Origin of the sequence: Pseudomonas abyssi (genome assembly GCF_003444685.1) — a bacterium.
Classification (GTDB): domain Bacteria; phylum Pseudomonadota; class Gammaproteobacteria; order Pseudomonadales; family Pseudomonadaceae; genus Halopseudomonas; species Halopseudomonas abyssi.
On the sequence record NZ_LMAZ01000002.1, the window covers coordinates 313,773 to 367,345 of the forward strand.

Annotated in this window: 50 protein-coding genes and 1 pseudogene; 24 read left to right on the top strand and 27 right to left on the bottom strand. The window is 61.9% G+C overall.

Annotated elements, in window-relative coordinates:
- Nucleotides 1-247 precede the first annotated feature (247 nt).
- The gene (gene argF / locus ASB58_RS09620; RefSeq protein WP_118130298.1) at nucleotides 248-1,153 is read left to right on the top strand and encodes an ornithine carbamoyltransferase; all 906 of its coding nucleotides are present in this window, start codon (nucleotides 248-250) and stop codon (nucleotides 1,151-1,153) included.
- A gap of 4 nt (nucleotides 1,154-1,157) precedes the next feature.
- Complete coding sequence (locus ASB58_RS09625; RefSeq protein ID WP_096004179.1) at nucleotides 1,158-2,264, top strand: ABC transporter ATP-binding protein; 1,107 nt, start codon at nucleotides 1,158-1,160, stop codon at nucleotides 2,262-2,264.
- A gap of 102 nt (nucleotides 2,265-2,366) precedes the next feature.
- On the opposite strand, the gene ASB58_RS09630 is transcribed toward ASB58_RS09625, so the two are convergent.
- Complete coding sequence (locus ASB58_RS09630) at nucleotides 2,367-3,617, bottom strand: serine hydrolase domain-containing protein (RefSeq protein ID WP_181977910.1); 1,251 nt, start codon at nucleotides 3,615-3,617, stop codon at nucleotides 2,367-2,369.
- 193 nt (nucleotides 3,618-3,810) lie between these two features.
- Here ASB58_RS09630 and msrB point away from each other — a divergent pair, with 193 nt between their 5' ends.
- From msrB to ASB58_RS09645, 3 genes are all read left to right on the top strand, one after another.
- Complete coding sequence (gene msrB, locus ASB58_RS09635) at nucleotides 3,811-4,332, top strand: peptide-methionine (R)-S-oxide reductase MsrB (protein WP_118130302.1); 522 nt, start codon at nucleotides 3,811-3,813, stop codon at nucleotides 4,330-4,332.
- Nucleotides 4,329-4,928 (top strand): peptide-methionine (S)-S-oxide reductase MsrA, encoded by a 600-nt coding sequence (gene msrA, locus ASB58_RS09640; RefSeq protein WP_118130304.1) that lies wholly within the window; start codon nucleotides 4,329-4,331, stop codon nucleotides 4,926-4,928. The genes msrB and msrA overlap by 4 nt, the downstream gene beginning before the upstream one ends.
- A 68-nt stretch (nucleotides 4,929-4,996) precedes the next feature.
- Nucleotides 4,997-5,476 (top strand): FKBP-type peptidyl-prolyl cis-trans isomerase, encoded by a 480-nt coding sequence (locus ASB58_RS09645; protein ID WP_096004183.1) that lies wholly within the window; start codon nucleotides 4,997-4,999, stop codon nucleotides 5,474-5,476.
- 135 nt (nucleotides 5,477-5,611) lie between these two features.
- Here ASB58_RS09645 and ASB58_RS09650 read toward each other — a convergent pair whose 3' ends face one another.
- Both ASB58_RS09650 and ASB58_RS09655 read right to left on the bottom strand, forming a co-directional pair.
- A complete protein-coding gene (locus ASB58_RS09650; RefSeq protein ID WP_118130306.1) occupies nucleotides 5,612-7,489 on the bottom strand; it encodes an MFS transporter in 1,878 nt (625 codons plus the stop codon).
- Nucleotides 7,490-7,613: 124 nt separating this feature from the next.
- Nucleotides 7,614-9,065 carry an MFS transporter gene (locus ASB58_RS09655; RefSeq protein WP_118130308.1) on the bottom strand — a complete coding sequence of 484 codons (1,452 nt, stop codon included), beginning with the start codon at nucleotides 9,063-9,065 and terminating at the stop codon, nucleotides 7,614-7,616.
- Between the two features lie 354 nt (nucleotides 9,066-9,419).
- On the opposite strand from ASB58_RS09655, the gene ASB58_RS09660 reads away from it, so the two are divergent.
- From ASB58_RS09660 to bfr, 4 genes are all read left to right on the top strand, one after another.
- Nucleotides 9,420-10,598, top strand: a complete 1,179-nt coding sequence (locus tag ASB58_RS09660; RefSeq protein ID WP_118130311.1) for a YbfB/YjiJ family MFS transporter — start codon at nucleotides 9,420-9,422, stop codon at nucleotides 10,596-10,598.
- A 241-nt stretch (nucleotides 10,599-10,839) separates the two neighbouring features.
- On the top strand, nucleotides 10,840-11,313 hold the full coding sequence (locus ASB58_RS09665; protein ID WP_118130313.1) for an anti-virulence regulator CigR family protein: 474 nt from the start codon (nucleotides 10,840-10,842) through the stop codon (nucleotides 11,311-11,313).
- A gap of 179 nt (nucleotides 11,314-11,492) precedes the next feature.
- A complete protein-coding gene (locus tag ASB58_RS09670; RefSeq protein WP_118130315.1) occupies nucleotides 11,493-11,705 on the top strand; it encodes a bacterioferritin-associated ferredoxin in 213 nt (70 codons plus the stop codon).
- Nucleotides 11,706-11,827: 122 nt separating this feature from the next.
- A complete protein-coding gene (bfr, locus tag ASB58_RS09675; protein WP_096004189.1) occupies nucleotides 11,828-12,295 on the top strand; it encodes a bacterioferritin in 468 nt (155 codons plus the stop codon).
- A gap of 69 nt (nucleotides 12,296-12,364) precedes the next feature.
- Here bfr and pyrF read toward each other — a convergent pair whose 3' ends face one another.
- The 12 genes and pseudogenes from pyrF to ASB58_RS09735 all read right to left on the bottom strand — a co-directional run bounded on the left by pyrF (nucleotide 12,365) and on the right by ASB58_RS09735 (nucleotide 27,513).
- Nucleotides 12,365-13,063 (bottom strand): orotidine-5'-phosphate decarboxylase, encoded by a 699-nt coding sequence (pyrF, locus tag ASB58_RS09680; protein WP_096004190.1) that lies wholly within the window; start codon nucleotides 13,061-13,063, stop codon nucleotides 12,365-12,367.
- Nucleotides 13,064-13,100: 37 nt separating this feature from the next.
- Nucleotides 13,101-14,264: a lipopolysaccharide assembly protein LapB gene (gene lapB / locus ASB58_RS09685; RefSeq protein ID WP_118130317.1), complete on the bottom strand. Its 1,164-nt coding sequence runs from the start codon at nucleotides 14,262-14,264 to the stop codon at nucleotides 13,101-13,103.
- 5 nt (nucleotides 14,265-14,269) lie between these two features.
- Nucleotides 14,270-14,590 (bottom strand): lipopolysaccharide assembly protein LapA domain-containing protein, encoded by a 321-nt coding sequence (locus ASB58_RS09690; RefSeq protein WP_083726710.1) that lies wholly within the window; start codon nucleotides 14,588-14,590, stop codon nucleotides 14,270-14,272.
- A 48-nt stretch (nucleotides 14,591-14,638) separates the two neighbouring features.
- Nucleotides 14,639-14,941, bottom strand: a pseudogene (gene ihfB / locus ASB58_RS09695) (integration host factor subunit beta); the annotation flags it as partial.
- 356 nt (nucleotides 14,942-15,297) lie between these two features.
- On the bottom strand, nucleotides 15,298-16,980 hold the full coding sequence (gene rpsA, locus ASB58_RS09700) for a 30S ribosomal protein S1 (RefSeq protein ID WP_083726706.1): 1,683 nt from the start codon (nucleotides 16,978-16,980) through the stop codon (nucleotides 15,298-15,300).
- 155 nt (nucleotides 16,981-17,135) lie between these two features.
- Nucleotides 17,136-17,825, bottom strand: a complete 690-nt coding sequence (gene cmk / locus ASB58_RS09705; RefSeq protein WP_118130566.1) for a (d)CMP kinase — start codon at nucleotides 17,823-17,825, stop codon at nucleotides 17,136-17,138.
- Complete coding sequence (locus ASB58_RS09710) at nucleotides 17,825-20,068, bottom strand: bifunctional prephenate dehydrogenase/3-phosphoshikimate 1-carboxyvinyltransferase (RefSeq protein ID WP_235827270.1); 2,244 nt, start codon at nucleotides 20,066-20,068, stop codon at nucleotides 17,825-17,827. The genes cmk and ASB58_RS09710 overlap by 1 nt, the downstream gene beginning before the upstream one ends.
- A complete protein-coding gene (gene hisC, locus ASB58_RS09715) occupies nucleotides 20,061-21,173 on the bottom strand; it encodes a histidinol-phosphate transaminase (RefSeq protein WP_118130318.1) in 1,113 nt (370 codons plus the stop codon). The genes ASB58_RS09710 and hisC overlap by 8 nt, the downstream gene beginning before the upstream one ends.
- Nucleotides 21,174-21,266: 93 nt before the next feature.
- Nucleotides 21,267-22,364 carry a prephenate dehydratase gene (gene pheA, locus ASB58_RS09720; protein ID WP_096004193.1) on the bottom strand — a complete coding sequence of 366 codons (1,098 nt, stop codon included), beginning with the start codon at nucleotides 22,362-22,364 and terminating at the stop codon, nucleotides 21,267-21,269.
- A 5-nt stretch (nucleotides 22,365-22,369) separates the two neighbouring features.
- A complete protein-coding gene (serC, locus tag ASB58_RS09725) occupies nucleotides 22,370-23,455 on the bottom strand; it encodes a 3-phosphoserine/phosphohydroxythreonine transaminase (RefSeq protein WP_118130320.1) in 1,086 nt (361 codons plus the stop codon).
- A 2-nt stretch (nucleotides 23,456-23,457) separates the two neighbouring features.
- Nucleotides 23,458-26,217, bottom strand: coding sequence for a DNA gyrase subunit A (gene gyrA, locus ASB58_RS09730; protein WP_118130322.1), 2,760 nt, complete (start codon nucleotides 26,215-26,217; stop codon nucleotides 23,458-23,460).
- A gap of 255 nt (nucleotides 26,218-26,472) precedes the next feature.
- A complete protein-coding gene (locus ASB58_RS09735) occupies nucleotides 26,473-27,513 on the bottom strand; it encodes a s-methyl-5-thioribose-1-phosphate isomerase (RefSeq protein WP_181977911.1) in 1,041 nt (346 codons plus the stop codon).
- Between the two features lie 112 nt (nucleotides 27,514-27,625).
- Between ASB58_RS09735 and ASB58_RS09740 the strand changes: the two genes are divergently transcribed.
- The 5 genes from ASB58_RS09740 (at nucleotide 27,626) to ASB58_RS09760 (ending at nucleotide 32,180) form a co-directional block, all read left to right on the top strand.
- Complete coding sequence (locus ASB58_RS09740; protein ID WP_118130326.1) at nucleotides 27,626-28,966, top strand: TRZ/ATZ family hydrolase; 1,341 nt, start codon at nucleotides 27,626-27,628, stop codon at nucleotides 28,964-28,966.
- Nucleotides 28,956-29,663 carry a bifunctional 2-polyprenyl-6-hydroxyphenol methylase/3-demethylubiquinol 3-O-methyltransferase UbiG gene (gene ubiG / locus ASB58_RS09745; RefSeq protein WP_083726690.1) on the top strand — a complete coding sequence of 236 codons (708 nt, stop codon included), beginning with the start codon at nucleotides 28,956-28,958 and terminating at the stop codon, nucleotides 29,661-29,663. Before ASB58_RS09740 ends, ubiG begins: the two co-directional genes overlap by 11 nt.
- Nucleotides 29,663-30,343, top strand: a complete 681-nt coding sequence (locus tag ASB58_RS09750) for an HAD family hydrolase (RefSeq protein ID WP_118130328.1) — start codon at nucleotides 29,663-29,665, stop codon at nucleotides 30,341-30,343. Before ubiG ends, ASB58_RS09750 begins: the two co-directional genes overlap by 1 nt.
- Nucleotides 30,336-31,076: a YciK family oxidoreductase gene (locus ASB58_RS09755; protein ID WP_118130330.1), complete on the top strand. Its 741-nt coding sequence runs from the start codon at nucleotides 30,336-30,338 to the stop codon at nucleotides 31,074-31,076. Before ASB58_RS09750 ends, ASB58_RS09755 begins: the two co-directional genes overlap by 8 nt.
- Nucleotides 31,077-31,259: 183 nt before the next feature.
- Nucleotides 31,260-32,180 (top strand): GGDEF domain-containing protein, encoded by a 921-nt coding sequence (locus ASB58_RS09760; RefSeq protein ID WP_118130332.1) that lies wholly within the window; start codon nucleotides 31,260-31,262, stop codon nucleotides 32,178-32,180.
- 53 nt (nucleotides 32,181-32,233) lie between these two features.
- Here the strand turns inward: ASB58_RS09760 and rluB are convergent, their stop codons facing one another.
- The 6 genes from rluB to ASB58_RS09790 form a co-directional block, all read right to left on the bottom strand.
- Complete coding sequence (gene rluB / locus ASB58_RS09765) at nucleotides 32,234-33,130, bottom strand: 23S rRNA pseudouridine(2605) synthase RluB (RefSeq protein WP_083726682.1); 897 nt, start codon at nucleotides 33,128-33,130, stop codon at nucleotides 32,234-32,236.
- 69 nt (nucleotides 33,131-33,199) lie between these two features.
- Entirely contained in the window at nucleotides 33,200-34,045 is an 846-nt protein-coding gene (scpB, locus tag ASB58_RS09770; protein ID WP_407920676.1) for an SMC-Scp complex subunit ScpB, read from the bottom strand.
- A complete protein-coding gene (locus tag ASB58_RS09775) occupies nucleotides 34,020-34,736 on the bottom strand; it encodes a segregation and condensation protein A (protein ID WP_165771248.1) in 717 nt (238 codons plus the stop codon). The genes scpB and ASB58_RS09775 overlap by 26 nt, the downstream gene beginning before the upstream one ends.
- A gap of 162 nt (nucleotides 34,737-34,898) precedes the next feature.
- On the bottom strand, nucleotides 34,899-36,116 hold the full coding sequence (locus tag ASB58_RS09780; RefSeq protein ID WP_118130336.1) for a tryptophan--tRNA ligase: 1,218 nt from the start codon (nucleotides 36,114-36,116) through the stop codon (nucleotides 34,899-34,901).
- 64 nt (nucleotides 36,117-36,180) lie between these two features.
- Nucleotides 36,181-36,825 (bottom strand): L-threonylcarbamoyladenylate synthase, encoded by a 645-nt coding sequence (locus ASB58_RS09785; protein ID WP_096004204.1) that lies wholly within the window; start codon nucleotides 36,823-36,825, stop codon nucleotides 36,181-36,183.
- Between the two features lie 76 nt (nucleotides 36,826-36,901).
- Nucleotides 36,902-37,756, bottom strand: coding sequence for a PHP domain-containing protein (locus ASB58_RS09790; protein ID WP_118130570.1), 855 nt, complete (start codon nucleotides 37,754-37,756; stop codon nucleotides 36,902-36,904).
- Between the two features lie 184 nt (nucleotides 37,757-37,940).
- On the opposite strand from ASB58_RS09790, the gene ASB58_RS09795 reads away from it, so the two are divergent.
- The 5 genes from ASB58_RS09795 to ASB58_RS09815 all read left to right on the top strand — a co-directional run bounded on the left by ASB58_RS09795 (nucleotide 37,941) and on the right by ASB58_RS09815 (nucleotide 41,173).
- Nucleotides 37,941-38,243: a YciI family protein gene (locus ASB58_RS09795; RefSeq protein ID WP_096004205.1), complete on the top strand. Its 303-nt coding sequence runs from the start codon at nucleotides 37,941-37,943 to the stop codon at nucleotides 38,241-38,243.
- A gap of 14 nt (nucleotides 38,244-38,257) precedes the next feature.
- A complete protein-coding gene (locus tag ASB58_RS09800) occupies nucleotides 38,258-38,662 on the top strand; it encodes an SH3 domain-containing protein (RefSeq protein ID WP_133065878.1) in 405 nt (134 codons plus the stop codon).
- A complete protein-coding gene (locus ASB58_RS09805) occupies nucleotides 38,659-39,339 on the top strand; it encodes a response regulator transcription factor (protein ID WP_118130572.1) in 681 nt (226 codons plus the stop codon). The genes ASB58_RS09800 and ASB58_RS09805 overlap by 4 nt, the downstream gene beginning before the upstream one ends.
- A gap of 128 nt (nucleotides 39,340-39,467) precedes the next feature.
- The gene (locus ASB58_RS09810; RefSeq protein ID WP_118130339.1) at nucleotides 39,468-39,815 is read left to right on the top strand and encodes a Spy/CpxP family protein refolding chaperone; all 348 of its coding nucleotides are present in this window, start codon (nucleotides 39,468-39,470) and stop codon (nucleotides 39,813-39,815) included.
- Nucleotides 39,816-39,838: 23 nt separating this feature from the next.
- A complete protein-coding gene (locus ASB58_RS09815) occupies nucleotides 39,839-41,173 on the top strand; it encodes a HAMP domain-containing sensor histidine kinase (protein WP_118130341.1) in 1,335 nt (444 codons plus the stop codon).
- A gap of 25 nt (nucleotides 41,174-41,198) precedes the next feature.
- Here ASB58_RS09815 and ASB58_RS09820 read toward each other — a convergent pair whose 3' ends face one another.
- Complete coding sequence (locus tag ASB58_RS09820) at nucleotides 41,199-41,762, bottom strand: nitroreductase family protein (RefSeq protein WP_118130574.1); 564 nt, start codon at nucleotides 41,760-41,762, stop codon at nucleotides 41,199-41,201.
- A gap of 8 nt (nucleotides 41,763-41,770) precedes the next feature.
- Nucleotides 41,771-42,808 (bottom strand): AraC family transcriptional regulator, encoded by a 1,038-nt coding sequence (locus tag ASB58_RS09825; protein ID WP_118130343.1) that lies wholly within the window; start codon nucleotides 42,806-42,808, stop codon nucleotides 41,771-41,773.
- A 184-nt stretch (nucleotides 42,809-42,992) separates the two neighbouring features.
- Here ASB58_RS09825 and ASB58_RS09830 point away from each other — a divergent pair, with 184 nt between their 5' ends.
- The 3 genes from ASB58_RS09830 (at nucleotide 42,993) to ASB58_RS09840 (ending at nucleotide 45,631) form a co-directional block, all read left to right on the top strand.
- Nucleotides 42,993-43,313, top strand: a complete 321-nt coding sequence (locus ASB58_RS09830; protein ID WP_096004210.1) for an Mpo1-like protein — start codon at nucleotides 42,993-42,995, stop codon at nucleotides 43,311-43,313.
- A 172-nt stretch (nucleotides 43,314-43,485) separates the two neighbouring features.
- A complete protein-coding gene (locus ASB58_RS09835) occupies nucleotides 43,486-44,058 on the top strand; it encodes an HD domain-containing protein (protein WP_096004211.1) in 573 nt (190 codons plus the stop codon).
- 193 nt (nucleotides 44,059-44,251) lie between these two features.
- The gene (locus ASB58_RS09840; protein WP_118130345.1) at nucleotides 44,252-45,631 is read left to right on the top strand and encodes an adenylate/guanylate cyclase domain-containing protein; all 1,380 of its coding nucleotides are present in this window, start codon (nucleotides 44,252-44,254) and stop codon (nucleotides 45,629-45,631) included.
- Between the two features lie 44 nt (nucleotides 45,632-45,675).
- Here ASB58_RS09840 and ASB58_RS09845 read toward each other — a convergent pair whose 3' ends face one another.
- Nucleotides 45,676-46,494 (bottom strand): UDP-2,3-diacylglucosamine diphosphatase, encoded by an 819-nt coding sequence (locus ASB58_RS09845; protein ID WP_096004213.1) that lies wholly within the window; start codon nucleotides 46,492-46,494, stop codon nucleotides 45,676-45,678.
- Between the two features lie 166 nt (nucleotides 46,495-46,660).
- Between ASB58_RS09845 and ASB58_RS09850 the strand changes: the two genes are divergently transcribed.
- Nucleotides 46,661-48,838 carry a patatin-like phospholipase family protein gene (locus ASB58_RS09850; protein WP_096004214.1) on the top strand — a complete coding sequence of 726 codons (2,178 nt, stop codon included), beginning with the start codon at nucleotides 46,661-46,663 and terminating at the stop codon, nucleotides 48,836-48,838.
- 43 nt (nucleotides 48,839-48,881) lie between these two features.
- Here ASB58_RS09850 and recQ read toward each other — a convergent pair whose 3' ends face one another.
- A complete protein-coding gene (gene recQ, locus ASB58_RS09855; RefSeq protein ID WP_118130347.1) occupies nucleotides 48,882-51,008 on the bottom strand; it encodes a DNA helicase RecQ in 2,127 nt (708 codons plus the stop codon).
- Nucleotides 51,009-51,131: 123 nt separating this feature from the next.
- Here recQ and ASB58_RS09860 point away from each other — a divergent pair, with 123 nt between their 5' ends.
- Nucleotides 51,132-51,722: a UPF0149 family protein gene (locus ASB58_RS09860; RefSeq protein WP_096004216.1), complete on the top strand. Its 591-nt coding sequence runs from the start codon at nucleotides 51,132-51,134 to the stop codon at nucleotides 51,720-51,722.
- Here the strand turns inward: ASB58_RS09860 and ASB58_RS09865 are convergent.
- On the bottom strand, nucleotides 51,719-52,360 hold the full coding sequence (locus ASB58_RS09865; protein WP_118130349.1) for a DsbA family protein: 642 nt from the start codon (nucleotides 52,358-52,360) through the stop codon (nucleotides 51,719-51,721). The two genes, ASB58_RS09860 and ASB58_RS09865, sit on opposite strands and share 4 nt — an antisense overlap.
- A gap of 20 nt (nucleotides 52,361-52,380) precedes the next feature.
- A complete protein-coding gene (gene trhO, locus ASB58_RS09870; RefSeq protein ID WP_118130351.1) occupies nucleotides 52,381-53,331 on the bottom strand; it encodes an oxygen-dependent tRNA uridine(34) hydroxylase TrhO in 951 nt (316 codons plus the stop codon).
- Nucleotides 53,332-53,573: the final 242 nt, after the last annotated feature.

A 53,573-nucleotide genomic window follows, 5' to 3' on the forward strand; every position in this document is an offset into this window, starting at 1 on the left:
CCTCCTTGATTGGCAGCTTTACAGGCTGCAACAGGAGGGTGAACGAAACGTCAACAGACCCTAAGGTCCAGCGTCCTACTGAGCCACAAAACCCTCTGCGACCAAGGCCCATTTGCCACGGGCTGGATTTTCCCTATAAGATCCCTGCTTCTCTTTATTACTGTGGCTGTTACCAGGCCTTCAGGCTCTCTGGTACGGCGACGTATTTCCGGTCGTTAAGCGACCGAGGTAACTAGGTAGTACAGATATGACTACACGGCACTTTCTATCGTTGATGGACTGCTCGGAAGCCGAGCTCATCAGCCTGATCAAACGCGGTATCGAACTCAAGTCCCTGCACCGTCAGGGCGTGGTGTACGAGCCACTGAAAAACCGCGTATTGGGGATGATTTTCGAGAAGGCCTCCACCCGCACCCGCGTGTCCTTCGAGGCAGGCATGATTCATCTGGGCGGCCAGGCCATTTTCCTGTCGCCGCGTGATACGCAGCTGGGCCGCGGCGAGCCGATCGAGGATAGCGCCCGGGTACTGTCCAGCATGTGCGATGCGATCATGATTCGGACCTTTGCGCATGAGACCCTGGAAACCTTCGCCCTATACTCGAAAGTGCCGATCATCAACGGCCTGAGCGACGACCTGCACCCTTGCCAGCTACTGGCCGACATGCAGACCTATCTGGAGCACCGTGGTGCTATCAAGGGCAAGACCGTAGCCTGGATCGGCGACGGCAACAACATGTGCAACACCTTTATCCAGGCTGCCATCCAGTTTGACTTCCACCTGCGCGTTGCCTGCCCCGAAGGCTACGAGCCGGCGCAGCAGTTTCTGGACCAGGCCGGTGACCGCGTGACCGTGATGCGCGACCCGATGGAGGCCGTCGCCGGTGCCCACCTGGTCAATACCGACGTTTGGGCGTCGATGGGCCAGGAAGACGAAGCCGAAGCGCGCCTCAAGCAGTTTGCGCCTTACCAGGTAACGCCGGCGATGCTCGATGCGGCCGACGAGTCAGTGCTGTTCATGCACTGTCTGCCTGCCCACCGTGGCGAGGAAGTCAGCGACGCACTGATGGAAGACCCGCGCAGCGTGGTCTGGGATCAGGCCGAAAACCGCCTGCACGCGCAAAAAGCGCTGGTCGAATTCCTGCTGGTTGAGTGACGCCATGACGACGCCAGTGCTGGAGCTTGATTCCCTCAATTGCGGCTACGGCCAGCAGTTGATCGTCAATGAACTGAGCATCCACCTGCGCGAGGGCGACATCGGCTGTCTGCTGGGCCCATCGGGCTGCGGCAAGACAACGACCCTCAGGGCCATTGCCGGCTTTGAACCCATCAGCGGCGGCAGCATCCTGCTCGACGGTAAAGCCCTGAGCACCGCACAGCATCGGGTTGCCCCGGAGCAGCGCCAGATCGGTATGGTATTTCAGGACTATGCGCTGTTCCCTCACCTGAGTGTGGCGGACAACGTGGGCTTTGGTATTCATACCTCTCCGGAGCGCAAGCGCATCGTCGATGAGCTTCTGGCACTGGTCAAGCTCGACAAGCTGGGCCGCCGCTACCCGCACGAACTCTCCGGCGGCCAACAGCAGCGCGTGGCGCTGGCCAGAGCCATGGCACCCAACCCGCGCCTGCTGTTGCTCGATGAACCCTTCTCTAACCTTGATGGCGAGCTACGTCGGCGGCTGTCTGCCGAGGTACGCGATATCCTCAAATCCCGTGGGATCAGCGCCATGCTGGTCACCCACGACCAGGCTGAAGCCTTTGCCGTCTGCGACCAGGTCGGCGTGCTAAAGGATGGGCGTCTGCAGCAATGGGACACGCCCTACAACCTCTATCACGAGCCCGCCACGCCCTTCGTCGCCAGCTTTATCGGCCAGGGCTACTTCATCCGCGGCCAGATGGAGGCGCGCGACACCGTTGCCACAGAGCTTGGCGTGCTTCAGGGCAATCGCGCCTACCCAATGCCAGAGGGAAGCCCCGTGGACGTGTTGCTGAGGCCGGATGATCTGGTAGGTGACGCTAGCAGCGCATTGCGCGCCCGGGTGATTGATCGCACCTTTCAGGGCGCAACCATCCTTTACCGCATGCAACTGCAGACCGGCACTCAGCTAGAGGCCCTGTTCCCAAGCCACGCCGACCACCAGCCCGGCGACGAGGTCGGTCTGCGGGTCGCGGCGGAGCACTTGGTAGTGTTCCCAGCCCAGGGCAGCGTCAACCTGCACGCCCAGCTGCCGCTGGAGCAAGTGCTTGATACCGGCCGCTCTGCCTGACCCCTTTGCGTGGAGAACGCTGCGCGTTTCTCCACCCTACGCCTCTACACAGTTCTGTGCGTAGGGCGGAGAACGCCGCAGGCTTCTCCGCGCGCCACCACATCAGGGCTGTGCGGGCCCGTACAACGCGCGACTCGCCTTGCCGTGGATCATGCGCGAGAGACGGTAATCGGTGTTCTGCATCATGCCGATGATGATCGCGTCGTTGCTCGGATCAATCCAGCACCAGGCGCCCTGAATGCCCCACCACCAGTAGGTCCCTTCCGGCAGGTAGCCCGCCGCTGGCGAGTCATTCACCACGGCCACATTCAGGCCAAACTGGTTACCCGGGAAAAACGGACCAATATTATCCACGCCCTGCGGCAACTGATTGCGGCGCATCAGCTCAACGGTGTCTGCCTTGAGAATACGGGTACCCTCCAGCTCGCCGCCGCCCAGCAGCATGCGGGCAAAGCGCAGATAGTCATCCACCGATGAGATAAGCCCGCCGCCACCATTGAGAAAGCGCGGCTTGCTGAGAAACGGCGTATTGGGCAGCGCCTTGAGCGAGCCGTCAGGCTGCGGCTGGTAAGACAGCGCCAGACGCTCGGCCTTGTCCTCCGGCGCGTAAAAATCAGTGTCACTCATCTGCAGTGGGTCGAAGATGCGCTCTTGCAGAAACACATCAAAAGACTTGCCAGACAGCACCTCAATCAGAGCCGCCTGAATATCCACCGAAATACTGTAGTGCCAGACCGTGCCCGGCTGATGTAGCAAGGGTATGTGTTCGAGCTTGGCCATCATATCGGCGAAGGTGGAGTCACGGTTCTGGATATCGGCCTGAACGTAGAGCTGGTCTACCTGGGTATCGCCGAAGCGACCATAGGTAAAGCCGCCCGTGTGGGTCATCAGCTCACGGATGGTTACCGGATGTGCCGCCGGTTCAGTCTTGGGCATGCCCTCAGGCCCGTCGGCCACCGCCACCTGCAGATTTTGCAATTCAGGAATGTACTTGCCGACCGGCTCGTCCAGCTCAAAGCGCCCCTCATCGTAGAGCGTCAGGAGCGCGGTGCCTGTCACCAGCTTGGTCAGGGAGAAAATCTTGTAGAGGCTGTCTGGCTCAAGCGGCCGCTGCTGCTCCCGGTCTGCATACCCATACTCGGCGCGCTGCACAACCTCGCCGTTCTGGTACACCAGCGTGGCGATACCGCCGATGCGCCCCTGCTCCACCTCCTGGGCCATGGCCGTGGCAAAGGCATCCAGCCGCGGCTGGGTGAAGGTGTGCGCTGCCTGCTCGGCGTGCAGACAGCCAGAGAAACCCGCCGCCAGCAGCACGGCGCTGCCCAGCAGCTTACGCATGCTTGATCGAATCATTATTATTTTCCTTGCGTGTGTTATTGGCCTGCCGATGCCGAGGGAAGCACCGGGATATAGCGAGACTAACCGCCACGAGACAAGCTGCCAAGCTGTCTCAGGGCCTATCAGGCCGAGTGATACGCACGCCCCGATGTAACAAATGCCGTTACCAGGCGTCAGATGATGACAGTCACCACACACAGGATCGACCATGAAACGCCGTACCCTGCTTAGCGGCCTGCTGGCCGCCCCCGCCCTGCCGCTTCTGTCCAGCACGGCCAGTGCCAAAGATGCCTTTCATGTGCCGCAAGTCGAGGCACTGGACCTGCCCGCAGACTACTGGCGCGACAAAGTATCAGACGCCGCCTGGGACGTGCTTTTTGAAGAAGCCACCGAACGCCCCGGCAGCAGCCCGTTGGACAAGCATTACGAGCCCGGCACCTACCTGTGCGCAGCCTGTTACCTGCCGCTGTTTTCGTCTGAGCACAAGTTCGACAGCAAGACCGGTTGGCCCAGCTTTACGCAGCCGTTGGTCGGACACATGGGAACACGGCAGGACTTTGCGCTGATCTGGCCGCGCACCGAATACCACTGCGCCCGCTGTGGTGGCCATCAGGGCCATGTCTTTGACGACGGCCCCGCCCCCCGGGGCGAGCGCTGGTGCAACAATGGTTTGGCACTCAGATTCATTCCCGCTGGCGAGCCTCTGCCGGCCCTGCGAGGTGATGCATGAAATACGCTGCCCCTGCTCTGGTTCTGTTCGCCCTGTCTCCGCTGGCCGTGGCCAGCGAGCCGGTCACCCAAGGCCCGCCGGGCACCGAGATGGCGGTGTTTTCCGGCGGTTGCTTCTGGTGCACCGAGTCTGACTTCGACAAGCTGCCAGGCGTGGTGGAAACGCTGTCTGGCTATACCGGTGGCGAGGCCGAGACCGCAGACTATCAGCAAGTGTCTGCCGGCGGCACCGACCACATCGAATCGGTCGCGGTGTTTTTTGACCCAACCAAGACCAGCTACGCTGAGCTGGTAGAGGCCTTCTGGCCCACCATCGACCCGCTTACCGCCAACGCCCAGTTCTGCGACCACGGCTACCAGTACAGCAGCGCCGTGTACTACGTCAACGATGAGCAGAAAGCCTTGCTGGAATCGTCTCGGGATGCCCTGGAGGCGCGTTTTGATGAGCCGATACATACGCTGATACTGCCGCGCCAGCCCTTCTATGCCGCCGAGGACTATCACCAGGATTACTACGAGAAAAACCCGCTGCGTTACACCTTCTACCGCACTACCTGCGGTCGCGACGCCCGCCTCGAGGAAATATGGGGCGATTGACTGACCATGGAAAAGTACCGCGCGAGTCTGGATAATGGCGGGCTTTGATAGCCCAAGCGGAATTCACTATGCAGATTGCCGAAAAAACCGTTGTCCAGTTTCACTACGATCTCTCTGACGCCAATGGCCCGATCGAGTCATCCCGCGAGCATGATCCGGTGTTGTATCTGCACGGCCAGACCGGCCTGATTGATGGCTTGGTTGAAGCCATGGAAGGTCACAGCGCAGGCGAGACCTTTACTGTTACCATCCCGCCGGAAAAGGCCTATGGCGAAGTCCGTGAAAACGCCCTGCATAAAGTCCAGGCCAAACGCCTGCAAGGCGCCAAAAAGTGGAAGCCGGGCATGGTTGCCATTTTGCAGACCGAGCAAGGCCCGCGTCAGGTGGTGGTGGTCAAACCGGGGCTGTCACAGGTGGTGGTTGATACCAATCATCCGTTGGCCGGCCGCGAGCTGACCTTTAATGTGGAGATTCTCGACGTGCGCGCTGCCACCGAAGAAGAGCTGGCCCACGGCCACGCCCATGGCGTGGGTGGTCATAACCACTGATCAGCCGCCAGCGCTTGCCATGCCGTAGGGACGCGACACGTCGCGTCCGCTACCTCGCAGAGCGCTGATCATGACCTTTCGGACGCAGCATGCTGCGTCCCTACAACGCCTTTGCCAGAGCTGACGAGGCGCCAATCAGCGCCGTTCTCCACGCAATGCCAATACCTGTTCATGCAGGTACTCCGGCTGGGCCGCCTCGGGCGTCACCGGCTGGCCCGCCACCAGGCAGACCCGTGACCACAAGCGGCGGAAGAACCCCTTGTGCGGATCACGACTGAAAAAGCTGCCCCATAGCCCCTGCAACGCCAAGGGCACGACCGGTACCGGGTCGTTCTCCAGAATCCGCGTGATGCCCGCGCGGAATACGTCCATCTCGCCATCAGCCGTCAGCTTGCCCTCGGGGAAGATACAGACCACCTCACCCGCGCGCAGGTAGGCCGAGATGCGCTCAAAGGCGCGCTCGTAGGTCACCTCATCTTCCTGCCGCCCTGCAATCGGCACGGTGCCGGCGGTGCGGAAAATGAAGTTGAGCACCGGCAGGCGATAGATCTTGTAGTACATGACAAAACGCACCGGGCGACGCACAGCTCCGCCAATCAGCAGCGCATCGACAAAGGACACGTGGTTGCACACCAGCACGCACGGCCCGTCATCCGGGATCGCCTCGAGATTGCGGTGCTCAACGCGGTACATCGAGTGTCCCAGCAGCCAGATGAGAAAGCGCATGCTGAACTCCGGCACCACCTTGAAGATGTAGCCGTTGACCAGCACGTTGAGCAACGAGATGGTCAAAAACAGCGTCGGGATCGACAGCTCCAGCACACTGAGCATGACAATCGCCAGAATCGCCGAACAGACCATCAGCAGCGCATTGAGAATATTGTTGGCTGCGATGACCCGCGCGCGCTCCTCTTCGCGGCTGCGCGACTGGATCAGCGCGTACAGCGGTACGATGTAAAAACCGCCAAATACGCCCAACCCCAGGATGCACCCCATGATGCCCCAGGCGCCGGGTTGTGCCAGCAGGGTCAACCAGTCATAGGCTTCGGCGCCGGCGGCGATGCTGCCGGACAGGCTCCAGATCAGCAGACCGAACACGCTCAGGCCGAAGGAGCCAAAGGGCACCAGGCCAATCTCTACCTTATGGCCCGACAGCCGCTCACAGAGCACGGAGCCCAGCGCGATACCCACGGAAAACACCGTCAGGATCAGGGTAACCACGCTCTCGTCGCCGTGCAGATAGTCCTTGGCAAAGCCGGGAATCTGCGTCAGATAGGTCGCACCGAGAAACCAGAACCAGGAGTTGCCGAGAATCGAGCGAGATACCGAAGGCACCTGCTCCTTCAGCCCCAGGCGCAGAATAGCCCAGGACTGGCGAAAGATATTCCAGTCAATCGCCAGGTCCGGCAAGCCGGCGCGCGCGCTTGGAATCCGCCGCGCCGCCAGATAGCCGCCAATGGCCACCACCACCACTGCCCCGCCCACCAGACTGGCCCAGCCACCGCTGGCCATCAGGATACCGGCACACAGGGTGCCGCCCAGAATCGCCAGAAAGGTGCCCATCTCAACCAGTGCATTGCCGCCAACCAGCTCGTCCTCTGCCAGCGCCTGCGGCAGGATCGAATACTTGACCGGCCCGAATAGCGCCGACTGGGTGCCCATCGCAAACAGCACCACCAGCAACAGCGGCAAGCTGCCCAGCCATAGTCCAAGGGCGCCAAGCAGCATGATCGCCACCTCGCCCAGCTTGATGCGCCGGATCAACACGTCCTTGTCGAACTTTTCACCAAACTGCCCGCCGAGTGCCGAGAACAGGAAGAACGGCAAAATGAACAGCAAGGCACTGAGGTTGATGAGCAGGTCACGGTCAGCATTGAAACTGAGCTTGAACAGGATCGCCAGGATCAGCGCCTGCTTGAACAGATTATCGTTGAAGGCGCCCAGCAACTGACTGGTGAAGAAAGGGAGAAAGCGTTTGCTACCGAGCAAACGAAACTGCGAGTGTTCCGACATGGCGCTGCGTATCCTTCCGGTCTATTCGGTGCAGGGGGCAGCATACCCAAAATCGGCAGGCTCCGGGACGGAACCTGCCAACAATCTGGCGCGGATTTGCCGCGCCAGAGGGTGGCTCGTCCTGCTAGCGGGAGGCGCCCATGACGCTCAGACGTGCTTCGCGGCGCAATACCCAGCGGTGGATACGCTCCTGACGCTCGGCGGTAAGCGGGTAACGCCAGGCAATCACGAAAGCCGTCATATACAGCGCGACGGGGCCGAGAATGTAGAGAACGCGCAGTGACATCAGCTGCGAGGCAGAATGCTCAACGGCCTTGGCATCAAACCCGACCACGGCCAGCAAGCCCAGCGACAGACCAAGCCCCAGCGCCATGGCTGCCTTCTGCGCCATGCCGCTCATGGCAAAGAACAGGCCGGTGCGGTGCTCGCGGCTACGCGCCGTGTCCAGGTCGACGATATCCGCCAGCATCGACAGCGGCAAAAACTGAAAGGCAGCAAAACAGAAGCCCTTGATCGCAAACAATATTGCGAAGGGCAGCAACTGGCCGGCCCCCAGGAAGAACATGCCCAGAATACTGGTACTGGAAATCGCCAATGCCGCACAGAACGCCCGATGCTTGCCGATACGCTTGCCTACCTGCAGCCAGAACGGAATACCCAGAATGCCGATGCCAAAGTACAGCAAATACATCAGGCCGATCTGCGCCTGAATCTGAATCACGTGTTGCATAAAGAACACCGACAGCGCATTGCGGAACGACTCACCCGTCACCACCACCAGCAACATCAGGATCATGCGCTTGAACGGGCCGTTGTTCTTCAGCACGCGCAGGCCCTTTTTCCAATCGGTGCGCTCAACCGACTGCGGCGGCGCTTCTTTGACTGCGCCAACCACCCAGAAGACCGTCAGCGGCAGCAAAATCAGCATCATCCAGGCCATCACTGCGAGAATCGGCCCATAACCAATGCCCAACTCACCGTCGCGCCCGAACAGGGTGACCGCCGTTTGCATCAGCCAGCCATCAGTGTGTCCGGCCTGAAAGCGTGCGCCCAGAGCCTGTACCAGCGCCGGTGCCAATGCGGCCAAAAACAATCCAATCAGCACAAACCCTTCACGCGAGGCCACCACGCGACTGCGCTGGTGATAGACGGTGGACAGCTCGGCGCCCCAGGCGCCATAGGGCAAGGTCACCATGGTCCAGCCCAAGTACATCAGCATGGTCCAGAACAATAAATGCCCGATACCTATGCCGTCGGGCGGCATGAAGATCATCACCGTACCGGCCAGCATCAGCGGCACCCCCATGACCAGCCAGGGCTTGCGCCGCCCGAAGCGGGTGCGCCAGCGGTCACTGAGAGTGCCAATCAGCGGATCGGTGATGACATCAGACAGGCGAGCAATGACCAGCACCAGCGCCATCAGCGCCATGTTCAGGCCAACTTCCTGGGCATAGAACGGTGGCAGATAAACCACCAGGGGATAACCAATGATGGCCAACGGCATACCGATGGAGCCATGCAGAAGAATCGTAGAACGCTTGAGGACGCCATTGGCGTCCGTACTGGACTGCGACATGCCACTCTCCCAAGAACGCGGGCTCCGCACCCGCTTTTTATATTTATTGTTTGCCCCTGCACCGCCAGGCGGCCGTACCGCTCCAGAGCAGCCGGCAACGTCAAGACCGACCTTAGGTGCACGTTTGTATACTCTATACTGCAGCCCCCGCTTTCCACACCAGCGCACCGACGCCGAAGCTGCGGGCAATTCATGCAATATGTTTCCGCCCCCGCTATACTCGGGCCCAGTCGCCTACCCCGCACCCCAGAAACCACGGGGGCTGCAGCCTGCCAAGCCGGCGCAGAAGCACGCCATCAACTCCGCCTATAGTACTCATTCGCCGCACTGATGGTGCGTTAAGGAAGCCGTACGATGCCCTATCGCCAACCCTCCACGCTGCATGCGGTACTCGCCGCCGCAGCCTTGCTGCTGGTTGTCCATGGACTCGGCCGCTTCATTTTTACTCCCTTGCTCCCTCTATTGGTGGACGATGGACAGTTCAGCACCAGCCAGGGCGCCGCACTGGCCAGCTGGAACTATGTTGGCTACCTGCTGGGCGCGCTGGCGGCGATCCGCTGGCATCGGCCTCAGCAAATCCAGCGCAGCATACCGCTGGCGTTAGCCCTGCACTGCCTCACTCTGCTCGGCCTGGCCATCACCGATTACGTTCCCTTCATCACCTTGCTGCGCCTGGGCAACGGCGTCAGCAATGGCTTGATTTTCGTGATGGTCCCGGCGCTGCTGATGGAGTGGTTGGCAGCCCGGCAGCGCATCGGCCTGAGCGGCCTTATTTATCTTGGGGTTGGCGGCGGCCTGCTGCTGTCTGGCGTGCTCTCGCACCCGCCCGGCGTGTCGCTGGCGCATGCGAGCCGCTGGTGGCCAGCAGCCCTGCTCAGCGTGCCGCTGGCGCTGTGGGGCGGCTGGCTCATGCTGCGCCTGAGTGTTGACGCCCCCGGCGCAAGCAAGGACAAGCGCACACCTGCGCCATCAGCGTCCTTGCTCGACGCGCGGACCCGGCCACTATTTCTGGCTTATGCCGGTGCAGGCATGGGCTACATCCTGCCAATGACCTTTCTGCCGATGATCGCCAGCATTCAGCTGGGTTCCGGCCATCCGATGGTGCAACAAAGCTGGCTGATTGTAGCGGCCGCCACCCTGCCCGCTGCCTGGTTATGGAATCACCTTGGCCAACGTCTTGGTGACCGAAACGCCCTGCTGCTCAATTACACGACACAGCTCGCCAGTGTGCTCGCTGCGCTGATCCTGCCGGCCGGAATCGGTATTGTGCTTTGCTCGCTGCTGATGGGCGGCAGCTTTCTGGGCGCGGTACTGCTGACCCAGCGGCTTGGGCGCAGCCTTCAGCCACACCAGGGGCCGCGCCTGTCGGCAGCCCTTATCGCCCTGTACAGCGTGACGCAGCTGCTTGGGCCCTGGCTTGCACGCGAATGGCTCAATGACGGAGGCACCTTGCCGGAAACGCTCTGGCTCGGCGCAGGCGCCTTGGCCTGGGCGCTGATCTGGACTTGGCGAACCGGATACGCACACAGGTAACAGGGAACCTCAGGGAAAGCGCTTTAGGAAGCACGGATTAATTCCACATGCCCTCTGGCGTTCAGGCTGGGCCGCATCCGGCGGGGCTGCAATCAAGGCGTGGTTTCGAAGGCATGTCAGGACCTGTCGAGAATTCACAACGCAGAGTGCGGCCCCGCTTGAGCACTCGCAGAGAGCGTGTGGAATTAATCAGTGCTTCCTATACTCAAAGCAAGACAGAGATATTTGCAGAGGCCAGACCATGCGCATACCTTCAAGCTCCCTTCTGATTGCCGGCCTGCTGGCCGCAGCCCTTGCTGCACCGGCTCACGCCAAGCAGGATGATCGCGGCCATGGCAACGGAAACGGCAATAGCCATCATGCACAGCAGGGTAATGACCGAGGCCAAGGTGCAAACCGGTATGACGAACGTGATCATGATCGAGATCGCTACGACCGTCCGTACGATCGCATTCAGGAAGACGTCATACGCAGCATCTTCCGCGACAACCGGGAGCTGGTGCAGCGCGGCGATAGCCTGCCGCCGGGCATCCGCAAGAACCTGGCACGGGGCAAGCCCCTGCCGCCCGGTATTGCCAAGCAGCTCGATCCGCGCCTAGTAAGCCGCCTGCCCCATTACGACGGCTATGAATGGCGCCAGATCGACGGAGACGTAGTGCTCGCCGAGATGACCACCGGCATTATCGAATCCATCATTTATGACGTAATCTACTGATACACAGATGAGCCAGCGGGTTTCAATCCGCTGGCTCTTTTGTTTCGGCTCGGCGTAATCGCACAAGCCGACAGACGGCGTCAATCGGTCTAATAAATCGACGCCATTTTCTTTGACAATCATTCTCATTCGAATTAGCATGCACTCATTGTCAGCTCAGGCTGTTCAGGAGAATCTGCATGTACGTTTGTCTCTGCAAAGGTGTAACCGACAATCAGATTAAAGACGCCATTGCTGGTGGCGCCTGCTCTATGCGCGACCTGCGTAACGACCTTGAAGTCGGCACGCAATGCGGCAAATGCGCCCGTGACTGCAAATCACTGCTGAGCGAAAATCTCGCTGCCAGCCCCGCCGCCACTGCCATGCTGTCGGCGCAATACGTAGCGGCCTGATTCCGGCTCTCATTACCGCCTAAGAATCATTTTTAACTTCTTTCTTTTCAAATACTTAGATTTGACAACCCCCTTTTGGCAGCCCACACTTGGCGACTGAATAGTCCTGAGGGGGCATCGCTATGAAAGGCGACAAGCAAGTCATCCAACACCTGAACAACGTTCTTGGCCTGGAACTGATTGCCATCAATCAGTATTTCCTGCACGCGCGCATGCTCGAAGACTGGGGTCTGGACAAGCTCGGCAAGCGCGAATACAAGGAATCCATCGCTGCGATGAAGCACGCGGATCGTTTGATCAAGCGGATTCTCTTTCTCGAAGGCCTGCCCAACCTCCAAGATCTCGGACGCCTGAAGATTGGCGAAAATACCCGTGAAATTCTGGAGTGTGACCTGAAGCTGCAGATGCAAGCGCTGCCCGACCTGAAAGAGGCCATCGCTTTCTGCGAAAGCGTGGGCGACTACGGCAGCCGCGAAGTCTGCGAAGACATCCTCGAAGCGGAAGAAGAGCACGTCGACTGGCTGGAGACTCAGCTGAGCCTGTATGACGCCGTCGGCGCTGAAAACTACCAGCAGTCGCAGATCGAATGACCTGCTGTCTGATCCCATAAAAAACGCCGCATTTCGCGGCGTTTTTTATGGGCAGGTACCTCTGAGCGTTTAGCCCAGGCTGGCGATAATCTCGTCCAGCGCCTGGGCCGGATTGTGCGCACGGGTCACCGGACGACCAATCACCAGATGGCTGCTGCCATTTTCCAGCGCCTGCGCCGGCGTAACGATACGCTTCTGATCATCTGCCGCGCTGTCGGCCGGCCGAATACCCGGCGTGACCAAAAGGAAGTCTTCTCCCAAGGCACCGCGTAGCGCCTTGGCTTCACGCGCCGAGCACACGACCCCGTCCAGACCGCAATCCTGTGTCAGGCGAGCCAGACGCTGAACCTGAACCATGGGCTCGATATCGATACCTACTTCCTGCAGGTCCTCCTGCTCCAGACTGGTAAGAATGGTCACAGCGGTCAGCAGAGGACGACCGCCAGGGCGACGCTCCAGTATCTCGCGACAAGCCTCCATCATCCGGCGACCGCCACCGGCGTGCACATTTACCATCCACACGCCCAATTCAGCGGCGGCGCGCACGGCGCTGGCGGTGGTGTTGGGGATATCGTGAAACTTGAGATCCAGGAACACCTCAAAGCCCTTGGCCTGCAAGGCTTCAACCACCGCAGGGCCTGCGCTGGTGAACAGCTCCTTGCCAACCTTGACGCGGCACTTCTGTGGATCCAGCACATCCGCCAACTGCAGGGCCGCACCCGACTCAGGGAAATCCAGGGCGACGATAATCGGGCTGATGTTCGGCATATAACGTATATCCTGTTCAAGATTGGATTAGGCGATGTCAGACCAGCTCGTGGCCCTTCAGCGGTTTTACCGTGCTCCAGCTTTGGCAGCTAGGGCACTGCCAGTAGAGCTTGTTACCTGCAAAGCCGCAGCTGTCACAACGATAGCGAGGACGCGCCCGGCTAAGGGCGTCCAGCAGTCCAGGCAGAGGGTCGGCAGCGTTCTCCGCCGGCCCACGCAAGCGCAGCAACTCCTGCACCCCGGGTAGCGAGGGCTGCACCTGCAGACGCTGCAGTAAAAAACGCTCTGCACTGGCAGCCCCTTCTGTGCGCTGAATCAGCCGCGCGCGCGCCAGGATGATGGCGACAACCGGCTTGGCAGAGCGCTCCAGCGCCTGATCCAGATAGTCCGCCAGATCGAGCGCGCCATTATCCGCACAGCGCTCGGCCAACGCCAGCACTTCCGGCACAAAGTCCGGGACTTGCTGCGCAAGTCGCTGCAGCAGATCCGCTGCCGCCTTGTACTCGGCTGCCTGCGCGTGCAATTCAGCAAGCATCATCAACGCCCTGCCACACAGCGGTTCAACCTTTAGCGCTGCACGCAGATGCCGTTGCGCATCGGCCGCCTCGCGCCGCTGCAAGGCCTGCGCAGCGAGCTCACAATGATAGTGCGCCAGGGTAACCGAAAACTCCGGCCGTTCGCGCAGCAGGCGCTCACCAATAGCGATAGCCTCGCCCCATTCGTGCTGGTGTTCGTAAACCGAAACCAGGTCGACCAGCGCCTCTGCACGCAGACTTGAGCCAGAACCGGCCAACTCCTCCAGCAAACGCTCCGCGCGCTGATGCATGCCGACAGCCAGGTAATCACGGGCCAGCTCCAGTTGCACGCGGTCAGCCTGTTCAGGCGTCAGACTGGGACGAGCCAGCAGATTCTGATGGACCTTGATTGCCCGCTCAACATCACCACGCTGACAAAACAGCTTACCGATGGCGATGTGGGTTTCGACGGTCTCGGGGTTGACCTCTAGCGCGCGGATAAAGGTCTCGATGGCCTCGTCAGGCTGCTCGTTCAGCAGGTAATTGAGGCCAATAAAATACTGCTTGTCGACAGCACTCCCGTGCGGCTGCAGCATGAAGCCAACCTTGATGGCCTCACGGCGCCCCAGAAACCAGCCTATCGCCAGGGCCAGCACAAACAGCCCAAGGAACATCAGTTCCTGCATGACTATCAGCCTTTGACAGCTTGCGTGCGCAGTTTGTCGATTTCCTTACGGTAGCGATTAAGCTCGTTGCTTTGCACCATGAGCTTCAGTCGCAAACGGGTGGTAATCAGCCAGCCGACGAAAACGCCCAGCGCACTGCCGAGAATGAAGGCAAGCACAACGTAGATGGAGAGAGGCAATGCAGGAGACTGCATCTCGAGAAATTGCAGGGAGGTGGCTTGCTGATTTTCCAGCATGAAATCCATGGTCGCCAAGGCTACCAGCAGCAAAACCAGGATCAGCAACACGCGCTTCAACCACAGCATGTGATACAACTCCGCATCCATTGAGTGTGTGCGAAGTATAACCCAGCCCAGCCGGGCTGCGGCATTGGATCAGGCGTTTTCGAGTGACTCGTTAACCCGATCACGCAACTCCTTGCCTGGCTTGAAGTGCGGTACGTACTTGCCCTCCAGTTCTACCGCATCACCGGTCTTGGGATTACGCCCTACCCGCGGCGCACGGTAATGCAGAGAGAAACTGCCGAATCCACGAATCTCGATTCGCTCCCCGGTAGCCAATGCCTGGGACATGTGTTCCAGCATGGTCTTGATCGCAAGCTCAACGTCCTTCGCCGACAACTGCCCCTGTTGTTCGACAATGCGCTCGATCAACTCCGACTTGGTCATGGTTTTCCCTTTCTTATCAAGCGAGTAGACTCGTTTGTCGTTTTATAGGGTTTTACCATGCTTGACTAGGTTTGAACAGCCTGTTAAGCGAAGCGCTCCCGCGCTTCGCAGCGGCAAGCGGCAAGCGGCAAGCGGCAAGCGGCAAGCGGCAAGCGGCAAGCGGCAAGCGGCAAGCGGCACCAGGGTGCGTTGACCTGCCGGGCCGTCAAGTTTTCTATCCACAGCTCCCCCACCCCTCACCTTCAGAGAATCCACGCAACTGACAACCCCACGGGTTTTGCTTGCAGCTTGTGGCTTGCGGCTGCCCCAATGGGCGGGCACAAAAAAGGGCGACCGAAGTCGCCCTTTTTTACAGCTGGATAGGCTTAGTTGCCTTTGCCTTCCATCTGCTGCTTGATCAGATCACCAATGGTGGTCGGACCAGCGGCCAGCATTTCCTGCTTACGCAGGTCTTGCATGGCTTCTTTCTCGTCTTCAACGTCTTTCGCCTTGATGGACAGGCTGATGACGCGGCTCTTACGGTCGACACCAATGATCTTGGCTTCGACTTCATCGCCAACGTTCAGGACGTTGCGGGCATCTTCAACGCGGTCACGGCTGATTTCGGAGGCTTTCAGAGTGCCTTCGATGTCGTCTGCCAGAGTGATGATGGCGCCTTTGGCGTCAACTTCCTTGACGGAACCGGTGATGATGCTGCCTTTCTCGTTCAGGGAAACGAAGTTGGAGAACGGATCGTCTTCCAGCTGCTTGACGCCCAGGGAGATACGCTCGCGCTCAGGGTCAACAGACAGGATAACGGTTTCGATCTCGTCGCCTTTCTTGAAGCGGCGTACTGCCTCTTCGCCGGCTTCGTTCCAGGAGATGTCCGACAGGTGAACCAGACCGTCGATGCCGCCGTCCAGACCGATAAAGATACCGAAGTCGGTGATGGACTTGATGGAACCGGAGATCTTGTCGCCCTTGTTGAACTTGCTGGAGAACTCTTCCCACGGGTTCATCTTGCACTGCTTGATGCCCAGGGAGATACGACGACGGTCTTCGTCGATGTCCAGAACCATAACTTCCACTTCGTCGCCAACGTTGACAACCTTGGACGGGTGGATGTTCTTGTTGGTCCAATCCATTTCGGAAACGTGAACCAGACCCTCTACGCCTTCTTCCAGCTCGGCGAAGCAGCCGTAATCGGTCAGGTTGGTGACCTTGGCAGTAACGCGAGTGCCTTCCGGGTAGCGACCGGTGATAGCGACCCACGGATCTTCGCCCAGTTGCTTCAGACCCAGGGAAACGCGGTTACGCTCACGGTCGAACTTCAGGACCTTGACGTCGATCTCGTCACCAACGTTGACGATCTCGGACGGATGCTTGATGCGCTTCCAAGCCATGTCGGTGATGTGCAGCAGGCCGTCTACGCCGCCCAGGTCAACGAACGCACCGTAATCGGTGAGGTTCTTGACGATACCCTTGACGACTTGACCTTCCTGCAGGGTTTCCAGCAGGGCTTCGCGCTCGGCGGAGTTCTCGGCTTCCAGAACTGCACGACGGGAAACGACAACGTTGTTGCGCTTCTGGTCCAGTTTGATGACCTTGAACTCCAGTTCCTTGTTTTCCAGGTGGGTGGTGTCACGTACGGGACGTACGTCAACCAGCGAGCCCGGCAGGAACGCACGGATGGTGTTGACGTCGACGGTAAAGCCACCTTTGACCTTGCCGTTGATAACGCCCTTGACGACTTCTTCTGCAGCGAAAGCAGCTTCGAGGACTTTCCACGACTCGGCGCGCTTGGCCTTTTCGCGGGACAGTTTGGTTTCACCGAAACCGTCTTCAACGGCGTCCAGTGCAACGTGAACCTCATCACCCACTTCGATGGTCAGTTCGCCCTGCTCGTCCAGGAACTGATCGCGCGGGATGACACCCTCTGATTTCAGACCGGCGTGAACGGTGACCCAGTCGGAGTCGATGTCCACAACGATACCAGTGATGATGGAGCCCGGCTCCATATCAAGGGTTTTTAGGCTTTCTTCAAAAAGTTCGGCAAAGCTTTCGCTCATTTGGAATCCTGTAAGTAAGTATTTTAGGGCAGCTACCGCAGAGCCGTTTTAAAGCGCGCCTTGCAGCTACTGTCCCGCCACGCCACCAGCTTGCGTGGGTTGATGGTATCAATGCCCTTTCCGGTGGTGCTGGTTACCCGGAACAGACAGTCTGATCAGCCCAGCAGGTTGCGCTCGCGCGCCATCGTCTGGACTGTTTCAAGTACTTCTTCGATGCTCATCTGCGTGGAATCGATCAGGATTGCATCATCCGCCGGCTTCAGCGGCGCAACGCTGCGATTCATATCCCGCTCATCCCGCGCGACAATCTCATCGAGAAGACTCGCCAGATTAGCAGTTTCACCCTTTCCGAGCAACTGCCGGTAACGCCGTGACGCGCGCTCCTCGGCGCTGGCGGTCAAGTACACCTTCAATTGCGCATCGGCAAAAACCACGGTCCCCATATCACGACCATCGGCGACCAGCCCCGGCGCTTCGCGGAACACGCGTTGGCGCTGCAGCAGCGCGTCGCGCACCGCCGGCAGCGCGGCTACCTGGGAGGCGCCGGCACCGACATCTTCGGTACGGATGGCGCGGGTCACATCCTCGCCCTCGAGGATGATCTGCTGCTCGCCACCCGCCTCGGCGGCGATGAACTGCACATCCAGATGCGCGGCCAGCGTTTCCAGCGAGGTTTCGTTGGTCAGATCCACGCCATGATTACGTGCCGACAGGGCGAGCAGGCGATACAGGGCGCCAGAGTCCAGCAGATTCCAGCCCAGGCGAGACGCCAGCAGACCGGCGATGGTGCCTTTGCCCGACCCACCAGGGCCGTCGATGGTGATGACGGGGGCCTGTTGATCAATCACGCGTTGTCCTCCAGACGGACTTGCATGCCGACCGATTGCGCAAGGTCGATGAAGCCCGGGAATGATGTCGCCACGTTGGCGCAATCCTTGATATGAATGTCGCCGGTGGCGCGCAGTGCAGCGACCGAGAACGACATGGCGATACGGTGGTCACCATGGCTTTCGACACTGCCGCCCCCCATGGGGCCGCCGTCGATAATGATGCCGTCCGGCGTCGGCTCTGCCTTCACGCCCAGCGCCTGCAGACCGTCAGCCATGACCTGGATGCGATCCGACTCCTTCACCCGCAGCTCTTCGGCATCACGCAGAATGGTCCGTCCTTCAGCGCAGGCTGCAGCCACGAACAGTACCGGGAACTCGTCGATTGCCAGCGGCACCTGATCCACCGGGATGTCGATACCTTTGAGCGGCGCGTAACGCACGCGGATATCAGCCACCGGCTCGCCGCCTACTTCGCGCTCGTTGAGCAGCTCCAGATTACCGCCCATGGCGCGCAGGATATTGATGATGCCGATGCGCGTGGGGTTGATGCCGACGTGCTCCAGCGTCAGGTCAGCGCCCTCGCAGATGCTGGCAGCAACCATGAAGAAGGCCGCAGACGAGATATCGGCCGGCACATCAATGCGACAGGCTTTGAGAGTATGGCCCGACTCGATGGTCGCAGTGGCACCATCCACCTTGACCGGGTAGCCGAAGCCCTTGAGCATGCGCTCGGTATGGTCACGGGTGGGCGCAGGTTCGGTCACCGAGGTGGTGCCAGAGGCATACAGCCCCGCCAGCAGGATGCAGGATTTGACCTGTGCACTGGCCATCGGCATCTGGTAGTCCATGCCCATCATGCGGCTGCCGCCCTTGATACGCAGTGGCGGGCGGCCCTCTTCGCCGGTGTCGATCTGCGCGCCCATCTCGCGCAGCGGCTTGGCCACACGGCCCATCGGGCGCTTGGACAGCGACGCATCGCCGGTCAGTACGGTGTCAAAACCCTGTCCGGCCAGCAGACCCGACAACAGGCGCATGGACGTGCCGGAGTTGCCCAGGTACAGCGAGCCGGGCGGCGCCTGCAGGCCGTGCAGGCCAACACCGTTGATGGTCACACGGCCATGGTGCGGCCCCTCAATCACCACGCCCATGTCACGGAATGCCTGCAGGGTCGCCAGACTGTCTTCGCCTTCCAGAAAGCCTTCGACCTCGGTCACGCCTTCGGCTAGGGAGCCGAGCATGATCGAGCGATGGGAAATGGACTTGTCACCGGGCACACGAATACTGCCGTTGACCTTGCCGCCGGGGCTGGCGATGAAGTTGAATTCTTGAGTTTGCATAGGTTCCATATAGGCCCTGCGGGCCAGAATAGTGCTGAAATGCTCTCGTGCCGACTTGGCTCGGGTAAACACACCAAGCAGCGTGTTGGCGTCGCGGGTGTCCACCGCCTCACGCAGTCGACCCAGATCCTGGGTAAAGGCATCGAGGCTGCGCAAGACCGCATCCCGATTGGCCAGAAAAACATCGCGCCACATCACCGGATCACTCGCGGCGATGCGGGTAAAGTCCCGGAAGCCACCGGCAGCGTAGCGAAAAATCTCCAGATTTTCGTTACGCGATGCCAGCGTATCGACCAGCGAAAAGGCCAGTAGATGCGGCAAATGGCTGGTCGCCGCCAGGACTTCATCATGGTCGGCCAGCGACATGCTCTCCACATCGGCATCCAGCGCCTGCCAGCAGCGCTGCACCAAGCTCACCGCCTCCGCCGCCGTCTGCTCAAGCGGCGTAAGAATCACCTTGTGGTGGCGGAACAGATCTGCCCGCGCCGCCTCCACACCGCTTTTTTCCGAACCGGCAATCGGATGGCCCGGCACAAAGTTGGCAGGTACCGCGCCAAACACCTCTTCCACCGCCTGGGCAACCGCCCCTTTGGTACTGCCCACATCCGTAATCACGGCATCGCCCAACTCCAGCGCTGCCAGTTGCGCCAGTACCGCGCGCATACCCAGCACCGGCACGGCCAGCATAATCAGATCAGCGCCCTGCACGGCTTCAACCAGATTGGCCGTGACCTTGTCGACCACGCCCAGAGGCACCGCCTGACGGCGTGAGACCGGGTCCAGATCACAACCGATTACCTCGCGGCACAGGCCGCTCTGGCGCATACCCTTGGCAAAGGAGCCGCCGATCAGACCAAGCCCGATAACGGCAAGGCGATCGATTGTCGGTGTTACTGGTGACAGGCCGGTTACATCAGCCACGACTCAGCACCTGCTTGAGCACATCCAGAAACCGCTGATTTTCCGCTGGCAGACCGATGGTCACGCGCAGGTGGTTCGGCATGCCGTAGTTGGCCACCGGCCGCACAATCACCCCTGCCCGCAGCAACGCCTGAAAGACCGGCGCCGCTTCACGACCCAGGTCGATGGCGAGGAAGTTGCCGCGCGAGGGAATCCAGCTCAGGCCAAGAGCCGCACAGCCGTCTTCCAGTTGCTGCATGCCTTGGCGGTTGATGCGGCGACTTTCGATCAGATAAGCCTCGTCCTGCAGGGCCGCCAGTGCGGCGGCCAGCGCCAGACTGTTGACGTTGAACGGCTGGCGTACGCGGTTCAGCGCATCGGCAACCGCCGGATTGGACAGGCCGTAGCCTACCCGCAACGCGGCCAGGCCATAGGCTTTGGAGAAGGTACGCGAGACCAGCAGATTCGGGTAGCGCGTCAGGTAATCGACGCCATTGGGCACGTCGTCCGTTTCAACGTACTCGGTATAGGCTTCATCCAGCACCACGATGACGTTCTCCGGCACGCGATCAAGGAAGGACTCAAGCGCAGCGCGTTCAATCCAGGTGCCGGTGGGGTTGTTGGGGTTGGCGATAAAGACCACCCGGGTCGCCGCGGTGATGGCGGCCGCCATGGCATCCAGGTCATGGCCCCAATCCTTGGCCGGTACAGACACCGCCTTGGCACCCACCGCCTGGGTGACAATGGGGTAAACAGCAAAGGCATGATCGCTGAAGACCACTTCGTGCTCAGGACCGACAAAGGCGCGCGTGATCAGTTCAAGGATATCGTTGGAGCCGTTGCCCAGCGTAATGCCTGCGGTATCCACGCCCAGCTTCGCAGCCAGCGCCTGCTTCAGCGCAAAGCCATTGCCGTCCGGGTAACGCGTCAATTCTGCCAATGCCGCAGCAATGGCCTCACGTACCGCCGGGCTCGGGCCCAGCGGGTTCTCGTTACTGGCCAGCTTGACGATATCCTGCGGCCGCAAGCCAAACTCTCGCGCCAACTCCTCTACCGGTTTGCCCGGCACATAGGGAGACAGCTTCTGCACACCTGGCCGCGCCAGGCTGAGGAAATCACAACTCATAGAACACAAGCCTCAAGCTACAAGCAGCAAGCTTCAAGTCACACCAGGCCGCAGTTGCTTGCAGCTTGCGGCTTGCAGCTTGTCGCTGATGATTTAGAGCACCGCCTTCGGATACGACCCCAGCACCTTGAGCGCTACCGATTCGTCGTTGATCTTCTCCAGCACATCCTTGATCAACGGATCGTGCTGGTGACCGAAGAAGTCGATAAAGAACACATAGGTCCATTTGCCACTGCGCGACGGGCGGGTTTCGATGCGGCTCAGATCGATGCCGTTGGAATGGAACGGCTCGAGCAGGTGATGGAGCGCACCCGGTTTGTTGCGCATAGAAACGATGACCGAGGTCTTGTCGTCGCCGGTCGGCGGTACTTGCTGGTTACCGATGATCAGAAAACGCGTGGAGTTATCCGGGCGGTCTTCGATTTTCTCGGCCAGACGTGTCAGCTCGTACAGGTCGGCCGCCATATCGCCGGCAATCGCAGCCGAGTTCCATTCACCCTTGACCCTACGCGCGGCATCGGCGTTGCTGGCAACAGCCACGCGCTCGACATTGGGGTAATGGGCGTCCAGCCATTTGCGGCACTGGGCCAGCGACTGGGCGTGGGAATACACGCGGGAGATCTTGTCGGTCTGGGTGTTTTCACCGACCAGCAAATGATGGTGGATGCGCAGCTCTACCTCACCGCAGATCACCAGATCGTGCTCCAGGAAGCTGTCGAGCGTGTGGTTGATGGCGCCTTCGGTAGAGTTTTCTACCGGCACCACGCCAAACTGCACCGCGCCGGCCGCCACTTCACGGAAGATCTCGTCGATCGCCGCCATCGGCACGCTGACCACCGAGTGACCAAAGTGCTTGAGCGCAGCCGCTTGAGTAAAGGTGCCTTCCGGGCCCAGATAGGCCACACGCAGGGGTTCTTCCAGCGCCAGGCAGGCCGACATGATTTCACGGAACAAGCGGGCCACTTCTTCGTTATCCAGCGGCCCCTTGTTCAGCTCCATGATGTGCTTGAGCACCCAGGCTTCGCGCTCGGGACGGTAGAACAGCGGCTTGACGCCGGGCTCCAGCGCCTTCTGCTTGACCTGCGCAACCGTCTGCGCGCAGGCAGCTCGCTCGCTGATCAGGTCAAGGATCTTTTCATCAATGGTGTCGATGCGCTTGCGCAGCGCCTTCAACTGATCTTCATCAGACATGGATATCAACCGTGCTGCTGTTCAAACTCGGCCATGTAGGCCACGAGTGCGTCGACCGCGGCTTGCGGCACTGCGTTATAGATGGAGGCGCGCATACCGCCAACCGAGCGGTGACCTTTCAGATTGAGCAGTCCGCGCTCTTCGGCGCCCGCCAGAAAAGGCTTGTCCAACCGATCATCAGCCAGGCGGAACGGAATATTCATCCAGGACCGGTCAGCAACGTTGATCGGGTTGCTGTACAGCTCGCTACCATCGATGGCGGAGTACAGCGTTTTTTGCTTGGTATCGTTGATGCGCTTGAACGCCTCCAGGCCGCCCTGCTCCTTGAGCCACTGGAAGATCAGGCCGGACAGGTACCAGGCGAAGGTCGGCGGGGTGTTGTACATGGAGTCGTTCTGCGCGGCCACGGCGTAGTCAAGCATGGTCGGACAGCTGGCACGGGCACGACCCAGCAGATCTTCACGCACAATCACCACCACCAGCCCGCTGGGGCCGATGTTTTTCTGGGCGCCGGCGTAGATCATGCCAAAGCGTGAGACATCAATCGGCCGCGACAGGATGGTCGAGGACATGTCCGCCACCAGCGGTACATCGCCGGTCTGCGGCACCCAGTTGAACTCCAGGCCGCCGATGGTTTCGTTCGGGCAGTAGTGCACGTAAGCGGCGTCTGCCGACAGCTGCCACTCGTTCTGACCAGGAATGGCAAAGTAGTCGTAGGCCTTGGCGCTGCCGGCCACGTTGACGTTGCCAAAGCGCGCAGCCTCGTCAATGGCCTTACGCGACCAGATGCCGGTATCGATGTAATCGGCGCTGCCGCCCTCGGGCATCAGGTTCAGCGGGATCTGGGCAAACTGCTGACTGGCGCCGCCCTGCAGGAACAGCACCTTGTAGTTGTCGGGAATGACCAGCAACTCGCGCAGATCCCGCTCGGCCTGCTGGGCGACAGCAACAAATTCGTCGCTGCGATGGCTCATTTCCATGACCGACAGGCCCTTGCCCTGCCAGTCCAGCAGCTCAGCCTGAGCCCGCTGCAACACCGCTTCCGGCAACGCTGCCGGTCCAGCACAGAAATTGAACAGACGCTTACTCACGATTACTCCTGATCATCCACGGGTTGCTGCTCATCACCTTCGGCCTGCTGCTCCTCGCCTTCTGCGGCGGCTTCAACGGCCATTTCAATCTCTTCCTCGGTGGGCTCCTGCACACGCTCCAGGCCGACCAGCTTTTCTTCCGGAGCCAGGCGAATGAGCATGACGCCCTGGGTATTACGCGACAGACTGGACACCTCGCTGACGCGGGTGCGCACCAGGGTGCCCTGGTCGGAAATCAGCATGATTTCCTCGCCATCGACCACCTGCACAGCACCCACCAGTGCGCCATTGCGCTCGTTGGAGACCATGGCGATCACGCCCTGGCCGCCACGACCGCGACGCGGGAAGCCCTCCAGCGCGGTGCGCTTGCCGTAACCACGCTCGGAGGCGGTCAGGATCTGCGCCTCTGGCTCGGGGATCAGCATGGAGATCAGACGTTGCTCGGCCGGCAGACGCATGCCGCGCACGCCGCGGGCGGTACGGCCCATGGTGCGTACATGACGCTCCTTGAAGCGGATAACCTTGCCGCCGTCGGAGAACAACATGATGTCGCGCGAGCCGTCGGTAATGGCTGCGGCGATCAGGGTGTCACCCTCTTCCAGACGCAAGGCGATCAGGCCATTGCTGCGCGGGCGGCTGAACTGCACCAGCGGCGTCTTCTTCACGGTGCCGCGCGCGGTGGCCATAAAGATGTAGGAACCGGTGGGCTCGTCGTTGTCGTCATCGTCGCTGTCAGCATCACCGTCGGCATCGGCCTCGACTTCAACGGCTTCACCTTCGATCACGCCCGCCTCGTCTTCCAGCTCATCGCCCTCTTCGGCGCTCTGCTGCTGCAGGGCTTCCAGGTCAACCTGCAGCATGGCGGTGATCCACTCGCCCTCCTCCAGCGGCAACAGGTTGACCAACGGGCGCCCACGCGCGGCACGCGACGCTTCCGGAATTTCGTAGGTCTTCAGCCAATACACCTTGCCGCGACTGGAGAACAGCAGCAGCGTAGCGTGGCTGTGGGCAACCAGCAGGTGTTCGACGTAGTCTTCATCCTTCACGCCGGTCGCCGCCTTGCCGCGGCCACCACGGCGCTGGGCCTGGTAGTCGGTGAGCGGCTGGCTCTTGGCATAGCCGCCGTGGGAGATGGTCACCACGCGGTCTTCTTCGGCGATCAGGTCGGCCAGGGACAGGTCCATGCGCGAAGCAACGATCTCGGTGCGACGCTCGTCACCAAAGTCGTCGCGTACCTTTTCCAGCTCTTCGATGATGACTTCCATCAGGCGCTCCTGGCTGTTCAGGATGCGCAGCAGCTCGCCGATCTGCTCCAGAATCTGCTGGTACTCGGTCAGCAGCTTTTCATGCTCCAGGCCGGTCAGGCGATGCAGACGCAGATCCAGAATGGCCTGGGCCTGCTCGGGAGACAGGTAATACTTGCCTTCACGCAGACCATACTGCTCGTCCAGCCCATCGGGGCGGCAGGACTCGGCACCGGCACGCTCGACCATCTCGATCACGGTACCCGGCGCCCAGGCGGTCGCGATCAAGGCTTCGCGGGCTTCAGCCGGGCTGGGCGACTTCTTGATCAGCTCGATAACCGGGTCAATGTTGGACAGCGCAACCGCCTGACCTTCCAGGATGTGCCCGCGCTCGCGTGCCTTGCGCAGCTCATAGACAGTACGACGGGTCACCACTTCACGGCGGTGACGGACGAAGGCTTCGAGCAGTTCCTTCAGATTGAGAATCTTCGGCTGACCGTCCAGCAGACCGACCACGTTGATGCCGAATACGCTCTGCATCTGGGTCTGGGAGTACAGGTTGTTGAGCACCACCTCGGGCACTTCACCACGGCGCAGCTCAATAACCACACGAATACCGTCCTTGTCGGACTCGTCGCGCAGCTCGGTAATACCTTCGAGTTTCTTTTCCTTGACCAGCTCGGCGATCTTCTCGATCAGGCGCGCCTTGTTCAGCTGATACGGCAGTTCGGAAATGACGATCTGCTGGCGACCGCCGACTTTGTCGATATCTTCGATTTCGCAGCGAGCACGCACGTAAATGCGACCACGGCCGGTACGGTAGGCCTCAACGATGCCGGCGCGACCATTGATGATGCCCGCGGTCGGGAAGTCCGGACCCGGGATATACTCCATCAGCTCGTCGATGCTGATATCCGGGTTGCCGATCACCGCCAGGCAGCCGTTGATCACCTCGGTCAGGTTATGCGGCGGAATATTGGTCGCCATGCCGACGGCGATACCGCTGGAACCGTTGACCAGCAGGTGCGGGATCTTGGTTGGCAGGACGTCGGGAATCTGCTCTTTGCCGTCGTAGTTGGGCACCCAGTCGACGGTTTCCTTGTCCAGGTCAGCCAGCAGCTCATGGGTCAGTTTGGCCATGCGCACTTCGGTGTAACGCATCGCCGCCGCGTTGTCGCCGTCGATGGAACCGAAGTTGCCCTGGCCATCGACCAGCGGGTAACGCATGGAGAAGTTCTGCGCCATACGCACGATGGTGTCGTACACCGCGGAGTCGCCGTGCGGGTGGTATTTACCGATGACGTCACCAACCACACGCGCCGACTTCAGGTACGGCTTGTTCCAGTCGTTGCCCAGTTCGCTCATGGCGTAGAGCACACGACGGTGCACCGGCTTGAGACCGTCACGCACATCCGGCAGAGCCCGACCAACGATGACGCTCATGGCGTAATCCAGGTAGGACTGTTTCAGTTCGTCTTCGATATTGACTGGAAGGATTTCTTTGGCCAGTTCACCCATGAAACGGCATTCCTTTTATTGTCGGCGTTGAAATAACGCCAAAAGCAATGCAAAGGCCTGAAGCCCCGGACTGGCCGGGACATCAACACCTCTGCGACACGCGCATTGGAAAAGCGAAAGCACTGATCAACCCACCCTGCAGAACGGCTTCTGCAGCGGGGCGCATTCCGCCCGATCAAAGCGGCAAAGGATACCACAGAGAACCCGTCGACGGGAGCACATAGCGCGCCCGCCAAAGGGGGTGAGCGAGCAACATCAGTGCAGTCGGCGAATACTCATGAGTTTGGCGATCTTCCCCTCGTCAGGTCGCTCGATAACGCCCTTTTCCGTGACGATGGCGTCAATCAGCTCGACCGGCGTAACGTCCAGCGGTTGACTGGACCCCGCCGCGCCCTGCAGCACCTCGGGCTCCAGGGCATCGCCGTCACTGAGGCTCATGTCCAGGGTGGCGGTCGAGGCCACCACCATAAAGCGCAGACCGTGGTGCATGGCCAGAATGGCCAGCGCGTAGGTCCCCTGGGTGGTGATCACATCGCCATTGGCGGCAATGCGCTCGGCACCCACTATCACCCAGGACACCGGGTCGTATTTCATGCTGCTGGCCGCGGCCGTATCCGCTATCACGCTGCACGGCACGCCAGTGCGCTGCAACTCCCAGGCAGCCAGTCGTGCGCCACTGCGCGGCGGGCTGGCCTCACTGACCAGCACCTCTTTCAATACGCCGGCCCGGTGAGCCGCCTGTACCACCCCCATGGCCGTGCCGCCTCCGCCGCCAGACAGCTCGCCGCTGTAACCCAGCAGCATCAGCTTTTGTTCGGCCGAGTGATGGCGGCGCAGCAACTGCAAGCCAAAGCGCGCCATGCTCTGGTTGGCCTCGGCATCGGCGCCAGCGATCGCTTCGGCGGCCTGCAGCAAGCGGCCTGGCACATCGGCATCAGGTGCGATGCCGGCCAGCGTTTGCCGCATGATGCCTAGTGCCCACTGCAGGTTGGCCGCCATTGGCCCCAGCGCGGCAAAAGCGGCGATGACCGGCTCCAGCTCCTGCGACCAGTCGCGGACCGGCGTGACCAGTTGTCGCGCCGCCAATGCAACGCCAAAGGCTGCAGCAACGCCCAGCGCCGCCGCACCGGCCACCACGCCGCAGCGCATGGCCGCCAGCACCTCGACCTCATCATGGCAATCCTGGGTTGCCAGCTCCGGCAGGCGGCGCTGGTCCAGCAACCTGACTGCGCCCTCCGGCAGCCAGCTGACTGCCTGCAAACACGCTTTATCTGCTACCGCCTCAATCTGCAACATGACAGAATCTCCTTCCAATGGCGCCGGGTTGGCCGGCGCACCACAAGCCCACGCTGCATTTGCCCATAACCAGCAGGTATACTTGCCGACCATGATGCAAGGCGAATTGAACATGACCACCCTGCCCGGCGAGCTCGACCTGCTGATCGTGCCACGCTGGATTATCCCTGTTGCCCCCCACGGTCTGGTGCTGGAACAGCACGCCGTGGCGGTCCACCAGGGGCGTATCGTCGCCCTGCTACCGCTGAGCAGTGCCAATACACTGCAACCGCGCGAGCGCCGCGACCTGCCCAACCACGTGCTGATTCCCGGCCTGATCAACGCCCACGGCCATGCCGCAATGACCCTGTTCCGCGGCCTGGCCGACGACCTGCCGTTGATGACCTGGCTTACGGAACATATATGGCCCGCCGAAGGGCGCTGGGTCAACGCCGATTTTGTCCGCCTGGGCACCGAGCTAGCGATGGCCGAGATGCTACGCGGCGGCACCACCTGTTTTTCAGACATGTACTTCTACCCGGATGTTGCAGCGGCTGCGGCACTGGATGCGGGCATGCGTGCGCAGGTGTGCTTTCCGGTCATCGACAACCCGATCCCCGGCGCCCGCGACGCGGCAGAGGCGATTGCCAAAGGCCTCAAGCTGCGTGACGACATGCGCCACAGCGGCCTGATCACAACGGCCTTTGGCCCCCACGCGCCCTATACCGTGGGTGATGAAACCCTTACCCGCATTCGCACCCTGGCCGACGAGCTGGACATGCCCATCCACATGCATGTGCACGAGACAGCGGGCGAGGTTGCCGATGCCGTGAAGCAGACCGGCGAGCGACCGCTGCAGCGCCTGCAGCGCCTGGGCCTGCTCGGCCCCAGACTGCAAGCGGTGCACATGACCGACATCAGCGATGCCGACCTGGCCTTGCTGGTCGAGTACGGCGTGCAGCTGGTGCATTGCCCCGAATCCAACCTGAAGCTGGCCAGCGGCATGATGCCGGTGCAGCGCCTGCTCGACAGCGGCCTGAACGTGGCGCTGGGCACCGACGGCGCTGCCAGCAACAACGATCTCGATATGTTTGGCGAGATGCGCACCGCCGCTCTGCTGGCCAAGATCGTGGCCGGCGCGCCCACCGCACTGGACGCCCACAGCGCCCTGCACATGGCCACTCTGGCTGGCGCTCGTGCGTTGGGGCTGGATGAGGAGATCGGCTCACTGGAAGTCGGCAAGGCGGCCGACATGACTGCCGTCGACCTGTCCGGCATTGCCCAGCAACCACTCTACAACCCGGCCTCACAGCTGCTGTATACCTGCAACGCCAGCCAGGTCAGCGATGCCTGGGTTGCCGGCCGCGCCAAACTGCGCGACGGCCAGCTGATTGGCCTGAATACGCCTGATATCTTGCAGCGAGCTCGCGAGCTGGCTGCCCTTATTGCCCAAGGGGAACCCCATGAGTCTTAACGTTGATCGCGCTGAAATCGCCAAATTCGAGGCGCTGGCAAGCCGCTGGTGGGACCGCAACAGCGAGTTCAAGCCGCTGCATGAGATCAACCCGCTGCGCACCAACTGGATCGATGAGCGCGCCAGCCTGGCCGGCAAGAAAGTGCTGGACGTTGGCTGCGGCGGCGGCATTCTGGCTGAGGCCATGGCCCAGCGTGGCGCCCAGGTCACCGGCATCGACATGGGCGAGGCGCCGCTGGCCGTCGCCCGTCTGCACCAGCTGGAGTCCGGCGTCAGCGTCGACTACGAGCAAAGTACCGCCGAGGAGTTTGCCGAGCTGCACGCCGGCACCTTTGATGTGGTGACCTGCCTGGAGATGCTCGAGCACGTGCCAGACCCAAGCTCGGTGATTCGCGCCTGCGCCAAGCTGGTCAAGCCGGGCGGCCAGGTGTTTTTCTCCACCATCAACCGCAACCCCAAGTCGTTCATGTTCGCCATCGTGGGTGCCGAGTACGTCTTGCGCATGCTCCCGCGCGGCACCCACGAATTTGCCAAGTTCATCCGCCCGGCCGAACTGGGCCGCTGGGTGCGTGACGCCAGCCTTGACCTGCAGGACATCACCGGCCTGACCTTCAACCCGCTGACCCGCACCTACAAGCTGGGCGCCGACGTAGACGTCAACTACATGGTGCACTGCCAGCGAGAGGCGCAGGCTTGATGCTCAGCGGCGTTCTTTTTGATCTGGACGGCACCCTGCTTGATACCGCTGAGGATTTTGTCCATATCATCCAGGCCATGTTGCAGGAGCACGGCAGACCGCCGGCCGCTGCCGAACTGATTCGCGCCCAGGTGTCTGATGGCTCGATCGGCATGCTGTCTACCGCCTTTGAGCTATCGCCCGAGGCAGCGGCATTCGCCGCGCTGCGCGAGGACTTTCTCAGCCGCTACGAGCAGGGACTGGCCGTGCATACCCGGCCCTTTCCCGGCATCAGTGAACTGCTCGACTGGCTGGACGCAGAACAACTACCCTGGGGCGTGGTGACCAACAAGCTCAGCCGCTTCAGCATTCCGCTGCTGGAGCAAACCGGCCTGGCCAGCCGCTGCGCGTCGCTGGTCTGCCCGGATCAGGTCGCGCGCGGCAAACCCGACCCGGAGTCTGCACTGAAAGCCTGCAGTGAGATGCAGATCGACCCGGCCGGCTGCATTTTTGTCGGCGACCACCTGCGCGACATCCAGGCCGGCCGCGCCGCCGGCATGGCCACCATCGCCGCGCTGTACGGCTATCTGCCCGCAGATGAAGACCACCTTGCCTGGCAAGCCACCCACAGCGTGCAGCACGCCAGCGAACTACTGCCCTGGCTGCAACAGCGGCATCAACCGGAGACATCCCATGTTTGAGTACACCGCCCCGGCCGACCTGCTGACCGGCCGCGTTATCCTGATCACCGGCGCCGGCGACGGCATTGGCCGCGCCTGCGCTCTGAGCTGTGCCGCCCATGGCGCCACTGTGGTGCTGGTTGGCCGCACCCAGAGCAAGCTGGAAGAGGTTTACGACGCCATTGAAGCGGCTGGCCATCCGCAACCGGCGCTCTGCCCGCTGAACCTGGAAACCGCCACCGAAAAGGACTACGAAGACCTCGCAGACCAACTGTTCGACACCTTCGGCAAGCTTCATGGCCTGGTCCACAATGCCGCCGAGCTGGGCCCGCGCACCCTGCTCGACGGCGTCAAGCCGGAAGCCTGGCTGCGCGTCATGCAGGTCAACGTCAACGCGCCCTTCATGCTGACCCGCGCAATGATGCCGCTGCTGCGCGCCGCAGAGGATGCATCGGTACTGCTGCTGTCCTCCAGCGTCGGTCGCAAGGGACGTGCCTACTGGGGGCCCTACGCGGTCAGCAAATTTGCCGTTGAGGGCATGATGCAGGTGCTGGCCGACGAGCAGGATGGTACCAGCAACATCCGCGTCAACAGCGTCAACCCGGGCGCCACGCGCACCCGCATGCGTGCCAAGGCCTACCCCAACGAGCAGGCTGAGACCAACCCCAAGCCCGAGGACATCATGCCGGTCTTCCTTTACCTGCTGGGGCCTGACGGCAAAGCGCACAATGGCGAGGCTTTTGACGCTCAATAGCCGTTTTTTTGACAACAGCATGCCGCCTGTCACGGCCCCCTTGGCCGCAGGCGGCATTTTTTTGCCGCTCCGTCACCCTGCCGGCCCACAAAAAACCATAAGCCATTGATATAAAACAATAAAATATAATGGCACATTGATTGCTTGAGAAGCTGTACCAGAGACTCCGCAGGTACATCCATCATGCCTCTTCAGGGAAACACCATCGATTTCGACTCGGCCCGCATGAAGCTTGCCCAGGGCGACGCCGCGCGCCGACGCCGCAGCAAGCCGGTATCCAGTTTCGAAGCGATCCAGCGCCACCTGAGCCTGACCCTGCAAACCAGCCTTGAGCTAGACCGCGTACTGGAGATGTTCTTTGCCGGTTTACAGGCACTGCTGCAGGCCGACGGCATGGAGTACCGCCACAGCGCTGCCGGCGCGTCCCTCAGTCTCGGCCACCGGGCCCTGCATCGCTGCAGCTACCGCCTGTCGCACGCCGGCGGCTACCTGGGTGAACTGCAACTTAGCCGGCAAACACGCTTTACCGAGAACGAGCTGGCCAGCCTCGAGGCCCTGCTGGGCACCCTGCTGTTTCCCCTGCGCAATGCCTTGATGTACCGCGAGGCGCTGGCCAGCGCACTGAACGACACCCTGACCGGTGCCGGCAACCGCCTGGCCCTCAATCAGAATCTGGAGCGCGACATGCGCCTGGCCAAGCGCACCGGCCAACCGCTGTCGCTGGCCATACTGGATGTTGACCATTTCAAACGCATCAACGACCGCTTTGGCCACGCTTACGGCGATGAGGCGCTAAAAGCGGTGGTGAACTGCGTAGCAGCGTCACTGCGCAACGTGGATGGCCTGTACCGCCTGGGTGGTGAAGAGTTTGTGGTGTTGCTGAACAACACCGACGCTGACGCCTGCAAGCTGGTCGCCGAACGCATTCGCCAGTCAATCGAGCAACTGCAGTTCCACATCGACGGCCAGCCTCTGCCGATGACTGCCAGCCTGGGGCACGCCACCCTGCGCGCTGACGACGACGCCACCAGCCTGCTCAACCGCGCCGACCTGCGCATGTACGAAGCCAAGCGCGGCGGCCGCAACCGGGTGATTGGACAGTAACTCCGGCACAAAAAAACGGCGCCCGAGAGCGCCGTTTTTTTATCGTTTCATCATCAGCGATCGCGTCGACGACCACCCCGCGGCTGGCGAGCCTGATGCATGGACGGTTTGCGTGCCAGGCGCTGCAGCTTCTCCTTGTCGCTGGTCTTCATCGCCGGCAGGGCGATGGGCTCCAGGCCCACTTCCTTGCTCAGCGCGTCCAGTTCGTTCTGCTTAAGCTCGCGCCAGCGGCCAACGGGCAACTCCGGGCCGAGGAATACCGGCCCGAAGCGCACGCGCTTGAGGCGGTTGACGCGCATGCCCTGGGACTCCCACAGGCGGCGTACTTCGCGGTTGCGGCCTTCCATCAGGCAAACGTGGAACCAGCGGTTGATACCCTCGCCACCGGAGGCCACGATATCGGTGAACTTGGCCGGGCCGTCTTCCAGCATCACGCCCTCTTTCAGGCGCTCGACCATTTCCTCGGTCACCTCACCCATCACGCGCACAGCGTATTCACGGTCCATTTGATAGGACGGGTGCATCAGGCGGTTGGCCAGTTCGCCATCGGTGGTGAACAGCAGCAGACCGCTGGTGTTGATATCTAGGCGACCAACGTTGATCCAGCGCCCATGCTTGAGACGCGGCAGCCGGTCGAAAACGGTAGGGCGACCTTCCGGGTCATCACGGGTACAGACTTCGCCCTCGGGCTTGTTGTACAGCATCACGCGGCGGGTGACTTCGGAGCCCAGATCACGGCGAATCGGGCGGTCATCCACGCTGATCTGATCCATGCTGTCGACTCGGCAGCCGAGCTCGGCGGGCTGTCCGTTGACGCTGACCCGGCCGGCGGCAATCCAGCCTTCAACCTCGCGGCGTGAGCCCAGCCCCATGCGGGCCAGCACCTTTTGCAGTTTTTCGCCTGGCGCCGGCGCGGCGGGGTTGTCGTTTACGTCGATATCGTCAGTCATTGGAGCACCTCCCGGTGTGATGCGGAGAAAAGCCGTGCAGGATACCACTGAGCTCAGGCGTCAGCCAGCTCAGCTGCGCTGCCCTTCATCGGAATCATCAACGCCTGACTGTTGGCCGGGGGGTGGGGTTTCTGGCGCAGGCGCGTCCGAAACCGGCATGTCCGAGGCCGGCATGTCATCAAAGTCACTTTTGAGGTTGGCTTCCATGGCATTGAGCTCATCCAGCAGATTGCGGAAACCCGTCTGGCCTTCTTCCGAGTCCAGCGGCTTGAGCGGCTCCACCGGCAACCAGGGCGCGTCACCTGCAGCTTCGCCGTCGCGCGCCTGGGCATCGGCCTCCTCCGGTGACTGCAGCGCCAGCTCCGGCGCCATATCCAGCTCATCCAGATCACGCACCGCCGCCAGCGGTGGCAGCTCGTTCAAGCTGCGCAGGTTGAAGTAGTCGAGAAACTGCCGCGTGGTGGCGTACATGGCCGGGCGCCCCGGTACGTCTCGATGCCCTACCACCCTCACCCACTCGCGATCCAGCAAGGTCTTGACGATCTGGGTGCTGACCGCAACGCCACGGATATCCTCAATTTCGCCACGAGTGATCGGCTGCCGGTAGGCAATCAGCGACAGGGTTTCCAGCAAGGCACGGGAGTAACGCTGCGGACGCTCCTCCCACAACCGCGCGACCCAGGGCCCATACTGCTCACGCACCTGCAGCCGCCAGCCACTGGCTACCTCACGCAGCTCGATGGCACGCCCCTGATAGCTGGCTGCCAGCTTCTCCAGCGCCTTGCGAATATCGTCAAAGCCGGGCAGCGCATCCTCATCAAACAGCTCGCGCAGCTTTTCCACCGACAGCGGCCGTCCCGCTGCCAGCAACGCGGCCTCGACAATATGTTCAATCGGCGGCTGGCTCATGCTCACCTCGTGCCTTGACGTGAATGGGGGCAAAGGCTTCGCTCTGCACCAGATCTACCAGCTGTTCCTTGACCAGCTCCAGCACGGCCATGAAGGTCACTACCACCCCGAGCTTGCCTTCGCTGGCGTTGAACAGACTGACAAAGGGGACAAACTGTCCGGCCCTCAGGCGATCCAGCACCTCGGCCATGCGCTCGCGCGTCGACAGCGCCTCACGGGTTACCTGGTGGCTTTCGAACATCTCGGCCCGACGCAGCACTTCCGACAGCGACAGCAGCAGCTCCTGCATACTGACCTCCGGATGCGCGCGGCGGCTCGGCAACTCGCCCACCTCGACCCGCGCCGCCCAGGTCTCCCGCCCCATACGCGGCAGCCCGTCGATGTCCTCGGCGGCCTTCTTGAAACGCTCGTACTCCTGCAAGCGGCGGATCAGTTCGGCGCGCGGGTCACCCTCGTCATCATCCAGCTCTTCAGGGCGTGGCAACAACAGGCGCGACTTGATCTCCGCCAGCATCGCCGCCATCACCAGATACTCGGCCGCCAGCTCCAGGCGCACGGCTTTCATCAGCTCGACGTACGTCATGTACTGGCGGGTGATCTCAGCAACCGGAATATCGAGAATGTCGATGTTCTGCTTGCGGATCAGATACAGCAGCAAGTCGAGCGGGCCTTCAAAGGCCTCAAGAAAGACTTCCAGCGCTTCAGGGGGGATATACAAGTCCTGCGGGACTTCGGTGTAGGCCTCGCCGTAGACAACGGCAAGCGGCAGCTCCTGCTGCCGGCCGACGCCGCGCGAACGGTCCAGCGCGGCGTCGGTCTCGGGGCTGACCGCGGCATCCTGCGTCGGGTCAGCCATCGCTTACTGCCGGTACTGCAGGCCCATGGCCTGACGTACTTCGATCAGCGTATCACGCGCCGCTTCACGGGCACGCTCGGTCCCCTCATTGAGGATCACCCGCACCGCATCGGGGTTGGCTTCGTATTCGGCAGCACGCTGCTGCATGGGCAACAGCTCGGCGCTGATGGCGTCGATAACCGGTTTCTTGCAGTCAATACAACCGATACCGGCGCTGCGGCAGCCTTCCTGCACCCAGTCGTGAATCGGCTGGTCGGTATACACCTGATGCAGCTGATACACCGGGCATTTGTCCGGGTTACCCGGGTCAGTGCGGCGCACCCGCGCGGGGTCGGTCGGCATGCGGCGCACCTTTTCCGACACTTCGTCGGTAGTGTCGCGCAGGGTGATGGTGTTGCCGTAGGACTTGGACATCTTCTGTCCGTCCAGACCGGGCATCTTGGAGTCTGGCGTCAGCAGGGCCTGCGGCTCGGGCAGGATGACCTTGCCGCCTCCCTCGAGGTAACCAAACAGACGCTCCTGGTCCCCCAGGGTAATGTTCTGTTGCTCTTTGAGCAGCGCACGCGCCGTCTCGAGCGCATCCGCGTCGCCCTGCTCCTGATAGGCCTTGCGCAGGCTGGAGTAGAGCTTGGCGGCCTTTTTGCCCATCTTCTTGACGGCGGCCTCGGCCTTGTCTTCAAAGCCCGGCTCCTTGCCGTACAGATGATTGAAACGACGCGCCACCTCGCGGGTAATTTCAACGTGCGCCACCTGGTCGGCACCCACCGGCACCTGGCCGGCGCGGTAGACCAGGATGTCCGCGCTTTGCAGCAGCGGATAGCCAAGGAAACCGTAGGTCGCCAGGTCGCGATCCTTGAGCTTTTCCTGCTGATCCTTGTAGGTCGGCACACGCTCCAGCCAGCTGACCGGGGTGACCATCGACAGCAGCAAATGCAACTCGGCGTGCTCGGGCACCTGAGACTGAATGAACATGGTGGACGAGGTACCGCTGACGCCGGCGGCCAGCCAGTCGATCAGCATGTCCCAGACGTTCTGCTCAATGCTCTGCGGGTCTTCGTAATGGGTAGTCAGGGCGTGCCAGTCGGCGGCGAAGAAAAAGCACTCGTACTCGTGCTGCAGCTTGACCCAGTTTTTTAACACACCGTGATAGTGACCCAGGTGCAGACGGCCGGTAGGGCGCATGCCTGACAGAACCCGGCGCTGCGAATCGACAGAACTCAAGGGGGACTCCTGAAAAGACCAATTGTAATAAGCAAACTGCGGCGATTATACCGATAAAGCAGGATCAGTCATGCAGCTCGCTGCGGCTGACCCCAAAGGGCTCTGGATCGCCCCGCCCCTCACGCAGCACTTCAACCTCGCCATCGAGCAGACTGATCACCGTAGTGGGCTCCACCATGCAAGCGCCACCGTCGATAATCAGCTCGATTTGCTTGCCGAGGCGCTCGCGAATCTGCTCGGGGTCGGTCAGCGGCAAGTTATCGCCGGGCAGCATCAAGGTCACACTGAGCAGCGGCTCACCCAACGCCGCCAGCAGATCCAGGGTGATCTGGTGGTCCGGCACGCGCAGGCCGATGGTACGGCGCTTGGGATGCAGCAGCAGCCGCGGCACCTCGCCAGTGGCGTTGAGAATAAAGGTATAGGGGCCGGGGGTCGTCGCCTTCAGCAGACGAAAGGTCGTGTTGTCGACCTTGGCGTACACACCCAGCTCAGACAGATCACGGCAGACCAGGGTGAAATTGTGCTTGTCATCAAGCTGGCGCAGGCGCCGAATGCGCTCCAGTGCATTCTTGTTGCCGAGCTGACAGCCCAGCGCGTAGGCCGAGTCGGTGGGATACGCCACTACGCCGCCCTGGCGAATAATGTCGGCGGCCTGACGAATCAGTCGTGCCTGCGGGTTTTGCGGGTGAATCTGGAAGAACTGGCTCATCGAACTCTATCCGTGTTTTCTTGAAGTTTAGCAGGGTGCTAGCGGTAAAGCGGGCGATATCAGCAGGCGTATTGCGTCACGCACTGAACAGGCTGCTCTGCCACACGGGCGTACAGTCAGGCGGCAGCGCCGTCATGCTACCCAGCGCCGTCCAGGGTGAAGTCGGGTTGTGAAAATCGCTGCCACAGCTGGCAAGAAAGCCGAACTCGACCGCCAGCTTACCCAGGTAGGCGACCTGATCCACCGGCTGCTTGCCGTTGGCCACCTCAATGCCACGCCCGCCAGCTGCAGCAAACTGGCGCAACAGCGCGCGCAACTTGCTGCGCGTCAGGCCGTAGTGCCAGGGGTGCGCTATCACTGCCATGCCGCCGGCAGCCCGCAGTTGCTCAACCACCTCTTCCAGGCTGGGCCAGTGCTGGCGAATGTCGCCCAGCTTGCCAGCCCCCAGCCACTTGCGAAAGGCTTCGCCATGGTCGCGCACATGGCCGGCCTGCACCATCCATTCGGCAAAATGCGGGCGCCCCGGCGGCTGCGATACATCGCCGCCAGCTGCCTGCTGCGCGGCCACCGCCCCTTCATAGGCGCCAGGCATCCGCTTGGCGGCCAGCCGTTCACCAATCTGCTCTGCCCGCCGCCAGCGTCCATCACGCACCGCCGCCAGAGCCTCGGTCAATACCGGCGACTCGGGATCAAAGCCGTAACCGAGGATATGCAGCGTATGGCCAAACCACTGCGCCGACATTTCGACACCACTGACCCAGTGCACACCGAGGCTGCGCGCGGCATCCGCCGCTTCGGACAGACCGTCGATGCAGTCGTGATCGGTCAACGCGACCATCCCGACCCCCGCCTCGGCCACGCGCCGCATCAATTCAGCGGGCGCCAGGCTGCCATCGGAGGCGGTACTGTGCATGTGCAGGTCAACAATCAACGGCATTCTCCCGGAACAGGTAAAGACACATCGCGATAACAGGGCCGACAAAGCGCGCCCAGCTTGACGCAGCCGCGTCTCTTTCGCCTATTATGCCGCCTGAACCGTCTCAAGCCCATGCCCGATCCATCGGCCCGGCCACAGCCAACCGCGTCACTGAACAGTCACGCCGCAAGGAATATTCATGCTCTACGCCATCATGGCCACCGACAAACCTGACAGCCTGAGCGACCGCCTGGCCGCCCGCCCCGATCACTTGGCCCGTCTGCAGGACCTGCAGGCGCAGGGACGCCTCGTCCTGGCCGGCCCGCATCCGGCGATCGACAGCGCCGATCCAGGTAGCGCCGGCTTCACCGGCAGCCTGGTGGTAGCCGAGTTTGCCTCACTGGAAGATGCCCAGGCATGGGCTGATGCCGACCCCTATGTGGCCGCCGGCGTCTACGCACAGGTGACCATCAAACCCTTCAAACGCGTATTCCCGGCCTGAGCAAGGAGGCAATCATGTTCCGTTCGTTAATCTGTAGCGCTGTGTTCGGCAGCATCCTGCTGGCCCAACCCGCCCTCGCCCAGGAGCCGGCCGGCAGCGCGACGCAAACCGAGGACAGCACTCAGGCCCAGGATATCGGCACACTGCAGGCTGAACTGGCCCGCGTAGAAGCCGAACGCCAGCGTCTGGCCGACCAGCTCGACGGCGGCGCGCAGGGTGAGCGTGTCGAGCAGCTGCAAAGCGAGAACCAGCAGCTGCGCAATGACAACCAGGCTGCGCGACTGGACGCCCAGGCGCGCCTGATTACTCAGCAACAACGCTGGTTTCTGATTGGCGGTCTGAGCGTTGCAGCCAGCATGCTGCTGGGCTTCGTACTTGCCCGTATGGGCCGCCAGAAGCGCCGCGAATGGCTGAACTGACGCCCGTCCTGATCATCGACGACGATCAGGAGCTCTGCGAGCTGCTGCGCGACTGGCTGGCGACCGAACGTTTTGAACTGACGGCGGCCCACGACGGGCCCAGCGGACTGGCTGCGGCGCGCGCCGATAGCTACGCTGCCATCATTCTCGATGTAATGCTGCCGGGCATGAACGGCCTGGAAATCCTGCGCGAGCTGCGCCAGAGCTGCCAGACCCCGCTGCTGATGCTCAGCGCCCGGGGTGAGCCGGTTGACCGTATTCTTGGCCTGGAACTGGGCGCCGACGACTACCTGGCCAAGCCGTGCGATCCGCGCGAGCTGGTAGCCCGCCTGCGCGCTCTGCTGCGCCGCAGCCAGCCACATACCGATGCCGGCAGCGACGAGCTCAGCCACGGCAATCTGCGCCTGGATACCGGCAACCTGATGGCCTGGCAGGACGACGAGCCCCTGCAGCTGACGCAAAGTGAAGCGCTGATCCTGCGTGCGCTGATGACTCGCCCGGGGCAGGTTGTCGACCGCCAGACGCTGTCACGCGAAGCGCTCGGCAAACCTCTTGGCAGCTACGATCGCAGCCTCGACATGCACATCAGCAACCTGCGTCGCAAACTCGGCCCGCATCCTGAAGGCCGGCCACGCATTCAATCCATTCGCGGGCGTGGTTATCTGCTTGGCCACTGAACAGTCAGCACTGCGTTCTAGCCATTTACACAACCTTTACCAACCCCATGCCATCGCTGACATAGCACTCTCTAGACTCTGCAGGCAATGAGCGGATTCCCCGGTCAGACACCAACGGAGAATGACCCATGAAAAAGACACTGATTGCTGCCACCCTGCTGCTGACCACCGGCCTGTCCGGCGCGGTGATGGCGGGTTCCAACCACGACAACCCGCCGGCCCGCGAGCGTGGCTTCGAGCGCATGGCCGAAGAACTGCAGCTGAGCGATGAGCAGAAAGCGCAGCTGGAACAGATTCGCGAAGAAGAGCGCGAAAAATTCAAGACCCTGCGCGACGAGAGCAAGGCGCGCTTTGATGCCGTGCTGACCGCCGAGCAGCGCCAGAAGATGGAAGAGCTGCACGAGCAACGCCGCGAGCGTATGGAAGAGCGCCGTGAGGGCCGCGAGCACCGCAAGCCGCGTGGCGATTGCGAGTAACACGCTGACAGGAAACACAACCCATGCGGCTATTCTGGAAGGTCTTTGCAGTACTCTGGCTGGCAACCCTGCTGGTCGGCGGTTCGGGCTTTCTGGTCAGCCGCACCCTGCAGCAGGACTGGCTCCTGTTGCAGCTCAATCCGCAGCTGCGCGACTTTGCCGCGCAGCTGGTCGACATCTACGAACAGCAGGGGCCGCACGCCGCCCAGCAGTGGCTGGAAACCCAACGCCGCGAAGACCGCTTGCGCGCCCATCTGTTTGACGATACCGGCAGCCCGCTGCTGCCCGGCACCTTACCCGTCAACCCGCGCTTTGCCCCGGGTCCGCCGCCAGAACCGCCGCGCCACGGTGATGGCCCCGGGCGTGGCCGCCTGTTCCAGTTGGCCTGGGACACCGAACAGGCGAACTACTTCGTGACCCTGTACGTACCGGCGCCGGCGCTCTGGCAAGGCCAGCGCGCCCCGGTTGCGCTGATGCTCAACGTGGTCCTGGCGATGGCGTTGCTGGCATTACTCAGCCTGGTGCTCAGCCGCTACCTGACACGCCCCCTGCGGCAGCTCGGCAGCGCGGCTCAGGCGTTGGCCAAGGGCCGTTTCAGCACCGGCAGTCTGCAACAGACCAGCGAGCGACGCGACGAAATCGGCGAGCTGGCCCGGCGCTTTGAGAGCATGGCCGAGCAGGTGCAGTCGTTGCTGGATAGCCAGCAACAGCTGCTGCGCGACGTATCCCATGAGCTGCGCTCACCACTGGCCCGCCTGCGCGTCGGGCTGGCACTGGGCAGCCAGCGTGATCTTGAGGCGAACGACCCGCTATGGCAGCGCCTGGACCGCGAGTGCGACCGCCTCGACCGCCTGATCGACGGCATTCTGACCCTCAGTCGACTGGACAGCCAGCGCGAACCACCCACCCCCTTTGCCCTCGACCCGCTGGTACGCCAGGTCGTGGACGACAGCCGCTTTGCTGCCGCCGATCTGGAGCTGGCGCTGCAAGGACAGACTGACCTGCGCCTGACCGGCTGGCCTGACCAGCTGCAGGCCGCGCTCGACAACCTGTTACGCAATGCGGTGCGCTTCAGCCCGCCGAACGGAATCATCCAGGTAGCCCTGTCAGCAACCAGCCATGGCGCACAGATCATCATCGATGATCAGGGCCCGGGCGTAGCGGATGAATGGCTCAGCCGCCTGAGCGAACCTTTTGTCCGCGTGCCCGGGCAATCTGCCGATAGTGGCTACGGCCTCGGGCTGACCATCGCCCAGCGCGCCGTGGCCCGCCACGGCGGCCAGCTGACCTTCGCACGCAACAGCGACGGCGGGCTGCGGGTAACGGTACTGTTGCCGGGTTCAAGAACCGGCGCATGACAACCGTGTCAGCACCGGTTATGGCTCAGGCCGCAGGCCAGGACGAGAAGTAGGATTCCACCGCCAGCGCTGGCACATTCTTGCGCTCACCGGCCGGGTGGCCGACATAGAGAAACGCCAGAATCTGCTCGTTGCTCGCCAGCCCCAGTTCCGCATGCACCTGCGGATGATAGGCCAGCGCGCCGGTGCGCCACACGGCACCAAGCCCCATGGCATGGGCTGCCAGCAGCATGTTGTTGACCGCCGCACCGCAGGCCAGATCCTGCTCGATGGCCGGCACCTTGGGGTGATCCTGATGACGGCTGATGGCCACGATCATCAGCGGCGCGCGTAGCGGCAGCCCCTGATAGCGCGCCAGGGTATCGGCGGACAGGTCTGGCGTGTCGGCCAGCGCAGCGCGGCCAAACACCTCGCCCAGCGCCTCCAGCCCTTCACCTTGGATCACCAGAAAACGCCAGGGCCGCAGGTAGGCATGATCCGGCGCCCGCAGGGCCGCACGGAACAGGGCCTGTTGTTGCTCAGACGTGGGGGCCGGGCCAGTCAGCCGTGGTACGGAAACCCGCTCATGCAGGGCGGTCAGGGCATCCACAGAACGCATTACTCCTTGATATCGACGTCATCGCCATTGAGCACCTGCTCGCGGTACTGCCCGGGCGGCAAGCCAAACCAGCGCTTGAACGCCCGAAAGAAGTTGCTGGGGTCGGCAAACCCGAGCATGCAGGCAATCTCAAACAGGGTGAGTTGCGGTTGACCCAGATACTGCAACGCCAGTTCCCGGCGAGTGCGCTCAAGCAACTGCTGAAAGCTGACCCCCTCTTCCTGCAGGCGGCGCTGCAGGGTACGAGTGCTCATGTTCATCGCGGCGGCAACTGCCTGGCGCTTGGGCTCCCCCTGACGCAGCAGCCGGCACAGCACCTGGCGAGTCTGATGGGTCACCGGGTCGGATTCAAAGCGGGCCAGAAATTCGCCGGCAAACCGGTCGTGCAGTTTGGCCAGATGCTCGTTGGCCGTGGCCAGCGGTGTTTCCATCAACTGCCGGGAAAAGGTCAGGCTATGGCTTGGCGCATCAAACGCCATGGGGCACTGAAATAACGCGGCATAGGGCGCGGGATCGCTCGGGGCCGAGCGCGCAAAAGTTGCCTGCAAGGGCGTCACCGGCTCGGCCGTCATCCAGCGGCAAAACGCCAATGCATAGGCCATGGCCGCCTCGACACTCTGCTGGGCGGCCGGCAGGCGATCGCCATGGATGGCAAACTGGATGCGGCACTGCCCCGGCTCCAACTGCAGCATCAGATCAGCAGACTCGCCGATCAGACGCTGATAGCGCACCACCCGGTTGAAGCCTTCAAGCAACGAGCGGCTGCTCATCAGCGAGTATCCGACCACACTGAAGTGCGCCGGACGAACCACATGAGCCATGTGCAAACCGATTGCCGGGTTGCCGCTACGCTCGACCGCCAGGTGCCAAACGCGCGTCATGCCGTCCTGCGCAATGCGCGCATCCGGGTCGCTCAGCAGCTCCGGGTCCAGACCGGCATCGGCGAACAGCTCGACAATATCCAGCCCTTCAATAGCCAATGCATGCCCAATGGCCGAGGCCCAGCCTGACGAGGTGGTCCGTTGAGCTTGCAACATGCTGTTCTGTACCCTGTCCTTTGTGTTATTCGATTGGATCAGCCGCCATGTCCGCCCCCCGCTGCACAACTGGCAGAGGTAGAGCAGGCACTTCCATGATGTCCGGCGGCTGATCATAGACTAAAGTAGGCTTGAAACAAAAATCCGTGCACCGCCGCCCATTGGGCGCGCCTGGGAGTCCGCCATGCCCCACGCCAGCGAGCCGTCATCCTTCAGCAGCTTCGCCGAATTCTATCCCTATTACCTGAGCGAGCATCAGGATGACAGCTGTCGGCGCCTGCATTACGCCGGCAGCAGCCTGGTCATCGCCCTGCTGCTCTATGTGCTGTTCAGCCAGAACTGGCTGTGGCTACTGGCCGTGCCCCTGGCTGGCTACGGCTTCGCCTGGGTGGGTCACTTCTTTTTTGAGCACAACAAGCCAGCCACCTTCCGCTACCCACTCTACAGCCTGATGGGCGACTGGGTCATGCTGCGCGACGCCCTGACCGGACGCATCCGCTTCTAAGCGCCAGAGCTCGGCAAATCCGCTGACTGTCAGCAGAGTGACAGTCAGCCCCCACCCCCTTCTCTATCATGCCTCGAGGTAGCACTGCTCCAGCCAGCGCCCAGCCAGCCGGCAGGCCAGCTGGCGCAGTCTCCGCAGCCTGAATCACAAACATAACAAGAGGAACGCCACCATGGGTGAGCAACGCGCACAATTCCGCGCCATGCAGGAAGGTACCGCCGAAGACTGGGGGATCATCTCCAGCCACTTCCGCCCCTTTGCCAAGGAACTGCCAGACCGCATCATCAAGCACCTGCAGTTGCTGGATGGTGATTTTGGCGGTTTCCCGATTGACCGTCTCGAGCACTCGCTGCAAACCGCAACCCGGGCACACCGCGATGGCCGTGACGAGGAATACGTGATCTGCGCCCTGCTACACGACATCGGCGACACCCTGGGCAGCTACAACCACCCGGATATCGCCGCGGCGATACTCAAGCCCTTTGTCAGCGCCGAAAACCTCTGGATGGTCGAGAAGCACGGTATTTTCCAGGGCTACTACTTCTTCCATCACCTGGGTATGGATCGGCACCTGCGTGACCAGTTCAAGGATCACCCGCTGTACCAGTACACCGCCGAATTCTGCGCCAAGTACGATGCCCCGGCCTTTGACCCGGACTATGAAAGCGAGTCGCTGGCGTTTTTTGAACCCATGCTGCGACGCGTCTTCGAGAAACCGCGCAACAGCATCTACAAGACCGAATAACCGCCGACACCAATGAGCAGGCGCCTCTCCCCATCCGAGGCGCCTGCTTTTGACCATGACATCCGTCGGCGAATTTGGCCATTGGATAGACGGGCAATTGTCCCGCCTGATCCCAGGCCCTATGATGCTCAGTCATGCGACGTAGCCGGGTGCCTGCCCGCTACCGCCGTCTCGGCCACGGAATTGACTGAACATGACGATCGACACCCGCATTGCGCCCGTCAAACCACCGCTTGACGGCTACTATTCCCGTATCATCGCCTACCTGTGCGCAGCCCTGACCTTCAGCGCCCTGCTGGTCGAAGATGGCCACCGCCTGAGCTACCTTGTCGCGATCCTGTATACCCTCGCGTATCCTCAGCTGGCGCAGTACCTGCCGGCCCGACTGCCGCGTCTGCCTCATCTGCCCCAGCGCCTTAGCCTGCTGGCACTGGATGCGCTGCACACCGGCGTATTCATCGCATTGCTGGGCTTCAACTACGTGCCCAGCATCATGTTTATTGTCCTGCTTGGCCTGTCCTGCCTGATCGCAGGCGGGCCCGCCTATCTCGCCGCAGGCTGGCTGCTGGCGCTGGCCGGGGTATTGCTCGGCGCGGCCATATTCATGCCCGACGTCAGCCTCTACAGCAGCCCGCTGGTGACCCTGGTCAGCCTGGTCAGCGGCGGCTTTTTCATTCTGGTGATGGCCGCCTTTGTGCATCGCCAGGGGCGGCATCTGGAAGAAGCCCAGCAGCAGGTTCAACGCGAGCAGGAAAAGACCACCCGACTGGCCGCCAACCTGTCGAAATACCTGTCACCTCAGGTATGGGAGTCGATCTTCTCCGGCAAACGCAGTGTCCAGCTGGAAACCCGACGCAAGAAGCTGACGGTATTCTTCTCCGATATCCGCGGTTTTACCGAGCTGGCCGAGGAACTGGAGGCCGAGGCGCTGACCGACCTGCTGAACAACTATCTGGATGAAATGTCGCGCATTGCCCTGCAATATGGCGGCACCATCGACAAGTTTGTCGGCGACTGCGTCATGGTGTTCTTTGGCGATCCGAAGACCCAGGGCGCCAAGCAGGATGCCGAGGCAGCGGTTTCCATGGCCATCGCCATGCGCAAGCACATGAAGGTGCTGCGCCAGCAGTGGCGCAGCAAGGGCATCACCAAACCGCTGGAAATCCGTATGGGCCTGAGTACCGGCTACTGCACAGTGGGTAATTTTGGTGCCGCAACACGCATGGACTACACCATTATCGGGCGCGAAGTGAACCTGGCCAGCCGCCTGGAAAGCGCCGCCGACGCCGGTGAGATCCTCATCTCCCATGAGACCTACTCCATGGTGAAGGATCTGATCATGTGCTACGACAAGGGCCAGATCAGTGTGAAGGGCTTTGCCCGGCCTGTGCAGATCTATCAGGTGGTGGGCCTGCGCCGCGAACTGGGCGCTGCGCCGACCTTCCTTGAGCGCGAGCTGTCCGGGTTCTCGATGTATCTGGACACCAACCACGTGCGCAACTACGACAAGGAAGACATCATCAAGGCGCTGGAACTGGCGGCGCGCAAACTGCGAGACAAGGTGATCGTCTGACGCCGCGGCTGTTGCGATGCGCTCATCGCAACAGCGGCCACCTCTCAGGCTGCGCTGCCCTCCAGCGCATCGGCTACCGGCTCCAGCGCCGCAGCCGTACTCTCGTCCCAGCGGTACAGCTCGATACGTCCGTCCTGGTGCTCGATCAGCGCTGTGCAGGACTCCACCCAGTCACCGCAGTTGAGATAGTCGATGCCGTTGACCTGGCGAATCTCCGCGTGGTGAATGTGGCCACAGACCACGCCTTCATAGCCGCGCTGAACGCATTCGTGGGCCAGCGCCTCCTCGAACTCGCTGATGAAGTTGACCGCCTTTTTCACCCGATGCTTGAGATAGGCTGACAGCGACCAGTAGCCGAAGCCAAAGCGTGAGCGCCAGTGGTTGAGCCAGCGGTTGAGCACCAGGCTGAACTCGTAGGCATGATCCCCCAGAAATGCCAGCCAGCGGTGACAGCGGGTGATCACATCAAACTGATCGCCATGGATGACCAGCAAACGACGCCCGTCCTGGCATTGGTGTACCGCCTCGTCCACCAGCTCGATATTGCCCAGCAGCAGGGTCGAGTAGCGGCGCAGAAACTCGTCGTGGTTACCCGTCACGTAGACCACCCGAGTGCCACGCTTGCTCATGGTCAGCACGCGGCGCAGCACATTGGTATGGGCCTGCGGCCAGTAGATCCCCTTGCGCAGACGCCAGCCATCGATAATGTCACCAACCAGGTAGAGCTGGTCACAGTCGTAGGATTTGAGGAAGGTTGCCAGCTTGTCGGCCTGGCAGCCACGGGTGCCGAGGTGCAGGTCCGAGATCCACAGGGTTCTGACGCGCTGCTTTTGCGCCTTGGGCAAAGACACGGCGGTATTCATGCGGCTGTCCTCCTTGGGAAGTTAGGAAAACCTTATCGCCGAGCAGTGACTGACACATGTCAGAAATATGGCCTTAACATGACAGCAGGATCGACCCGCAGGGGCGCGCAGCTTCATATACAATGGCGGCTTTTCCACCATGCCACCCGCTGCCCGGACCCGCGTCATGCTCAAACGCCTGCTGCCGTTGCTGTTGCTTTTCCTCTCCACATGGACCCTGGCCGAACCGCTGCGTACCGGCCTGGTGCTGTCGGGCGGCGGTGCCCGGGGGCTCGCGCATATCGGCGTGCTCAAGCAACTGGAAGAGATGAACATCCCCATCGATGCGATCGCCGGCACCAGCATGGGCGCAGTGATTGGCGGACTTTATGCGGCTGGCTACAGCGCCGATGAACTGGAACAGATCGCGCTGGATCTGGACTGGCAGGCGACCCTCAGCGACACGCCGCTACGCGAGGACATCCCCTACCGCCGCAAGCAGGACGACCGCGACTTTCTGGTCAAGCAACGGCTGACCTTCAAGGATGGTGCGCTGAGTTTCCCGCTGGGCCTGTTGCAGGGCCAGAACATGGGCGTAGTGCTGGAAAGCCTGCTGGTGCACACCAACGAGATCGACGATTTTGATCGTCTGCCCATCCCCTTCCGCGCGGTGGCCACCGATATTGCCACCGGCGAAGCCGTGGTGTTCGACCGCGGGCACCTGCCGCTGGCCATCCGCGCGAGCCTGGCCCTGCCCGGCTTCTTTGCCCCGGTCGAGGTGGATGGCCGGCTGCTGGTAGACGGCGTACTGAGCAAGAACGTGCCCATCGATGTCGCCCGCGCCATGGGCGTGGACCGGGTCATCGTGGTGGATATCGGCACGCCGCTGAAATCGACCAGCGAGCTCAATTCGGTGCTGGACATCATGGACCAGACCACCACCCTGCTCACCCGTACCAACACCGAGCGTCAGCTGGCCACCCTGACCGACGCCGATCTGCTGCTGCAACCCGCGCTGGGCGACATGGGCTTCAGCAGCTTTGCCGAAACCCAGCAGGCCATCGACGCCGGCGCGCGCAGCCTGAGCGAGGCCGACGGCGTGCTGGCCTTTGTTGCCCCACAGGGCAGCGATGCCGGCGGCAATCTGGCCAGCAGCCGCCCCCAACGCCAGGCGATTATTCATGCTGTCGAGGTGGACAACAGCGGCAAGGTGGCCGATGAAGTGGTGCTCAGCATGATTCGACAGGAGATCGGTGAGCCGCTCAATCTGGCACGCCTGCAAACCGACATGGGCACCATTTACGGCACCGACTACTTCAGCCGCGTCACCTACGAGGTAGTGCACGATCAGGGCCACAATACCCTGCTGGTGCACACTGCCGGCCGCCGGACCGGCACCGACTACCTGCGTCTGGGGCTGAATCTGGTCGATGATTTCGAGGGTGACAGCCAGTACAACCTGGGCGCCAGCTTCCGCGTCAACGGCCTCAACCCCTTGGGCGCCGAATGGCTGACCCGGCTGCAGGTCGGCTCGGATCAGGAGCTGTACACGGAGTTCTATCAGCCGCTGGACTACGGCTCACGCTACTTCGTCGCCCCCTTCATTGACGCCGAGGCGCGCAACCTCGAAGTCATCGACGACAACGACCCCATCGTGGCTTACCGCCAGAAGCGCTATGGCGCCGGTATCAATATCGGTCGGCAAATTGCCAACAACGGCGAGGTGCGTTTTGGGCTGTCGCGCTACCGCGGCAACTCGCGGGTCCGCATCGGCGATCCGGACCTGCCGGATGTCGACTTTGACGAGGCGTTTTACTCGATCGAGGTCGACCGCGACACCCTGGATAACGTCAACTTCCCGCGTTCCGGAGACGAGGCCAAGTTCAGCTGGCGGCAGTCCGAGCCGGCACTGGGCGCCGACGAGCGCTATCAGCAAATCGAATTCAAGGCCAACAAGGCCTTCGGTTTTGGTCCCAACAGCTTGCAAGTTGGCGGTTTTATCGGGCGAACCGACAGCGATGTAAACGTGGCGCAGAGCAGTTTTGTGCTGGGCGGCCCCGGCTGGTTCTCTGGTTTCCGTCAGGACGCTCTGGCCGGCCAGAACTATCAGCTCGGCCGCCTGGTCTACTACCGCCGCCTGACACCCAGCTACTTCAATGCCGTCAGCCTGCCGCTGTACCTGGGCGCCAGTCTGGAATACGGGCGGGTATACAACCGCGACGAGACCGACTTTGACACCGGCTACTTCGGGGGCGGCAGCCTGCTGCTGGGGATGGATACGCTGGTCGGCCCGCTATTTTTTGGTCTGGGCGCCAACGAAGAGGGGCATGAGGCGCTGTACATGAAGCTGGGGCAGACGTTCTAACCTGCCGGGGCGCGAGGCCATACGCCTCGCACAGCCTCGCATCCTAGCCGCTGATTTCCTGCACCAGCGCCGCGCGGATGCAGTGCAGCACGCCCTCTTCGATCGGCTCGTCGAGCTCGCGGGCCACCGTGCGCACACCCGGCAACTCATCGCTGTCGTGATTGAGAAAGTGGTCCTGAATCCGTTCCAGCTGCGCCGGCCCGATATCAATCGCCTGCTCCAGCGTCAGGTTACCGGTACTGATACCCTGCGCCAGCTGGCCGTAGACCTTGCGCAACGGCTGGCCGAGCTGCGCCGCGGCCTGCTCGGCGGTCATGCCGGCCAGCACCAGCGCCAGCGCCTCATGGGCGTCACGCGTCTCGTTATCCGTCTGCGCGCCCTCACCTCCCAGCACCTGCAGAAAGTCTGTGCCGTAACGCTCCAGCTTGTGCGACCCCACGCCGCTGACCAGTGACATGTCCTGCAGAGTCGTCGGCCGCTGACGCAGCATGTCCACCAGCGTACTGTCAGGGAAGATGACATAGGGAGGCACACCGTGGGCATCCGCCAACTGCTTGCGTCGAGCCCGCAGCGCTTCCCACAGCTCGCGATCGGCCTCGGCAATCACCGGCTTGTTGCTGCTGCGCGTACCGCTGCTGCTTGGTTTGCTGACATCACGCCGCAATTGCAGACTTTCCTCGCCACGCAACAGCCCGCGGCAACTTTCGGCCAGACGCAGGCTGCCGTAACCATCCAGGTCGATCTCGACCAGCGCTCTGGCAATCAGCTGACGGAATACCGAGCGCCACTCGTTTTCGCCCAGCCCCTTGCCAATCCCCCAGGTAGACAGATGCTGGTGTCCGGCATTGCGAATCTTCTCGTTGTCGCGCCCCAGCAAAATATCGATCAGATGACCGACGCCGTAGCGCTGCCCGCTGCGGTAGATGGTCGACAACGCCATGCGCGCCGCCTCGCTACCGTCCCAGGTATCCACCGGTTCCAGACAGTTATCGCAGTTGCCACACGGCTCTGGCAGGGTTTCGCCGAAGTAGCCCAGCAGGGTCTGCCGACGACAGCTGGTCAGCTCGCACAGCGCCAGCATGGCATCAAGCTTGTGCCGCTCGATGCGCTTGTGCCGCTCGTCGCCCTCGGAGCCGGCCATAATCTGGTTGAGCATCAGCACGTCTTGCAGGCCGTAGGCCATCCAGGCATCGGCTGGCAACCCGTCACGCCCTGCCCGGCCCGTCTCCTGGTAGTAGGCCTCGACGCTCTTGGGCAGATCCAGGTGGGCCACAAAGCGCACGTTGGACTTGTCGATCCCCATGCCAAAGGCGATGGTGGCGACCATGATCAAGCCTTCCTCGTTGAGAAAGCGCTTCTGGTGATTGGCGCGCAGCTCCGCTGGCAGGCCGGCATGGTAAGGCAGCGCCGGCCAGCCCTGGTCACACAGCCAGGCAGCCGTGTCCTCGACCTTGCGGCGCGACAGGCAGTAGACGATACCGGCGTTGCCCCGATGCTCGCGCAAAAAGGCCTGCAACTGCTGGCGCGGCTTATCCTTGGGCACAATGCGGTAGAAGATATTCGGGCGATCAAAACCGGAGATAAAACAGGCCGCTTGCTCCAGCTTCAGGCGTTGCGCCATTTCGGCGCGGGTGCGCTCGTCAGCGGTCGCCGTCAGCGCCATGCGCGGCACGCCCGGAAACTGCTCGGCCAGCTGGCCCAATTGCAGGTATTCCGGACGGAAGTCATGCCCCCATTGGGAGACGCAGTGGGCCTCGTCAATGGCGATCAGGGCGATCTGCAGAGACTGCAGGAAGGCAATGGTACGCGGCTTGAGCAGGCGCTCGGGTGCCAGGTAGAGAAACTCCAGCTCACCAGCGCGCATCTGCCGGGCGATCTCACGCTGGGCGTCTTCGCTGAGCGTCGAGTTGAGTGCAGCGGCGCGCAAACCAAGCTCGTTGAGCGTGGCGACTTGATCATCCATCAGCGCAATCAGCGGCGACACAACGACTGTCAGCCCCTGACGCAGCAACCCCGGTACCTGATAGCACAGCGATTTGCCGCCGCCGGTGGGCATCAGCACCAGGGCATCACCGCCACAGGCAACCTGATCAATGATATCGGCCTGCTGACCACGGAATTCGCCGTAGCCAAACACGTCTCGCAATTGTTGCAGGGCTTGCTCGCGCATGGGTCTCCTTAGTGGGGGTCAGGACGCGCACCGGGATGTTTCAGCGGCCGCAGAGTATAACGCCTTTGGCAATTGCCCGGGGCATGCGTAAAATGCCGGGACCATTGATAGAGAGGTGTCCCCATGTCCTTTTCCGACCAGCTCCAGCACCTGCAAGCATTTCTGGACGCCGACGACCTGCACGATGAAGCGCTGGATTACATGGCCGCCTGCGGCTACCTGACCGCTCTGGCGATAAGCCCGGAGGTAGTGGAGGACGCCGAACTGCTGGCAGAACTGTTTGCCGAGACGCCGGACTATCAGGATGCCGAGCAGCAAGCGCAGATCGAAAGCACCCTGCTGGAACTCAAGGCGCGCATCGCCCGCGAGCTGGCCAGCGACGAGGACCTGGAACTGCCCTGCGAGCTGACGCTGGGTGATGAGCCGGACTACTCCGACCTGCGCAGCTGGTGTATCGGCTTCATGGAGGGCGTGTTCCTGCGTGAGGAAGCCTGGTTCAGCAATGACGAAGAGCTGGTCAGCGAGTTGCTGCTGCCGATCATGGTTGCCTCCGGCCTGTTTGCCGATCAGCCCGAGTTTGCCGAAATCCATGAAGACGAAGACATGGTCGAGGACATGGCTGAGCACATCCCCCAGGTGCTGACCCAGCTGTTCCTGCTGTTCAACGCCCCGGAAGAAAAGCAGAAGCCGGCGCTGATCACCAAGCGTCGCTAAGCCACTGACTGGCGGCCCTCACCGGCCGCCAGCCAGCGCTCCAGCAGCGCCAGCACATCCGTCTCCGGACGATACCCGGTGCTGAGTAGCGCCAGCTGACCGTCACGCTCGCCAAACAGAATCGGCAACTCTGCCAATCCCAAGCCCTCCACCCACTGCAAGTCCTGCTCCAACTGCTCGGCACTGGCCGGCGCATCGAAGCGTTCAGCAAACAAAGCTGCGTCGTATTGGCTCGCCTCGGCCACGGCAACCAGCACAGCCGTTTGCGTCACATCCTGCCCTGCCACATAAAACGCCTCCTGCAACGCCCGGGCAAAGACCCAGCTACGCGCCGGGTCGAGCTCGCGCGCCACAATCAGCGCACGGCTGGCGGGCCGGGTGTCGTAAACCAGGGTAGAAGGTAGCGCCTGTGGGTCGCCAAAGGGTTGGCCACTGAGGCTGGCGACCGCCTGCCAGTGGGCGGCCAGCGCCTGGCGCGAGTGCTGATCCAGCGGCGCACCATGGTTGGCGCGCAGGCTGGCCGGCATCAGATGCAAGGGCAGATCCGGCCAGCGCTGGCGAATACGATCGAGCAGCGGCGCCATCCCCCAGCACCAGGAGCACATGGGGTCCATCACATGGATCAGGCGCTGCTGCATCGGTGATTCTCCTGTAGGGATCAGTCGCCCCTGTTGGCGTTTGGCGAAGCCAGGCTAGCCGCCTTGCCAATAGGATGCGGCTCGTTACGGCGTTTGGCCAGCTCAATCTGACGCTGACGCTCCTCGGCGCGCTGGCGCGTCTTCTCCGGCAGGCTGTCGTAGCAGCGCGGACAGCTGATGCCCTCGACGTACTGGCTGGACGCCTTGTCCTCAGCCGATACCGGGTGGCGGCAGGCGTGGCACTGATCGAAGGAGCCTGGGGCCAGGTCGTGACGCACGGTCACCCGGTTATCAAACACAAAGCATTCACCATTCCACATCGACTCTTCGGCCGGAACGTCCTCAAAATACTTGAGAATACCGCCCTTGAGGTGAAACACCTCACCAAAGCCTTCCTCGAGCATGTAGCTGGACGCCTTCTCGCAACGGATGCCGCCGGTACAGAACATTGCCACCTTTTTGTGACGTTTTGGGTCAAAGTGCTCGCGCACGTACTCGGGGAATTCACGAAAGGTCTTGGTCTGCGGGTCGATAGCGCCCTCAAAGGTACCGATAGACACCTCGTAGTCGTTGCGGGTGTCGATCAGCAGTACCTCGGGGTCGCTGATCAGGGCGTTCCAGTCCTTGGCGTCGACATAGGTGCCCACCTTGCGCGTCGGCGAAACACCCTCGACGCCCAGGGTGACGATTTCCTTCTTCAGCTTGACCTTGGTGCGGTAGAAGGGAATCTCGTCGCAAAAAGATTCCTTGTACTCCAGATCAGTCAAGCGGGGGTCACTGCGCAGCCAATCCAGCACCGCAGCCATACCCGCCTGGGGGCCGGCGATGGTGCCGTTGATGCCTTCCTCGGCCAGCAACAAGGTGCCTTTGACGCCGTTGGCGGTCATCTCGTCCAGCAGGGGCTGGCGCAGGGCTTGATAGTCATCCAGGCGGACGAACTTGTAGAGTGCCACAACAACAATTGCAGACATGCATACCTCTTCTTCAGTGGGCGCCCGCGTAAAGGGCGTACCGTTGGGGGCGGCGATTCTAGCAAAAAATGGGGGTGTTGCGGATGGGTGGGACCGCCGAGTGATAGCTCGTCCGGTCGTTACTTGTGAACTCGAAAGCGCGCTTGGTCATTCTCTGCGCCTTTGTCCCATCCGCCTTTCGCCTTCTCCGGCGAGCCAAGGGGGGCTGCTTGCCCAGCCCCCCTTGGCAATCCCCCGGGGCA

What these genes read in the sequence shown, in the direction of transcription:
- argF (WP_118130298.1), top strand. Translation starts at nt 248, where the DNA reads ATGACTACACGGCACTTTCTATCGTTGATGGACTGCTCGGAAGCCGAG.
- ASB58_RS09625 (WP_096004179.1), top strand. Translation starts at nt 1,158, where the DNA reads ATGACGACGCCAGTGCTGGAGCTTGATTCCCTCAATTGCGGCTACGGC.
- ASB58_RS09630 (WP_181977910.1), bottom strand. Translation starts at nt 3,617, where the DNA reads ATGATTCGATCAAGCATGCGTAAGCTGCTGGGCAGCGCCGTGCTGCTG.
- msrB (WP_118130302.1), top strand. Translation starts at nt 3,811, where the DNA reads ATGAAACGCCGTACCCTGCTTAGCGGCCTGCTGGCCGCCCCCGCCCTG.
- msrA (WP_118130304.1), top strand. Translation starts at nt 4,329, where the DNA reads ATGAAATACGCTGCCCCTGCTCTGGTTCTGTTCGCCCTGTCTCCGCTG.
- ASB58_RS09645 (WP_096004183.1), top strand. Translation starts at nt 4,997, where the DNA reads ATGCAGATTGCCGAAAAAACCGTTGTCCAGTTTCACTACGATCTCTCT.
- ASB58_RS09650 (WP_118130306.1), bottom strand. Translation starts at nt 7,489, where the DNA reads ATGTCGGAACACTCGCAGTTTCGTTTGCTCGGTAGCAAACGCTTTCTC.
- ASB58_RS09655 (WP_118130308.1), bottom strand. Translation starts at nt 9,065, where the DNA reads ATGTCGCAGTCCAGTACGGACGCCAATGGCGTCCTCAAGCGTTCTACG.
- ASB58_RS09660 (WP_118130311.1), top strand. Translation starts at nt 9,420, where the DNA reads ATGCCCTATCGCCAACCCTCCACGCTGCATGCGGTACTCGCCGCCGCA.
- ASB58_RS09665 (WP_118130313.1), top strand. Translation starts at nt 10,840, where the DNA reads ATGCGCATACCTTCAAGCTCCCTTCTGATTGCCGGCCTGCTGGCCGCA.
- ASB58_RS09670 (WP_118130315.1), top strand. Translation starts at nt 11,493, where the DNA reads ATGTACGTTTGTCTCTGCAAAGGTGTAACCGACAATCAGATTAAAGAC.
- bfr (WP_096004189.1), top strand. Translation starts at nt 11,828, where the DNA reads ATGAAAGGCGACAAGCAAGTCATCCAACACCTGAACAACGTTCTTGGC.
- pyrF (WP_096004190.1), bottom strand. Translation starts at nt 13,063, where the DNA reads ATGCCGAACATCAGCCCGATTATCGTCGCCCTGGATTTCCCTGAGTCG.
- lapB (WP_118130317.1), bottom strand. Translation starts at nt 14,264, where the DNA reads ATGCAGGAACTGATGTTCCTTGGGCTGTTTGTGCTGGCCCTGGCGATA.
- ASB58_RS09690 (WP_083726710.1), bottom strand. Translation starts at nt 14,590, where the DNA reads ATGGATGCGGAGTTGTATCACATGCTGTGGTTGAAGCGCGTGTTGCTG.
- rpsA (WP_083726706.1), bottom strand. Translation starts at nt 16,980, where the DNA reads ATGAGCGAAAGCTTTGCCGAACTTTTTGAAGAAAGCCTAAAAACCCTT.
- hisC (WP_118130318.1), bottom strand. Translation starts at nt 21,173, where the DNA reads ATGAGTTGTGATTTCCTCAGCCTGGCGCGGCCAGGTGTGCAGAAGCTG.
- pheA (WP_096004193.1), bottom strand. Translation starts at nt 22,364, where the DNA reads ATGTCTGATGAAGATCAGTTGAAGGCGCTGCGCAAGCGCATCGACACC.
- gyrA (WP_118130322.1), bottom strand. Translation starts at nt 26,217, where the DNA reads ATGGGTGAACTGGCCAAAGAAATCCTTCCAGTCAATATCGAAGACGAA.
- ASB58_RS09735 (WP_181977911.1), bottom strand. Translation starts at nt 27,513, where the DNA reads ATGTTGCAGATTGAGGCGGTAGCAGATAAAGCGTGTTTGCAGGCAGTC.
- ASB58_RS09740 (WP_118130326.1), top strand. Translation starts at nt 27,626, where the DNA reads ATGACCACCCTGCCCGGCGAGCTCGACCTGCTGATCGTGCCACGCTGG.
- ubiG (WP_083726690.1), top strand. Translation starts at nt 28,956, where the DNA reads ATGAGTCTTAACGTTGATCGCGCTGAAATCGCCAAATTCGAGGCGCTG.
- ASB58_RS09750 (WP_118130328.1), top strand. Translation starts at nt 29,663, where the DNA reads ATGCTCAGCGGCGTTCTTTTTGATCTGGACGGCACCCTGCTTGATACC.
- ASB58_RS09755 (WP_118130330.1), top strand. Translation starts at nt 30,336, where the DNA reads ATGTTTGAGTACACCGCCCCGGCCGACCTGCTGACCGGCCGCGTTATC.
- ASB58_RS09760 (WP_118130332.1), top strand. Translation starts at nt 31,260, where the DNA reads ATGCCTCTTCAGGGAAACACCATCGATTTCGACTCGGCCCGCATGAAG.
- rluB (WP_083726682.1), bottom strand. Translation starts at nt 33,130, where the DNA reads ATGACTGACGATATCGACGTAAACGACAACCCCGCCGCGCCGGCGCCA.
- ASB58_RS09785 (WP_096004204.1), bottom strand. Translation starts at nt 36,825, where the DNA reads ATGAGCCAGTTCTTCCAGATTCACCCGCAAAACCCGCAGGCACGACTG.
- ASB58_RS09795 (WP_096004205.1), top strand. Translation starts at nt 37,941, where the DNA reads ATGCTCTACGCCATCATGGCCACCGACAAACCTGACAGCCTGAGCGAC.
- ASB58_RS09800 (WP_133065878.1), top strand. Translation starts at nt 38,258, where the DNA reads ATGTTCCGTTCGTTAATCTGTAGCGCTGTGTTCGGCAGCATCCTGCTG.
- ASB58_RS09810 (WP_118130339.1), top strand. Translation starts at nt 39,468, where the DNA reads ATGAAAAAGACACTGATTGCTGCCACCCTGCTGCTGACCACCGGCCTG.
- ASB58_RS09815 (WP_118130341.1), top strand. Translation starts at nt 39,839, where the DNA reads ATGCGGCTATTCTGGAAGGTCTTTGCAGTACTCTGGCTGGCAACCCTG.
- ASB58_RS09825 (WP_118130343.1), bottom strand. Translation starts at nt 42,808, where the DNA reads ATGTTGCAAGCTCAACGGACCACCTCGTCAGGCTGGGCCTCGGCCATT.
- ASB58_RS09830 (WP_096004210.1), top strand. Translation starts at nt 42,993, where the DNA reads ATGCCCCACGCCAGCGAGCCGTCATCCTTCAGCAGCTTCGCCGAATTC.
- ASB58_RS09835 (WP_096004211.1), top strand. Translation starts at nt 43,486, where the DNA reads ATGGGTGAGCAACGCGCACAATTCCGCGCCATGCAGGAAGGTACCGCC.
- ASB58_RS09840 (WP_118130345.1), top strand. Translation starts at nt 44,252, where the DNA reads ATGACGATCGACACCCGCATTGCGCCCGTCAAACCACCGCTTGACGGC.
- ASB58_RS09845 (WP_096004213.1), bottom strand. Translation starts at nt 46,494, where the DNA reads ATGAATACCGCCGTGTCTTTGCCCAAGGCGCAAAAGCAGCGCGTCAGA.
- ASB58_RS09850 (WP_096004214.1), top strand. Translation starts at nt 46,661, where the DNA reads ATGCTCAAACGCCTGCTGCCGTTGCTGTTGCTTTTCCTCTCCACATGG.
- recQ (WP_118130347.1), bottom strand. Translation starts at nt 51,008, where the DNA reads ATGCGCGAGCAAGCCCTGCAACAATTGCGAGACGTGTTTGGCTACGGC.
- ASB58_RS09860 (WP_096004216.1), top strand. Translation starts at nt 51,132, where the DNA reads ATGTCCTTTTCCGACCAGCTCCAGCACCTGCAAGCATTTCTGGACGCC.
- ASB58_RS09865 (WP_118130349.1), bottom strand. Translation starts at nt 52,360, where the DNA reads ATGCAGCAGCGCCTGATCCATGTGATGGACCCCATGTGCTCCTGGTGC.
- trhO (WP_118130351.1), bottom strand. Translation starts at nt 53,331, where the DNA reads ATGTCTGCAATTGTTGTTGTGGCACTCTACAAGTTCGTCCGCCTGGAT.